Here is a 57,671-nt window from a genome sequence, read left to right on the forward strand (position 1 = left end):
AGTTTCAATCATGAATTGTACGGCTTGCAGTATAAATGCTGTTATTTAGTGAGTTTGGTGAATTTTCATCAATTAAACAAACAACAAGGTTGGCTAGCAGGCGACAAAGAATTAGCCAGCATAGGTGCTACGCTTACCCGTTATTTTCCAGATGCGATTATATTTCGTGTTTTTGGTGATGATTTTTTAGTACTTAGCGAAAAGCATATTGACGTTGAGAAAAGCGAATTAACTCAGCTATTGGAGTTAGACGACAAAATTATCGATATCGCGCTATATCACTTTAATATTGACCAGTTTAAGATGAATAACTTTGAAGAGCTTGGCCATATAATGGACAAGCTCATTGACGAGTCTAAAAATCAAAACGCTGACGCAGAGCTGATAAAAAGCTAATATCACAGCCAATAGGCAGCAAAACACCAGCTAGGCACTCTTTATTCAACCGTCAGGTTTTGTAGCCATACTTTTTTTCTCATACGCATGGTAAACATGACCGCTTTACATATTTCTTCTGAATAAGCCGTTACCACAACCCAATAAAGCGGTAAATTAAAGTAGAACGCGGCTAAAAACGTTAAGGGTATGCTGATAACCCACATGCCAATAGAATCTATCACTAAACAGTACTTATTATCGCCACCGGTACGTAAAATCCCCATCGACATGGTCATGTTATAAACTTTAATGCAGGTACCAAATACGATTAAAAAGAAAATCTCGGCGGCTAAATCCAACGTAGTATTGGCCATGGTTTGAAATGGCTGAAATATCGCCCCTTCAAATGAATAAATAACCAGCGCTAAACAAAACGTTACTATTGGCGCACCAATGCAAAAAATACTGCCGGTTTGCCAAGCATTACAAAAATCGCTGCGCCCTAAACGCTGACCTACTAAAATCGAACACGCAGATGAAAAACCAATAAAAAAGGCAATAAGCACACCTTCAATTGGCGTTAACATACTCATTACGGCAAGTTCTGTAGTACCAAGCTGACCATAGATTAACTGGTAAACAAAAGTGCCTAGCGACCATACGCCAAAACTTATCATCATTGGCCAAATAAGCTTAACAAATTTACGCCAAACTACCGTATTGCTAAGCACTTCAAAACTGCTGCTATCAGGAAATACTGGATGAACTATTTTCTTTAAACACCACAGTAAAATCACTAAATGAAACAGGCGGCCAATCGTTGTAGCCCAAGCAGCACCTTCAACGCCCATGGCGTCAATGCCTAACCCGCCATTAATTAACCAATAATTTAAAACAATATTCAGCGTAATAGCTAAAATGCTAAATACCATAGGCAATTTTACTTGCCCAGTACCGCGTAAAGCGTTTTCGAAAATAACAATCACCGCAACAAAAAACAAACTTGGAAAGGTGATCCACAAATAGTGCTGCCCTGTAGCAATAACTTCGGTGTCTGAACTTGCCAGCGTTAAAATATCTGCCGCGTAAATGCAATTAAAAATAACAATAGGTAAAACCACCGAAGTGGCAAAAACTATCGCCATCGTAACGATACTTTTAATTCTATTAACTTGACCCGCGCCATAATATTGCGCAGAAAGCACACCAACACCCGAGGCAATTCCAGTGATAATAATTAAAAATACAAAGAAAATACGGTTACTTATACCTACCGACGCTACAGCACCATCGCCTAAGTGCGACACCATAATAATGTCGGTCATACCTAACAAGGTTACCAATATATTTTGTAGTGAAATTGGCCAAGCGAGCTTGCCAGCTTGCTTAACAAAATTTAGGTTTAATAAGGTCATTTAAGTAAAAATACGCGTAAAAAAATAAAGGCGTATTCTATTCGAGTTTTTCAATAACAACGATAGCTGCTAATATCATCTATTATGTTTAAAACTATCATTAAGGTTTTATTGTGTGGCAAGATGTATTAAATATTAGCCAAGATTGTGAAGAATATTTTCTTAACTTTGAAGAAATGCCCGGTAATGCTGAATCACTTATTGCTTGTGCCGGAATTTCAACATTACGTACGGAATATCAAATAGGTAAAACCGGCATTGGTGAAGTATTTCAAAGCCACAATAATAACCGCACTCACGTACATTATTTGTTAGCAACCCACTCTGGCGGCGGTAAAATACGACTCGAAGATGGCGAACATATTATTCGCGCCGGAAGCCTTGTTGTTTTACCTGTAGGCACACCCTTCCTGTATGAACTATTAGATGAACATTGGAGCATGTGTTGGTTTTTATTGCACGACTGCCGACAATTTCAATACATGCATAGGCTCCCCGCATCGGTATTTTCCTCAGATAATGCACAACCGATATACAAAACCATGTCGCTACTGCAAGACATTAACCATTTAACGGGTCAACACCAAACACAAATAGTGGCAGGCATTATTGATGTACTGCTATTTCAAATTGAGCAAGCAACCAATAAAAATGCGAATTTAAGCCCGCAACAATCTAAATTTAAAGCCTTGGTACAAAGCGTTAAAAAGCAATTGCATTTTCCGTGGACCGTTGCCCTGCTCGCGCAAAAAATGCACATATCCGAACCGCAGTTTTATCGACTGTGTAAACAAGAAACGGGGCTTTCACCGTTAAAACTTATCACCCAATTTCGCCTAGAATACGCTTGCAACCTATTACGGTTTACCAATTATAATTTAGAGCAAATCGCATCAAGCATTGGGTATGCTGACAGCCTAAGTTTTGCCCATCGATTCAAAGCATTTTATGGCTTAAGCCCCGGAAAATGGCGTTCATTAGAGAAATTAGATAAAACCTAGTGCCGGTTAAGATGAAACCCTAAGTCATTGTTATTTAATTACTTACCCAACCAAAATTAAGTTACGCGTTACTTGAAATACTGGGTTTATGCTGTTTTTGCAGAAAAAGATATCGACGCAACCATAAAACCATTAACCCAATCAACTCATGTGCTGTTGTTGTCGTTTTAACGCACGGTTTTTAGTGGTAGTTTCGCTGTGCTGAGCCGCATAAAGGTTAAGACTGTTGAACAAGCTTTTTAGCTTAGCGGCGTTGTAGTCAAGCTCGAGCTTTTCAATCACTATGTTATGTTTTTCTGGCCATAAGGCTTCAACAGATTGTGACAGAAGTTCGAATAATTTTTTCAAACTAATTTTATGAATTTGCCCGGTTTTGTTAAATATCCACTCGCTTATTGCCATAAAGTCATCGAACGGTTCATCAGATAAAATATGCACTAAAGCATGCTTAAATCGCCCTGAATTCCCTATCATATCCCAATAGCGTGCAAAGCGATTAATCCGCTGCATGGTGGCAAAGCTTACTCGGTCGGTACTTAAAATATTAAATGGCGGCAGTGGATTAAAACGCAGATCAAAAGCTTCGGTGTGTCTTATTATTGGGCTGCCTTTTAAACGCTTTAATATGCCCATTTGAATTTCATGAGGGCGACAATGATAAAGCTGATTAAAACTCTCTTTAAAGGTGTCAAACGTTTCCCCCGGTAAACCAAAAATAAGATCGGCATGAATATGCGCCGAGGTATGCTCTCTTAACCATAAGAGATTTTCTTTTGATTTGGCATTGTTTTGCTTACGACTAATATTGGCTTGAACCTCAGTATTGAAGGTTTGTATGCCTATTTCAAACTGTAAACTGCCCTCTGGAAACTGCGTTAACAAGGCTTTAAGTTTTCTCGGCAAGTGATCTGGTACCACTTCAAAATGCAGATACAGATCATCGGTCATTTTGTCTAAGAAAAACTGCATTATTTGCATGGTGGTATTAATGTTTAAATTAAAAGTTCTGTCGATAAATTTAAAGTTTCTAGCGCCCCGTTGATAAAGAATATCCATTTGCTCAAGAAAACCCGTTAATTCAAATGGCAAAGACGATTTGTCTAAAGAGGATAAACAAAATTCACACTTAAACGGACAACCACGGGAAGCTTCAACATATAACAGGCGATGCTTTAGATCTTCATCGGTATAATATTGATAAGGTAAGGCGATATCTTCTAATGCGACAGGTTGTGAAGTTAATACTTTTTTATCTGGCGCGGTACCATTGATGATATTTTTACACAGTTGATAAAAACTTAAATCGGCTGGCCCGGTTAATACATAATCGGCACATTGAACAATCGCTTGCTCTTGAGTTTCATAACTTACTTCAGGGCCGCCCAAGACAACCTTAATTTCAGGAGCGATCACTTTTAATAAATTAACCACATCGGTTGTTTCAACAATGTTCCAAATGTAAACGCCAAAGCCAACAATATCAGGTTTAGCATCGAGTATTTGTTCAACGATATCAATCGCACGCGTTTGAATAATAAATTCTTTTATTTCACTAAATTGCTGTAATTCTTTTAAATTTGCGTACAAATAACGCAGCCCAAAACTGGTGTGAAAAAACCTTGCGTTTAGCGTAGCCAGTACAATTTTTGGTGAGGTTTTATCTATGATATGCGTAGGCTCTGAATGCTGTTTTATCGGCGTAATGGTTTTTGAAGATGCATTAGCAGCATTACCTACAACTAATGGTATTGGCGAAGCGGCTATTTCGGGGGTGTTTTTTTGCTCGGTCATACTAAGTTTAACTTCCTGTGATCACGTACCGCTAATGCTAGAGCATCCGATTATACGGGCATTGCTTGAGTTATTCAGAAATTATTAAGAAATAGTCAGAAGTTTTTAAGCTTAAATCAAACAGATATGTAAGCTTTAAAGTGGTGATAGTGATAGTGATAGTGATAGTGATAAAAATTTGAAGCTAAAACCGCTACAGGTACAAATAACGGTTTTAGCTTATGGAATGCGTTCCAGTTAATAAGTTATACCAATTCCATTAAGTTATTTCCCACTCAGCGAGAATTAAAAGGCATAGAGACAAGGCATTGATTGAAGAGAATGGTTATTCCCTTGTCAAAATCAATAACGATGTATATAAGCCTTTTAAACTCGCCCTTAGGAGCTTGTCATAAAAGCAATAACTGCACAAATTTGTTAGATATAGAATCACTATACCTGCACAAATTTTATTTATTATAGCTTCTCTGACATAGCTCTGAGGTGGGAATAAATTTAATGGAATTGGTATTATTGTAAGCAACACTTTTTATATTTTTTACCGCTGCCACACGGGCAAGGATCATTACGACCGGCGCTAGGCAAGGAACTCACCGGTACGCTGTTTTCTATAATCGTATTCTCATCGTACAAAATATTTTCAAATAATCCGCCTTTGCCAGTTAATGCATCAAAGTCGTCAATATTTTCATTTTCAAAACTATCAATACCTTCGAAATTTTCTTCAGCCTCGTCTGCGGCAATCCAAGTCTTTAAACTATCAACTAGATTAAAGTTTGTTTCGATTAAGCCAGACTCAATAAATCGAGAACCGTTCACCCTATCCCATGCTTGTACTTCACTTTGGGCAAAACGCTCTTCATCAAATACATTTTTATCGTCGACATCATTACTGCATAAACTAATAAATTGGCTTTTAAATTCATCAAGTTGATAAGCAATACAATTATCAGCTAATACACTGATTAAAAAGCTGTTGTTCGCACTTGGCATTGCTAAAAAGACAGTTAACCAACGAGTAACGTGCTGAACTAATTCATTTCTTTCAAGGCTACCCGCTTCATACTGTGCAAATATTGCTTCCATAGCAGAACCTTTGCAATACATGGCTTGATGCCCATCAACAATGAAGTTAGACAAGGCTTGAGTATTATTATCCGCCAAATTATAAAACACAGTCGGTATTTGCTCGGTAAGTGCATCACCAAATATGGTATCTAAAGGCGTTAAGGGAGAATCGTTGCGCGAAAAGAACTGCAAACACTTTGCTAGCGCAGGCGTATATTTTAATTCTGCCAACAATAAGGTACCAAAAAATGCAATCGCCTCTTGTTCATGAGTTAACGAGGTATCGTCTACAATAAATTGATCCATCAAACTTTCTAACGCCGGATAAAACTCAGACCAATTAAGCTTCGCCGCCTCGATGCCTTCGATGGTTAATTCGTTGTCGCTGGTATTACTTATTGCCAATAAAATTTGTTCTACGTTCATGTAAACTTCCGCGGTAAATTATCAAATTGAGCGCCTATGCACCGTATTGTATATTAACACTTATTAAATAAATGAAGTATGTGTTAATTATGCCAAAGCCCTTTCATTCTGTTAGAATAGCCGCCTTTTGATAAAGCCCCTTGAGACAAGATGTCAGAATTTAAAGCATTTTCACTTTTACCCTCAATTATTGACCGCGTTAGTCTTAAAGGCTATACCCAGCCAACGCCTATTCAACAAGCCTGTATTCCAACGCTTATCGAAGGTAATGACCTGCTTGGTATTGCGCAAACAGGTACCGGAAAAACTGCTGCCTTTTCATTACCGATCATCAATAATTTTGGTCGAAATAAAATTGCGATAAAAGCGAAAAGTACGCGCGCGCTTATACTCACGCCAACCAGAGAGCTTGCCTCGCAAATCGCGCAAAACATTGATGACTATGCACAAGGTCTAGGCCTAAAAACCAAAGTTGTTTATGGTGGTGTAGGAAGACAACCGCAAGTCGACGCGATTGCACTTGGTCTTGATATTTTAGTGGCTACCCCTGGCAGGTTATTAGATTTAATTGAAGCCGGCGATATCAACTTTAAGGCGTTAGAAGTATTTGTTTTAGACGAAGCCGATACCATGCTTGATATGGGCTTTTTCAAAGATGTGCAAAACATCATCGCTACATTGCCGAAAAAGCGCCAAACCCTGTTATTTTCAGCCACCATGCCTGCTCAAATAGAATTACTCGCCCGCGATATATTAACCGATCCTAAAAAGGTGGAAATTGCTGCCCCAAAAGTAACGATCGACTTGGTTAATCAAAGTGTTTATCAACTTGAAAAGTCGAACAAAGTGCCTTTGCTACTGAATATTTTGGGCAAAGCTGACTATGAAAAAGTGCTGATTTTTTGTAAAACAAAATATGGCGCTGACATTATAGTTAACGAACTAGAATCGGCATCTATCACTGCCGCCAGCCTTCACAGTGGCAAAACACAAGCGGTTAGAGAACAAGCACTGCAAAACTTTAAAGACGAAAATTTACGCGTATTAGTGGCAACAGATGTTGCTGCCCGAGGCATTGACGTTGATAACATTTCCTTGGTGATAAACTATAACCTTCCTGAAGATCCAAGAAATTATATTCACCGTATCGGCCGAACTGCTCGTGCCGGTAAAAGTGGCGTGGCTATTTCATTTGTCGTTGAAAATGATATTAGGCAGTTAACCATTATTGAAAATGGCATAGGACAAACCATACCTGTAGTTACCGAGCAGCCATTTCACAAAGACTTGGATAAAACGCCCAAACAAACTCAAAAAAAGAACAAAGGCAAACCGACCAATAAAGCAAAGCCGAAAAACAGAGGCAGAAGTAAAAGAAGATAAAGTCAGTTAAAGTACAAAGTTTTAAGTTTTAAGTTTTAAGTTTTAAGTTTTTAAAATCATAAAGTTAAAACGAAAAAACCGTTTAACCTTTCGATTAAACGGTTTTTTAATGTGGCGGTAGAAATGGGACGAGTATGGGCACTGGTTTTACTCAATAAAATTACCGCTGAAGTAATTATAGGAACTAAAACACTCAATATTTGGGTTGACGAAAGTGTTACAGGAATAATCAACCCTTATTTTAATCAATATACTATACAATGCTTTCTCTCATTAAATATCCAGATACTTCACCTTGTTCAATTAAATAATCCAGAATAACCAATGTATTTGACATTAGTTCAGGAGAACTGCGCACTTTACTTCTTTCTCTATACATAAACTTTCTCATGTATGCATTCAAATAATATAAAGTGTTATCATCTACATCTGATTTCGATGACTCATTTTTGATTTTTACAATTTTAGCTAGCCAGACAACCCCTTGAGACGCATATCTACCACCAATACCATTTAATAACATTGCAAATGAATACAATGTTGATGGAGCATTTGAAAGCTTGTCGGCCATTTCATTAAAGAAACGGGCATCTTTGTCTCTAAACGAGTTCCAGTTTTTTGCATCTTGCTTCCACCACGGTAGTGCAAACAAATAATTCTTTACTACTTTTTCAAAACGATAATTTAAGCGATCAGATTGAGCTAATTGAATAACCTTAGGTTTAAATAAACCCCAGATCATCCAAAAATTTTCACATGAAGCCTGACCATCTTGGCTTGAAATTATTTCCTCTAACAAATCTGCTGCCCCTTCAGATACATTAAAGTTATCTACAAACGGATTTAGAATTTCCGGAATATCAGAAGGTTGTACAGACAATATATAGATAGCAAACTTTTTGAGAAAATCATGTCTACTTTGATAATCATTGGAGTTATTTCTATCATCTCCCAGAATAGTATTCACTGATGTATTTACTAACCATTTAAAAGAATCAAGTGCCCACTTTCTAGTGTCATTAGGTAGTAAATAAATAGCCACCGATTTAGTATGTAAGTCAAGTTTGGAATAGTCAGAATTACTAAGCTCTGCAATATTGTTTGCTTCAACAAAGTTTAAAATTTCTTCATTTTCTTCAAATAACCTTTGCCATATTCCAGAAATGTCAGGACGTGCAAATTTTTCCAGTTCAAAGCACTCTTTTCTTATAGTGCCTATAAGTGCAATGTAACGAGGGAATAAAGTTAAATACCCCCAAAAAATGGCTTGAACATCATCATCAAACTTATTCCATAATTGTACTATCGCCATAACAGAAAAAGCACTAAACCTTTGAGTCCCCATCAACGCTATAGTGTCAGTTCTTATTAGCCCTGCAATGAGTATTAATTTGTAATAAGGTATATTTTCAGGGGCGATCTCGAATAGATCAGAGATGACAATAAAGCACCCATCCATCCCATCGCTTATTTGATATCGATAGTTATAATCGAAAAGCTGCTTCAGTTGGTCCTCGACTATACTTAGACAAAAATCCAAATCATCTTCACACAATTCAGAGTGATGATATTTAATCAAGGCTGCTGATGCATATATATGTGTTGCACGGTTAAAATGTATAAAGTCTTCTGAAGGTGGATTTTCTTCGTCAGTTAATTTTACAAAAAGTTCTTTTAAGTCAGATAATGCATTTGTTGGGTTTGATTCATATTGCTCGTATTGTTTAAAGTCTTCGCTTTTGTCAAGTTTGCTTCTTGACCAATTTATTAGTGGAAAAAAATTGAAATCCTGCTGCTGTTTTTCCTGATGCCTTTCAGACATATCTTTTAGATCAGGAGCCAACTCAGGTTTAAAGTTAATAGCAACTTTATCTTCAACCCTCTCTGTAGTTATTTGCATTTTTCGCCTATCCATCCTAGCTAAACTCATACGCCATAATTTTGAGTTTTCTGAATCTTTCTCTTCTTCTAATTCATCATAATACCTATCAAGCAACGCCCATATCGCTTTTTGTCTACGTTGAACTTCAGTCTCTTCAACTACACCTTTCAGTCCAAATAATTGATAATATAAACACAGGTTTTCTAGCGAATTTGTCCTATGCTCAGCATCACATGCTTTAACTCTTTCGTTGTGAAACATTCTCTCATGATGCATACCGCCAGTCATATTCTCTAGCATCTTTAATTGGCCTTTATGTTGGCTATCAAATACTAATCTTGAAGTATCACAATGAATGAAATCTTTAACTTCAAATAAAATTTTTGCAACATTAAATAGTTGATCTTTGTTTGCGAGAACAATACTGGATACAACGCCACATATTGCTGAGGAGTTAGTATTCTTCAGCATATATTTGAGCCAAGCTTCTAGGTTATCTCCCCCAAAATGCTCCGCATTTTCTAAAAAAAATTTTTCTAATGCCATCAATATTGATTTGATAAGGTTAGGTGTATTGCCTGCACCACGATATGCCCCCCACAACTGTTGATCTAAAAAAATTTTAGTCGTCTTATCGCCTATGGTTAATTCATGCTTGTCAAACTTATCCTCACCATAGTGATTAACTAAATTTAAAGTCACTTTATTTATAAAGCGCAAGATGAAGTCTACTGTTGCTCTTGGACTACAACGAAGCAACGTAAAAATTGGCGTTTGGAGTGCACTGTCAGGGTGGTAGTTAAAATCGTAATCGTCTACAACCCCAAATATATGCTCTGCCTCTTTATGCGATCTAGAATAGGGATCTAATTGATGTTCTTTGAGCCAGCAAGCATTTGCAAGCTCCAATGTTTTATCAGGGAGAGCTTGTGCTATATGCAGACCATCTAGCTCATTCAATATTACTTTTGAAAGGTTTTCATACGGAATTTTGGACTTTTCGTTTGAAGTACATACTTCATCAATTACAAAAACAAGCTCTGTTTTAATTTCACTTGATCCATAAGCAATAGTTTTAATTACCGAGTCAATAAATTTGCCTCTTCCAATATAGAAATCTTCAGATTCAAGCCATTTGTAATATTCAAGGCATAACAAACTAGCCTTACGGGTAGCTTCTCCTTGTTTTACTGAACCATTCCATTCACTTAATACAGGAATAAAAGTCTTTAAATTTTCTAAACCGATTTTTTCTTTTTTATCAAAAATAAAGTTTATAAAGGCAGGCCAGCCTGCACCTTTAGGCTTAGTAAAATATGCAATATCACTTTGCTTAAGGCCTAAAAGGTTAAGCATTGAATTATCAACTTCTTTACAAGCAATACGCAAAATAAAATTAATGCGATGAAGTAACTCTAAACTATTTTGTAGAAGCTCGAATTCAAAATTATCAAAAAAAGTTGACGAATAGTCAGACAACAAAATCGCCGTGATGATCTCATCCTTCCATATTGGCTGAATTGCACCGTCATCTATTGCATTTTCTATAAAAACTTTTATTTCTTTTTCATTTATAAATAGTTGCTCTGATATCCATAAGCGAAAGCTTCTTCTGATGGCAAGGGAATGACCTAGCGAGGTAAAAAACTCTATAGTAGACGCTCTGTTTTCAAATGAAATGCCTATAAATTTTTCTAAAGCCCACTCTTCATATATATCGTGGCTAATAAAGAATGTTGTATCTTTGTTGCCTAGAACTTCATCCTTTAATAAAGCGTCAGCCGCCTCTATATCGTTACTATCTACGGGCAAATAAAATTTTCCAAATTTAGCCCGTTGTAAGGCAAGTTCACTAAAAACCTTTTCTCTTTTAGTCTCTCCAGCCTTAATTTTCTTATTCCATAAGTGTTTTTTAAATCCCGTAGAATCCAATGTCTGTTTTGTATCACCATCATAAAATTTAAGAAATGCACTTAGGTAAAAAGGCAATTGTAGCAGGCCACGCAACCTTGTATCACTTGGCACTTTAAATGAGTAGTCTCTTGCTAGTTCATCTAGCTCTTCTTCTGTTAACTCAGACACGTAAAGTTTATTAGGTACTACACCAAGTACATCTAGACAAAGATGGTTAAGATCATCGAAGTAATGATCTCTCGTTGTGAAAATGATCCTCCAACCGAATTCTACAGCTAGGTCAATAAACTCTTTGATAGGCTCTTGATTATTTAAGTCCATCAATTTTTCAGCTGAATCAATAACTAAGACCTTTTCTTTGCAATCTCCAAAAAAGCTTAAAAAATCATTTATAGACCTACCTCTAGTAAGGTCATCTAACCGCTCTAGCTCAAATTCATTAGCCTTAAATGCAAAAATAGGCTGAGTATCACTAGAATCTTGATAGAATTTTTTGATCTCAACGGTCTTACCTACACCACCTTTACCACACACTATTGAGACTTTGGCTGAAGACTCTTTTAACGAAGCTAAAACACCCTTTCTTTCAATAGATATCTCATGTCCGTTGAATAGAATACTTTGTTTAATACTTTTTAATATAGATTGTGTATGACGTTCCTGGATACATATAAAATCAAGTAAAGAATTATCACCAATAAAAAAATATTTACTTAGAACCGCACAGTCCTGACAAACAAAAGGAGATTCGAAATAGCTGGCTGCTCGCCACTCTAGTGTTATTCCTAATTGAATCGCTTTTGTTTCAATTTCTTGTTGGGCAACGGATTTTTGCGCTTTCATGGTTGGGTTATTTTTCTGGGGAAAAGCTTGCCCCCACTCTTGATTTGTATACAAAAGCAACTTTGTAAGTTTTGGGTAGTCACGCTTGGCTTTTTCTATGGTTTCAATTAGCTCTGCTTTGTTACTTGACAAAGTAGTATCGTAAAACTTAGATTGAAAACCTAAACAATGACCGTCAAAATCAACAGGGTTAGTTTCTATAGCAGACTGATTTTTATACCTAAAGACACCGTATGGTTGGTTAGTTTCTTTACAAAATAATAAATAGCATAACCATTCGAAATGGAACTGCGGATTTTCCGAAAATTTAGCTTTGAATATATCCCAGTTTGGTTTAATCATTTAACATCCCTAGAGATTAAGAACTTTATTAAAATTGTGCATTTTCTTTGGTCCGAAAATACTAAACTAATTACTTTTTAACATTCCTGCACTTTGGAAATGTAGTACACCCCCAAAAACTATTACCTGCATTTTTACCTTTGGTGGCTTTACGTAATACCATTTCAGCACCGCACTTTGAGCAAGATTTAATATCAGATTTTTCTTCTATAATTTCTCGTACATGCATAACGTGTTTTCGGTTAGTTTTAAAACCTCGCTCTAACCTGCCACTTTCAATCTGTTCAATAACACCAGCGACTTCTTGTTCATTAAACACAATGTGCTTTTTACTTTTAATATATTCAATACCACCACGAGCAAACCTTACGTTTTCGGGCATTTTTGTTTTAAAAGTACTGTCACCAATAAAGATAATGACTGAGAAGATGCAATGATTCTTTGCGTTACTCCCTGTTAAGAGTAGATCTTCTAACGTTTTGACATGCTTATAATTTTGGTGCAGCGGATTCTGAAATTTTGATTTGTACTTAAAGATTTGCTGCGTCCATTGCTTTTGGTGTTCACTACCAAAGATCCACCCTTTCATATTTTTGGTTTCTACGACAAAAACACCATATTTTGATACAACTATATGGTCAATCTGAGTGGTGCTGTGTTCTTTATTATCGAGAACGGTTGGTAACGTGACGTTTTTGATCAGGTGATATTCATTTTTGTCTAAAAAAAACTTAATCAGTAAGTTTACTTGCCACTCACCTAATACACCTTTGAACCATGCAGATTTGATAATGACAGCGATTATGATGATCGGGATTAAATACCAAGCAATACTCGTCATCATAATCAGGTAAGTTGAAAAATCCATTTACTGCATACTTCCTTTATACACCAAAATCAGTATTTATTCTTTAGTTTCCAGTTACTTTCATCATAATGGCTCTAACGAGTTAAGTCACTAAATAAAACATACGTCCAAACTAAAATAGTTAAGTTTTAAGTTTTAAGTTTTAAGAATCATAAACTCAAGACGAAAAAAAACCGTCTAATCTTACGATTAAACGGTTTCTTATATGTGGCGGTGAGATAGAGATTTGAACTCTATAAAAGGTTTAGCGCTACAAACCCTATTTAAGTTTTAAGCTTTAAGTTTCAAAATCATAAAACCAAGACGAAAAAAAACCGTCTAATCTTTCGATTAAGCGGTTTCTTATATGTGACGGTGAGACAGAGATTTGAACTCTATAAAAGGTTTAGCGCTACAAACCTAATTTAGTTTGAAGTTTGAAGTTTGAAGTTGAAGTTTGAAAAATCATAAACTAAAGACGAAAAAAACCGTCTAATCTTTCGATTAAACGGTTTCTTATATGTGGCGGTGAGATAGAGATTTGAACTCTAGAAGGGCTACAAACCCTTGCCGGTTTTCAAGACCGGTGCTTTCGACCACTCAGCCATCTCACCATTGAACTTTTAAATACGTGCTTTAAACCTTGTTAAAGCAAAAAGCCGCTAAAACTTAGCAGCTTTTTAGAATGTGGCGGTGAGATAGAGATTTGAACTCTAGAAGGGCTACAAACCCTTGCCGGTTTTCAAGACCGGTGCTTTCGACCACTCAGCCATCTCACCTGTGTGTGACTTAAAACATGTGTTGCTTCAAGACGAGGCGAATATTAAAGTGTCGATATTCACTTGTAAAGCACTAATTTGAAAATTTAATTAGTTTGCTAATAAAACAAGCAACTTGCTTTGATTTTACCCAAACGTTACTGAGAAAACATCATGACAGACGAGACTAATTGCCGTTGCCCTTGGTTAGACTTATCAAAACCCGACTATGTTAAATACCATGATGAAGAATGGGGTGTGCCTGTTTATGATGATAAAAAAATGTTTGAGTTTATTATTCTAGAGTCAGCACAAGCAGGTTTAAGTTGGTACACCATATTAAAAAGACGCGCAGGTTATAAAGAAGCGTTTGCCAATTTTGATGTTGAACAAGTCGCTAAGTTTGACCAAGATAAGGTTGAACAGCTAATGCAAGATACAAGTATTATTAGAAATCGCGCTAAAATAAACGCTGCGATTAATAACGCTAAGGTATTTATAGCTATTCAACAAGAGTGCGGTAGCTTTTCAAACTACTTATGGGCTTATGTAAACAACACACCTATTATTAATCATTTTAAAACCTTGGCCGACTACCCTGCCACTTCAGATTTGTCAGATAAGATCAGTAAAGATTTAAAACGCCGTGGCTTTAAATTTTTTGGTTCAACAATTTGTTATGCCCATTTACAGGCGTGCGGCATATTAAACGATCACAGTGAAAGCTGTTTTAGAAAACACATCTGTTACAAATAATCACATTTTTTTATTGCTGATCAGGTACGCCTTGGTAGCTATTTTAAATTTCCATGTCATAATATGTCACAAGGTTATTGTGAAAGTTAACAATTTTTTCACTAAAAAATTGACTAACATCTTGAACTTAAACAGAATGACCTTATCTAACAGGTATAACTACGTTTTTTAAAGGAAAGATTATGCAATCGAATATGGGTTTTCAGGCAGCAACACAAAGTTCTGCTATTGAAATCAACAAGGTATTGAAAAATACTTACATGTTGTTATCAATGACATTAGCATTTAGTGCTGTGACTGCTGGTGCATCAATGGCTATGGGACTTTCTCACATGGCAGCATTGGTAATGACACTAGTAGCGTTTGGATTACTATTTGTTGTTCATAAACAAGCTGACAAAGCTAGCGGCATTTTCTGGATTTTTGCTTTCACTGGTTTAATGGGTGCCTCTTTAGGTCCAATGCTTAACTATTATGCGGCTATGCCAAACGGCGGCGCATTAATTATGCAAGCACTAGGTGGAACAGCATTAATATTTTTTGCTTTATCTGGTTATGCTTTAACAAGTAAAAAAGACTTCTCATTTATGGGTGGCTTTTTAATGGTTGGCTTAATCGTGGTAATTGTTGCTGGTATCGCAAATATTTTCTTCCAAGTACCTGCGTTATCTTTAGCGTTAAGTGCTGCGGTTATAATGATTATGTCTGGTTTAATTTTATTTGATACAAGCCGTATTATCCACGGTGGCGAGCGCAACTACATTCGCGCAACAGTATCTTTATACTTAAACATTTATAATATTTTCACTAGCTTGCTTCATTTACTTGGCGCGCTAGGTAGCGATGACTAATCGTTAATTAGTCGGTATAATATTAAGCCTCGCAATGTCGGGGCTTTTTTATGGGCGAAATTCACTGCCCTGCACAATGACTTATTAGGTGATATTTTGAAAAAACTGGCTGTTATGGTAACCACAGCGCCGCATAGTAACTATACCGCTACCGCGCTTGATTATATTCACTGTGCAATTGATGCGGGTTATCAGGTGATTGGCGTATTTTTTTATCAAGACGGGGTATTAAATGCCAGCCAGCATTTAACGGTTCCTAATGACGAGTTTCAAGCGATTTCATCTTGGCGACAACTTCATAAAGCGCATAATATTCCTTTGTATTTATGCATTAGCGCCGCTCAAAAACGCGGTTTAAGCGATGAGCTTGAACAAGGTGAAGCAACCAGTAATATTGATGAAACGTTTACCATTTCAGGATTAGGTGAACTGGTAAGCTTAACCGATGAAGCTGATAAAGTGGTGCAACTATAATGAAACAATTGAGTATTGCGCTGTTAAATACTGCTGCACCCTTTTCAACCAGCACCGCTAAAGAAGCATTAGACGTTGCGTTGATCTTTGGCTCTTATGAGCAAGCGCCGGCACTTTTTTTCCAAGGTGATGGCGTATGGCAGCTTGTTAATAACCAGCAAGCTGAAAGCATTTCTTCAAAAGATTTTCTTAAAACCTTTGCTGCTTTTGAATTTTACGATATTGAAGATATTTACGTGTGTAAACGATCGTTAGAACAAAGAGGCTTAAGCGAAGATTTTCATATCGATAACGTTACTGTGTTAAACGATGCGGATTTTATTGCTGCGCTTAATGCCTATTCAACAATTTTTAAGTTTTGAGCAACAACACCATGACGACATTACATATTTTAAGAACATCGCCATTTCAAGATAACGAGTTAACACAATGCTTGTCTGTTGCAATTAGCCAAGATAACTTGGTACTTATTGATGATGCTTGCTACGGTTTAAACCACCCTACGTTAAAACTTGCTCAGCAAAAAGGCATAAATGTTTCCGTTATTACAAAGCATGCAACCGCGCGCGGTTTAACAATCGCTGCCGAGACAAACCAAATATCGATGACAGACTTAGTCACATTAACTTTTAACAATGAACGAGTGATCACTTGGCAATGAGTATAGAATTTAATGGTCAGCAAATTGAAACCGACAAGCAAGGGTATTTGTTAGATCACACCTTATGGCAGGAAGACATGGCACCAATTTTAGCCAAGCAAGACGATATGGAGCTATTGCCTGAGCACTGGGAAGTGATTACCTTTGTACGAAATTTTTATTTAACTTATCAAACCTCTCCGGCTATTCGCGCATTAACCAAAGCAATGAAAGCAGAGTTTGGCGAAGAAAAAGCCAGTAGCCGTTATTTATATCGGTTATTTCCTGAAGGGCCAGCCAAACAAGCAACAAAATACGCGGGTTTACCAAAACCTGCTCGGTGTATTTAGCTTACTACATAAAACCACCAATAAACCGTCAGCCATAAAAAAACCCTCAAGCGAGGGTTTTTGTTTTTAGGCTATTTTTATAGCGCTAGCGATTTTATTACTCAACCGGTAATGTTGGAATGTATACGCCCGCCATTTCATTCATTACACGAACTACCTGACAGCTATAACCAAACTCATTGTCGTACCACACGTAAAGTACTGCGCGATCAGCGTCAACAATAGTTGCTTGCGAGTCAACAACACCCGCAAAACGTGAACCAACTAAGTCAGTTGATACAATTTCAGAAGACGCGGTGTAGTCAACTTGGTTTTGTAATTTTGAATTTAAAGAAATGTTACGTAAGTAATCATTCAAACCTGCTTTATCTGTCGCAGTTTTTAAATTCAAGTTCATGATCGCCATAGAAACGTTAGGCGTAGGTACGCGAATTGCGTTACCTGTTAATAAACCTTTCAATTCAGGCAACGCTTTAGCAACAGCTTTTGCAGCACCTGTGGTACTAATTACCATATTTAATGGTGCACTGCGGCCACGACGAGGTGCTTTATGGTAGTTATCAATTAAGTTTTGGTCATTGGTATATGAGTGAACCGTTTCAACATGACCATTACGAATACCAAACTCATCGTTAATTGCTTTTAATACTGGTGTAATTGCGTTGGTGGTACAACTTGCTGCAGAGATAATTTTATCGTCAGCTAAAATCATATCTTCGTTCACACCAAAAACGATATTTTTAATATCACCTTTAGCAGGCGCTGTTAGTAATACTTTATCAACACCTTTAGATTGTAAATGCTGACCTAAACCTTCTTCGTCACTCCAAATACCCGTGTTATCAACAACTAATGCGTTGTTAATACCGTAAGCGGTGTAATCGATGTCTGAAGGTGATTTAGCGTAAATTACTTTGATGAAAGCGCCATTGGCACGAATAACATTGTTTTCTTTATCGATAGTAATGCTGCCGTTAAAAGCACCATGAACTGAATCACGTCTTAATAAGCTGGCACGTTTTTCTAAGTCGCCGTCTTTACCCGGACGAATAACAATAGCACGTAAGTTTAACTTAGCATTAGGGCCTGCACGTTCAATAAGTAAACGCGCTAATAAGCGACCAATTCGACCAAAACCATATAAAACTACGTCTTTGGCTGGCTGCTCTTTCACATTTTTACAGATGTCTGTTAATGCTTTTTCTAAATACTGTGGGATGGTTAAGTCATTCGATTTACCAGAATACCAATAGCTATAAGCAAGCTTACCAATGTCGATACGTGCTGGCGCTAATTGCATTTCGCTTAACGCTTCAACAAATGGGTAACTTTCTCTTAAACGAAGTTTACTTTCTTCGTGTAAAGCTACGGATTTATGTGCTTTAATAATGTCTATAGCTGATGCATTAACCAACGGACGACCGTAAACGGTGATTTCTATGCCTTTATTTCTAAAAAGCTGACCGATAATTGGTTGCATGTTTTCAGCAAAAGTTTGACGCTCTTGCCAGCTTGTTTGGTATTCTTCCTCAAGGTGAGAAGTCATTTCATAAACCTTTTAATTAAGTCAATTGAACGATATTCTATAAGTAATAGAGACAATTACCTTTGACGAGATAATATAATACTCTTACCACGGCGACATTGTAATGCAACATGAAATGATTCACCATAGGTTACGACCTATTTTTACTATAATTAATTCAAATAAAAGCAAGTGCTTTGCTGTAACAATTTTCAGTAGTTTATTGTTCAGTTGTGACGATACCGTTAAAGTTGCCGACATTTGCACAACTCACCCTGAAATTTGTGCAGAATTTCAAGAAGATAATTGGTGTAGAGCAGAAAGAAGAAAGCTGTTAGTCACTTACCACAATTTGCAAACCGAACAACAAGAAAGCCAACAATACAAAATGTTGCTCAACCTTGAAAAATATTCGGTGTGTATGAAAAAAGCATCTTTAATTGAACATAAAAAGTTCAAAGAAAAGAAAAACCTCCGCATAAGCAATTACATGAACGCAAAGCAGCGTATACAACAAATTTCTAACGAAACGGTAAACTCCGAAGATCCGTTATTGTTGTATTACCATTGGTCGCGCAACAATAATAAAAATGCCTTAGCTAAATTACTTACGTTAGAAAATACCGACGCAGTTGAAAATGTTGAGTCGCAAGTAAATCTAGCAACTTATTATGTTAAACGTGATATTGGTAAAACATTTGATTTTTTATTTCACGCGTTAGAGTTGTATAAACCCGGCGATGAAATTGATGATGAAATTTTTAAAACGTTAACGACCTTGTTTATCGATAAGAAAAAATATAAACAAGCGTATATATGGTTAAAGGTATTTAGTTTGAATTCTTCAGAACGTGATGAATTTACCGAGCAGCAGTTAGAAAACTATGCCCGCTCGTTTAACTTAGATAGAGAGTTTTTAGATAAAGTTGCCACAACAACATTGAAAAACATAAAAGCTGGCAGTTTTGTAAAGCCTAATTAATGTTTCAAATAAGCTTTATTCGTTAGGCTTGGCTGCATTCGCAACAAAAGTTAAGCTTAACGAATTAACGCAATAGCGCTTGCCTGTTGGCGCAGGTCCGTCATCAAATACATGCCCTAAGTGGCTCTGACAATGCTTACATTGAATTTCCACCCTCGCCATGGCTAACGATAAGTCTTCAAAATACGCGACTTGATTTTCGCGAGCTTGATAAAAACTTGGCCAACCACAACCGGCATTAAATTTTGTGCTTGAATCAAACAAAGGTTGTTCACAACAAGCACAGTGATAGCAGCCAGTTAACCAATGATCGTTATAAATCCCCGTAAATGGCCTTTCTGTTGCAGCTAGGCGGCAAACTTGAAAAGCTTCTGGCGACAATTTGTCTTTATAACGATCATCTGTCATGGCAAACCTCTATGGTTCAATTGAAATTAATTTACGCTCTGGTGTTGACCATTCTACATGGTATTTTTTGTTTGAATCAATATCTACACGTTCAAAGGTGTGCGCGCCAAAAAAGTCGCGTTGGCCTTGTAATAAATCGGCAGGTAAACGTTCAGTACGCATCGCATCGTAATATGAAAGTGAAGATGAAATTGCACTGGTTGGCACACCCAATAATGCAGAATCAGCAACTGACTTACGCCAGTTTAATTGATGCTCACTTAATTGCTTGGCAAAAAACTCATCTAGCATTAAGTTTTCAAGGTTTTCATTACGCTCAAACGCTTGTGTGATTGACTGTAAAAATACCGCGCGAATAATACAGCCTGCACGCCAAATTTTTGCAATGCTTGCAAAATCAAGCGTCCAGTTATGCTCTTTAGCTGCAAGTTTCATTAACTGAAAGCCTTGCGCATAAGCACTAATTTTTGCGCAGTAAATCGCATCATGTAAGCGATCAATAAAAGCTTGCTTGTCTTCAATAAGATCAGCGCCCAGTGCAGGACCTGCCAAAATGTCACTTGCTTGAATACGCAAGTCTTTAAATGACGAAATTGAACGTGCATAAACGGCTTGTGAAATAGTCGGCGCTGGGCAACCTACTTCTAAACTGCTCATTGCAGTCCATAAACCTGTGCCTTTTTGACCGGCTTTATCTAAAATAATATCGACAAGAGGCGCACCAGATTCAACTTCAGTTTGACGTAATACTTCAACTGAAATTTCCATTAAATAGCTGTCTAATGGACCTTTGTTCCATTGCTCAAAAATATCAGCAATTTCATTGGTCGACAGGTTTAAGCCCGCACGAAGCATATGGTAGGCTTCGCAAATAATTTGCATATCAGCATATTCAATGCCGTTGTGTACCATTTTAACAAAGTGCCCTGCACCGCCTGGACCAATATAAGCAGCACATGGTTCACCTTCAACCAATTGACCTGGTTGAGTACGTTCAATCGGCTTACCTGTTTTAGGATCAACTTTCGCGGCAATCGCTTCCCAAATAGGTTTGATGCGTGTCCATGCATAAGCAGAACCGCTTGGCATTAATGACGGACCAAAACGAGCACCCACTTCACCACCCGATACAGCAGAAGAAAATAAAATAAAATCATTTTTATATTTTTCTTCACGAGCAACCGTATCAACCCACAAACTATTGCCAGTATCAATAACGATGTCGTCACGCTGAATACCTGCGCCAATTAAGCTTTCGCTTACTTGATCAACAGGTGCGCCAGCAGGCACTGATAAAACGATTAAGTGTGGAGATTTTAGGCGAGATAATAATTCAGTATATGAAGAACAGCCTTGTACTCGAGGTTCGCCGCCATTAGTTTCAAGCTGATCTTGCTCGATAACGTCGTTAACTTTTTCATTACTTAAATCAAATGCAGCAATACTGTAACCATTGTCTGCTAAGTTTAAGACTAAATTTTTACCCATTACACCGAGGCCAATAAAGCCGATGTCACATAAAGCGTTCTGCGCCATACTAAAAAAGATCCATTAATTAAATGTAATTACCTGTGTTTTACTTGCTTTTATAAACACAAATAAAATGAAAAAAAGCAACAGGCATAAAATTGCGCGCATGATAACACGGGCGCGATTGCTTACGTAGACTTATTTAGAGAAAAAAAACGTATATATAAATTTTTTTAGTAATCATTCGTAATAATGACAAACTAATTACAATTATTAGTGAATATGTGCATTTTTATCTTGAATTAATCTCAAAATGATGTAATTTTACTACATAGTGTTTTTCAGGGGTTTTATTATGACAATTAAAGTAGGAATTAACGGCTTTGGCCGTATTGGTCGTTTTGTATTTAGAGCGGCAGCAGAGAGAAATGACATTGAAGTAGTGGGTATTAACGATCTTATCGATGTTGATTACATGGCTTACATGCTGAAATACGATTCAACTCATGGTCGTTTTAAAGGCACTGTTGATGTTGTTGATGGCAACTTAGTTGTGAACGGCAATACTGTTCGTGTATCAGCTGAACGTAATCCTGAAGATTTAAAGTGGAACGACATTGACGTAGACGTTGTTGTTGAATCTACTGGTTTGTTCTTAACTGACGAAACAGCACGTAAGCATATTACTGCGGGCGCAAAACAAGTAGTAATGTCTGCACCTTCTAAAGATGCAACACCTATGTTTGTTTGTGGCGTAAACGTTGAAGAATACGCAGGTCAAGACGTTGTTTCTAACGCATCTTGTACAACAAACTGTTTAGCACCAATTGCTAAAGTATTAAATGACAACTGGGGCATTAAAGACGGTTTAATGACGACAGTACATGCAACTACAGCAACGCAAAAAACGGTAGATAGCCCTTCAGCTAAAGATTGGCGTGGTGGTCGTGGTGCAGGTCAAAACATTATTCCTTCATCAACTGGCGCTGCAAAAGCTGTTGGTAAAGTTATCCCTGAGCTTAACGGCAAGTTAACGGGTATGGCGTTCCGCGTTCCTACTCCTGATGTTTCTGTAGTAGATTTAACCGTTAACCTTGAAAAGCCAGCAACTTACGCTGAAATTTGTTTAGCAATGAAAACGGCTTCTGAAACAACAATGGCTGGTGTACTTGGTTACACTGAAGATGCTGTTGTATCGAATGACTTTGTAGGTGAAGTTTGTACTTCAGTATTTGACGCTGACGCAGGTATCGCATTAACAGATAACTTTGTGAAAGTTGTTTCTTGGTACGATAACGAAATTGGTTACTCAAACAAAGTATTAGACTTAGTAGCTCATATCGCTAACTACGAAGCGTAAACAACACCTGTTTTCAGGTAATTGTTAACTGACAAAATTGAAAATGCCGCTTAACTAAGCGGCATTTTTTTATGCTTTAAAAATGTTTCTGTAAATTTATTACATTTTTATTCTCACCGAATAATCACTTCATATTCTATTAACGTTAATTTGATGTTTGGCTAATTCCCTATTGGTGAACCTGGCGGTAGATGGATACTGCGTTCAACGGTTATCTGTTTTCCTTGCGCTAAGCTAAAAGTTATTTGATGCGCTAACAAAGTGTAATGGGCTTTAAATGCTTTGAAACTTTTCTTGCGAGCATGTGACTTAAGCCACTCTTCTAGCGATAAAAGCGATAAATACACTTGTGAACGCACTTCACCAACAACATCTTGAGCTTGCCATAACGCTAATAGTTCTTTAACAACCGCTTCATTAACGCGTTGTTGAATAAGCACTGCCATGCCTTTTTCAGGATGTTGTTTTACTGTCTGCGCTAAAAGGCTTGTTATCAAATCATTAGGTGAAAGTTGTTTGTTATTTAGCGCCGACTGTTGTGCGATACGCGCTAAACGTTGTGGATTTAATAACAGCTTTATTGTTTGCTCTGCACTTGCTTGCGCTGCAGTAATAGGGTCAAACGTGCCACCGGTGTTACTGGTAAAATTCTCTCGACTGTTTTCATACCCATATGCTGTTGGCGGAATGAGTATGCGAATATTTTCTGGCACTAACAGCACGTCGGTCGTTAAGGTTTTTAATAACGCCGAAAACGCTTGCTGTTGTTTCTTTGGTGATACATCGCGAACTGCACGTACAAGGCTATTTTTATTCTGACTTTTGACCTGATATTGATAATTTATCCCGCCAATAAGTTTTGCGGCAGCGTCAACTTGAAAACGATGAAAGTGATAAATTGGCACCAGTGACAATGCCAATTCTGACAGCGGCGTACCAGTATTGATGCTGTTTAAACCAAACTGGTTAAGTGCTACCGCGCGAACTTTTAAAATTCGTTCAAGCTCTGCCGCAGGATCTTCACCGTTATCCCATAAATGGGCACTTGCATGTGAGCTCGACTGACTCCTTGCGTCGGGATCAGACATATAGTCAAGACCCAGTTGTTGCGCCTGTTCGATTAATCGTTGCAATGCTTGTTGTTCACTCTCTTGTGAAAATTCACTGTAACCGTAAGCGATCACGTATTTATCCCACACACCAATATCATTGGTATAGGCATTCGATAAATCAATTTTGTTATTTTGATCTAAAGTGACCAATGGATGAGGATAATCCATCACCGATGAACGGTCGTTGGCACTTGCTGCGAAGTTATGTGCAATACCCAATGTATGCCCTATTTCATGAGCAGAAAGCTGACGAATACGTGCTAATGCCATTTGCTGCATTTTACTGGTATCAGCATTATCGGCTGTAAATGGCGAGGTTAAACCAAGCGCAATTAAATAGTCTTGGCGAACACGTAAACTGCCTAAGGTGACATGACCTTTTAATATTTCACCCGTACGAGGGTCGATAACGGTTGAGCCGTAAGACCAACCACGTGTTGCACGATGCACCCATTGTATAACGTTGTAACGTACGTCCATAGGATCTGCATCTTCTGGTAGCATTTTTACCACAAATGCATTTTTATAGCCTATTGCTTCAAATGCTGAATTCCACCATCTAGCGCCATCGAGTAAAGCCGACTTAATTGGCTCGGGTACACCGGGATCTAAATAATAGGTGATTGGTTTAACCGCTTCACTGACTTTTTGGCTAGGATGTTTTTTGTTTAGGCGGTGACGAGGAATAAAGCGTTTCACCAATGGCTCGTCGATAGCACTGGCATAATCGGCATGAGCTTCAGACCAGTAACCACTGTATGGATGGAATGCTCTGGGTTGATAATTATCGTCTGGCAATCTGATCAATGAATGGTGTAAATTTACCGTCACTGCATTTTTATCAGGCGTTACCGACTTTAAATAAGCACCAGTGCCCTTGCCTTTATAAGTAATAATAGCTTCTAATTCGGTATTATCTGGAAAAGCTTTTGAACGCTTTTGATAATAACCGCTGCGGGTTAAATCAACCGCAAATTTCCCCTGCTTACGCGTCGTTAGTTTTTCAGCAATGTTATGAATGTCTGACAACAAAAAAGGCGTGTAGTTAATATATGTCGCTTGGTCATTTTTATCGTTTGTTTCATGTGCGACTTCAAAGCCCCAGATAATTGAACTTGCAAACGCTTCGTCTACTGCTTGTTGTTCAAGAAGATTGGCTGAATTGGCTCGATAATACGTATTCAACTGCCTTAAAAAAACCTTATTACCGACCCGCTCAAATTGAACTAAACGTGTATTACCTAATTGACCACGATCTAAACCAATATCGTTTGATCCTATGCCCAAAGGTAGAGCGCTTTGGAAGATAAAAGGTTGGTTAAAATCTTTAATTTCGAGAAATATTTCACCTGAGCTGGGCTGTTGCCAAAAACTGTAAAAACCTTTAACTTGGGTTTTATCTTCGAAAAAATTTGCACTAACTTGAAAGTGGACAAAGGCGAAACAGATAAAAGCCAAGATAACGCTGGTTTTACTGCTTACTTTTTTAAAATAGAGCATTGTTATTCCCTTAAGGTTTAAGCGCTAATTTGGCTAATTAACACGACTTACCTTTTCATTGTTTTTATATTAATGACTTTATCGCAGTGTAAAACAATTAAAGCCTTGCTTACCTTAATGGAATGCATTTATTGATTGCAAGTTAAAATAAAGACAATTACGTATTTAATTCGATATAAGCGCAACATTGCCGAGCAAATAACAGAAAATACAGATTTAATCAGGAACAAACAGAGAGAAATTATCGGGAAGAAAAAGTGGGTCAACGTTAATATAAAATGAAAAAAGCCTTAGACAAGATAACTTATCTAAGGCTTTTTAATAACGAATTTAAGAAGTGATTAACCTACGTGGGCTAGCGCTTCTTTTGCTAAACGTGTAATTTCTGACCAGTTTTTGTTTTCAACAATTTCGTCAGATACTAACCAAGAACCACCACAACATGCAACGTTAGGTAACGCTAAGTAGTTTCTGATGTTATTAATGTTGATACCACCTGTTGGGCAAAAACGAATATCAGGGAAAGGACCACCGATAGACTGGATCGCTTTTACACCACCTGATGCTTCTGCTGGGAAGAATTTAACATGGTCATAACCGTAATCAATTGCATCCATTAATTCAGAAATCGAAGAAATACCAGGGATCAACGCAGTGTTACCTTCGTTACCCGCTTGCAATAAGTCTTTTGTTAAACCTGGGCTAATAGCAAATTTTGAACCGGCGTCAATTGATTGCTGTAATTGCAAACGATTAGTTACTGTACCCGAACCAACAACGGCTTCAGGCAGTTTCGTTGCAATTTCTTTAATAACATCAAGTGCTGCTGGTGTACGTAAAGTCACTTCTAATACTTTTACATTTGCTTCAAGTAGTGCTTCTGCAATTGGCAATGCATCTTCAACTTTCTTAATTACAAGTACAGGAACTATTGGCCCCATAGCAAAAATTTCTTTTGGCGAGAGCTGCCAGTTTTTAGTTATAGTCATAATTCCTCTTTAAATACTTTGTTGAAGGTAGGCTGAAGCGCCTAATAAACCCGGCTGAGATTCAGTGATCACAAACGTTGGGATGTCGTGGTTAAAGCCAGATAAGCGGCCTTTTGCTTCAAATCTACTTCTAAACTCACTGTTGTTAAAAAATTCAATGAAACGCGGTACTATGCCGCCAGCAATATAAACACCACCAAAACTACCCAGTGTAAGTGCTAAATTGCCCGCAAAACTACCTAACGTTTTACAAAACTGTTGTGCGGTTTGCACACAAACATCACAGCTATTTTCAAGTGCTTTTGCTGAAATTTGTTCAGCTGGTAATGTTTTTGGTAAATCGGTATCAATAGCTAATGCTTGATAAATTTGTTCAATGCCTAAGCCTGACAACAACTGTTCATAAGAAACGTGTTCATATTTGGTTAATAAATACGACAAGATTTTTATTTCAGTTTCATCAACTGGGGCAAAGTCAACATGACCACCCTCGCCGCTTAAGCTATGCCACTTACCATCAACAGGTACAACATTGGCAACACCTAAACCTGTGCCTGGGCCACAAATAGAAATCGGTCGTCCTGCAACAGCAGTTCCTTCACCAATTTGTACTTTTTGGCTGTCGTCAAGTAACGGTACAGCGTGGGCAATGGCAGTGTAGTCATTAATCAAAAACAGTTGCTCAATACCTAATTGGCTTTTAAGCGCTGATTTTGAAAATTCCCACGGCAAGTTAGTCATAGAAATTAAGTCATTATCTACAGGACAAGCGATCGCTAAACACGCATTGATCGTTTTCCCAGACAAGCCTTTAATTTCAATATAGTTTTGCAAAATTTCAGCAAGGCCAGAATACTGTGCACATTGATACAACTGAATCTGACTAAACTGACCATCTGCTTCACTAATGGCAACACGCATATTCGTGCCGCCAATATCTGCAATAATATTTACAACCGACATTCCTTTAGTCCTCGTTGTCGAATAAAGAACAAGCTCCAGTATCCGCTGAGCTTAAGTTGCGACGCATAAAGCCAAACAATTCACGGCCCATACCTTGATGATGACCATTAACTTGGAACTTGGCAGTTTCACGTTTTGCAAGTTCTGCTTCATCAACTTTTAAAATAAGCTGTCCTGTTTCACCATTAACTGAAACAATATCACCAGTTTGTACTTTAGCGATCAAACCACCGTCTAATGCTTCTGGGCATAAGTGAATAGCAGCAGGAACTTTACCTGATGCGCCCGACATACGACCATCTGTTACTAACGCAACTTTAAAGCCTTTGTCTTGAAGTACGCCAAGTGGCGGCGTTAATTTGTGTAGTTCTGGCATGCCGCGAGCTTTAGGACCTTGGAAGCGAACAACAGCAACAAAATCTTTTTCTAACTCACCGGCGTCAAAAGCTGTTTGAAGTTCGTGTTGATCTTCAAAAACAACCGCTGGAGCTTCAACAATTGTGCTACCTTCACGTAGTGAAGAGGTTTTAAGCACTGATATACCTAAGTTACCTTTAAGTACTTTCATGCCGCCGTCTTCTTTAAACGGTTTGCTGACAGTAGTAATCACTTCAGGGTCGCCCGAAACATCAACACTATCAACCCACTTAAGTTGCCCTGCTTCATCAAGCACTGGTTTTTGGGTATATTTGCTTAAACCTTTACCACAAATAGTTTCAACGTCTTCGTGAACTAAACCTGCAGCAATAAGCTCTTTGAATAATAACGCCATGCCACCAGCTTCTTGGAACTGGTTGATATCTGCGTGACCATTCGGATAAATGCGTGTTAATAACGGTACTGCATCTGAAATATCATTAAAATCTTGGAAGTTAATGATAATACCTGCCGCTTTTGCAAACGCGATAATGTGCATGGTTAAGTTTGTAGAACCACCCGTTGCTAATAAAGCAACGATAGCATTTACGATTGAACGCTCATCGATCATTCTACCAATTGGTTGGTAGTTACCCGATTGTTGCGTTAAACGTGTTGCTTGACGAGCAGCGGCTTTAGTTAATTCTTCACGTAGTGGCGTGTTTGGCGCAATAAAAGACGCACCCGGTAAATGCAAGCCCATCACTTCAACCACTAATTGGTTAGAGTTTGCTGTACCAAAGAAAGTACAAGTACCTGCACTATGGTAAGACGCAGATTCTGCTTCTAGTAACTCTTCTTCGCCAACTTCGCCTTTTGCGTAAGATTGACGTACACGTGCTTTTTCTTTATTTGGTAAACCTGAAGGCATTGGACCTGCAGGTACAAAAACAGTTGGTAAATGACCAAAAGTCATGCTGGCAATTAATAAACCAGGGACAATCTTGTCACAAATACCTAGCATTAACGCGCCATCGAACATGTTGTGCGATAAACCAACGGCTGTCGACATTGCAATAACGTCGCGGCTCATTAGGCTTAAATCCATGCCTGGCTGACCTTGGGTAACACCGTCACACATTGCCGGTACACCACCAGCAAACTGAGCAATGCCGCCAGTTTCTTTTACCGCAGCTTTAATAATTTCTGGGTAAGTTTCGTATGGCTGATGTGCACTAAGCATATCGTTGTATGCAGACACAATGGCAATATCTGAATGATTAACACCTTTTAATGTGTTTTTATCTTCTTTACCACAAGCAGCAAAACCATGGGCTAAGTTGCCACATGATAAACTTGCACGGTGAACCGTTTCTGATTTAGCTGCATCGATTTTAGCTAAATACGCTGAACGTGTAGCTTTACTACGTTCAATAATACGGTTAGTAATTTCTAAAATTTGTTTATTCATGGTACTACTCCGCCCAGTACACCTGAACATTTACGTCCGGGTGTTGTAAAAATGCGCGTATTGGCATTTCTAAAATGTTTGAATCGCTCAGTGCTTGTTCTAACACTGCTTTTTTACTACTGCTTGAAATGTGTAAAAAGGTATTAGCACTTTTTAATAAGGTTGCGTAAGTAAAAGTAATGCGATCGTGAGGAGCCGTTGTAGGTACAACTTTCATCAAGGCATCGCTATTGTCTAATGCAAGCGCTTGTTCTATTTCTTGGCTACATGGGAATAACGATGCAGTATGACCATCTTCACCCATGCCTAAAATTAAAACATCTAATGGTAACAGTGCGTTTTCAGCACCGACATTTAGATCAGCTAATGTTTCTGCGCATAACTCTTCACCTTGTTTGAGGTGAAAAAATTTCGCGTCTTTTGCTTTATTAACTAATAAATTTTCATGCACCAAACGGGTATTGCTATCGTTACTGTCGATATTTACCCAACGTTCGTCAGCTAAAGTCACCGTCACTTTTCTCCACGGTAAATCTTTTTGTGACAAGGCTTCGAAAAAACCTTTTGGTGTTGAACCGCCAGAAACTGCGATACTCGCACTTCCTTTAGCTTTAATAGCACTCGACAATAAGTCTGCTACTTTTTCAGCAAGCTCTACGTCTAACGCGGCTCTTGTTTCGAAATCATTTAACTGGTGCATTATTCAACCCACTGGCGATCATCACGCGCGATTAAAGAAATTGAAGAAACTGGTCCCCAAGAACCGGCTGGATATGGTTTTGGTTTCTCGTTGCTTGACTGCCATGCATCAATAATGCTGTCGGCCCATGCCCATGCAGCTTCAACTTCGTCACGGCGCACAAATAGTGCTTGGTTACCGTTGATAACTTCCAACATTAAACGCTCGTATGCATCAACAACACGAGTATCTTTATAGGTATCTGAGAAACTTAAATCGAGTTTGTTCTCATGAATATTCATTTGAGAAGCAATACCTGGAATCTTGTTCATCATTTGCAATTCAACACCTTCATCAGGCTGCAAACGAATGGTTAACTTGTTAGCAGGTAAGTCAACATAGCTGTCTTTGAAAATATTGTGCGGTTGCTTTTTAAAGTGCACCACAATTTCACTGTGCTTTGCAGGCATACGCTTACCGGTGCGTAAGTAAAATGGAACACCTGACCAACGCCAGTTGTCAATTTCAGCTTTAATAGCAACAAATGTTTCAGTAGTGCTGTCTTTGTTAGCACCTTCTTCATTTAAGTAACCCGGTACTGGTACACCATTTAAGTAACCGTCGGTGTATTGGCCACGTACCGTTTTATCTTTAATATTGTGGCGAGTAATAGGTACAAGCGCTTTAATCGCTTTTAACTTTTCATCACGAATACTGTCAGCGTCAAGTTCTGCTGGCGGCTCCATGGCAAGAAGAGACAAAATTTGTAACAAGTGATTCTGGATCATGTCACGCATTTGCCCTGCTTCATCATAAAAACCAAAACGTCCTTCAATACCTACGCTTTCCGCGACGGTAATTTGTACGTGGTCGATAGAGTTTCTATCCCAGTTTGTGGTAAATAATGAGTTAGCAAAACGTAAAACGATTAAGTTAAGTACGGTTTCTTTACCTAAATAATGGTCAATACGGTAAATTTGGTTCTCTTTAAAATACTTTGATACATGGTCGTTGATCACTTTTGAGCTTTCAAGACAATGGCCAATTGGTTTTTCCATCACCACTCTGTCTGCATCTGTGATCAATTTAGCGTGGTCTAAACCATTACCAATATCACCGTATAATGCTGGTGCAGTTGAGAAATAATAAACACGCGTTTCATGGCCACCAGCTAATGTGTCAGCAAGGTTAACGTAAGACTCAGCATTTTTAATATCTAGGTGTTGATATACTAAACGCGCTAAAAAACGCTCTAGCACTTCTTCATTAATAGGCTCTGAAATAAACTTATTTAAGTTTTCTAACACTAAAGCAATAAATGCCTCGTTGTCGATGTCTTGACGAGCGGCGCCAATAATGCGGCTATCATTGTGTAACAACCCAGCATTATCTAGTTGGTATAAAGCAGGTAGCAATTTACGACGAGATAAATCGCCTAACGCACCGAAGATAACTATTTCACTAGCTGATTGACTATCATTATTTTTCATAAAGGAATTCTCGAGTTCACTTATTGTAACTAAACTACATTGGCTTTAATTTAGCGTTAGATTCTTCATCAGTAAAGAACTTTTTGTAATTTTACTACATTTTTTAACCGAATGGTAATATCTGGGGTTTAAAACAACTTTTGAAAGTTAAAGTTATTAAATATTTGCAAAAAATTACTGTTTTGATTTATATTAGACGAAAAAATGAAATAAATTTTCAGTTTTTATGTTATAAATAGAGAAAATTTATTACAGCCAATAAAAATATCTAGGGTTACTAACCATGAATATACTAGAAAAAATTACTAACGAGTTAGATACATTTAGTAAGTCTGAACGCAAAGTTGCCGAAGTAATTTTGGCTTCACCAGGAACGGTAATTCACGCCAGTATTGCAGCACTTGCTAAGCAAGCTAATATTAGTGAGCCAACGGTTAACCGCTTTTGTAGACGTTTAGATACTAAAGGCTACCCAGACTTTAAATTACATTTGGCTCAAAGCTTGGCTAACGGTACCCCCTACGTAAACCGCCATGTTGACGAAAACGATAGTGCTGAAGAATACACAGGTAAAATTTTCGAATCGACCATGGCTAACCTTGAATTAGCACGTAAAAGTTTAGACCCAAATATTATCAACCGCAGTGTTGATTTGTTAACGCAAGCAAACAAAATTTCATTTTTTGGTCTAGGTGCCTCTGCGGTTGTAGCACATGATGCGCAAAACAAGTTTTTCCGCTTCAATGTCCCTGTTGTTTACTTTGATGACATATTAATGCAACGAATGAGTGCTATAAACAGTCGCCAAGGTGATGTTGTAGTTGTTATTTCACACACAGGTCGCACAAAATCATTGGTTGAAGTAGCAAGTTTAGCGCGTGAAAACGATGCTACCGTAATTGGTATTACTACTGAAGGTACGCCACTGGCGAAGGAATGTACTATGGTACTTTCTGTTGATGTGGCAGAAGATACCGATCTTTATATGCCGATGTCGTCTCGTATTGCACAGTTAACCTTAGTTGACATTCTGGCGACAGGTTTTACCTTGCGCCGCGGTACTAAATTTAGAGATAACCTGAAGAAAGTGAAAGACAGCTTACGTAGCTCTCGCTTTGAACGAAAAGAATAATTTTTATTATACAACTAACGCAAGCGCCTAAAACTAAGCGTAACTTTCGCAATAGCTTAATATTTAGCGTGTATTTTTTAAACATTTAAAAACAAGATTGGTAAGGATTAAGATGCCTAGAAGAACGAAGATTGTTGCAACATTAGGCCCAGCAACTGAAGATAGAAGCGTATTAAAAGAAGTATTAGCCGCTGGTGTAAACGTAGTAAGACTTAACTTTTCACACGGTAGTCCACAAGATCATATTGACCGTGCCAACCAAGTACGTGAACTTGCAAAAGAGCTAGGCATTTATGTTGGTATTTTAGGCGACTTACAAGGTCCAAAAATCCGCGTATCTACATTTAAAGACGGTCCAATCAAATTAGCAATTGGCGATAAATTCGAACTTGATGCAACATTGCCAAAAGGCGAAGGTTGCCAAGAAAAAGTGGGGATTGATTACAAAAAGCTTCCTCAAGATGTAAGCGAAGGCGATATCTTGTTGCTTGACGATGGTCGTGTGCAATTAAAAGTATTAAAAAATACTGAAACGTCAGTATTTACTGAAGTAACTGTTGGTGGCCCTTTATCGAATAACAAAGGTATTAACCGCCAAGGTGGTGGTTTAACAGCTCCTGCCCTAACAGCAAAAGATAAAGAAGACATTAAATTAGCTGCTGAAATTGGAGTTGATTTCCTTGCTGTTTCTTTCCCTCGCGACGCGGCAGATATGCGTGAAGCGCGTTTACTTGCTCAAGAAGCTAACTGTAACGCTCGTTTAGTGTCAAAAATCGAACGTGCTGAAGCAGTAAACGATGACAAAGTTCTTGATGAAATTATTTTAGCGTCTGACGTTGTTATGGTTGCCCGTGGTGATTTAGGTGTTGAAATTGGTGATGCAGCCTTAGTAGGTAAGCAAAAACATATCATTGCCCGCTCTCGTCAATTAAACCGTGTGGTTATTACTGCAACCCAAATGATGGAAACCATGATTGAGCAGCCAATGCCAACACGTGCAGAAGTGATGGATGTATCTAATGCTGTATTAGATGGCACCGATGCCGTAATGCTTTCAGCTGAAACCGCAGCCGGCAAATACCCAGTTGAAACAGTTAAAGCGATGGCCTCTGTTTGTGTCGGGGCTGAAGCTCACCGTTCAGTGAATACGTCTGGACACCGCATTGAACTAACATTCTCTGAAATTTCAGAAACTGTTGCTTTATCAGCAATGTATGCAGCAAACCACTTAGACGGTGTTAAAGCAATTATCGCGTTAACTGAGTCGGGCCAAACAAGTAAGATTATGTCTCGTATTACTTCAGGTTTACCGATTTACTCGTTATCACGTCACAATAAAACCCTAAATAAAACGGCAATTTATCGTGGTGTTTATCCGGTTGAGTTTGATTCAACACAAAGCACTGATGAAAGTTTATCAAACGACATCTTGTCTGCGGTTGCTAAGCAAGCCAACCTTGCTGAAGGTGATAAAATCATCTTAACTCACGGTGACTTAATGGAAACTGTTGGTGCAACCAATACCGTTAAAGCATTAAAAGTAACAAAAGCACATTTAAGCTAAGACAAAAAGTCTGCTTATAGAACAGAAAAAACCTGCTTTTTAGCAGGTTTTTTTATGGGGGTTACTTACTTGAAGGTTTTCTTGAAGATTTTCTTGCAAAAGTAACTTTACAACATGTTAACTAAAAAGTGTTTTTAACTAAGAAAACTAGTGTGCTCTGTGTAAGATTTTTTCGGTTTAGTCGGACATTCTTTGCCTACTGTGCCGATATATAAAAAGCCGACAATTTCATCATCTTCACTAACATTCAACTGCTGCTTAACGTGGCTATTGTAGCTTAACTCACCGGTTCGCCACATTGCGCCATAACCTAAAGCGACTGCAGCCATTTGCATGGCATGTACAGCGCAGCCAGCGGCTATAACCTGCTCTTGTTTCGGTACTTTTTCATGTTCAACAATTTTTGTCGTAACCGTCACGATAAGTGGCGCGCGAAAAGCCATTTTGGCTGTTTTAGCAATTTTTGCCTCGTCTGCGTTATTTAACGTAACAGCCTCGACAAAAATTTTACTAAGCTTATGTAAGCCGCGCTCTTGTGCAACCGTAAAGTGCCAAGGTTTAATACCACCATGATCAGGTACTTTCATACCCGCTTGTAAAATTAACGCTAAATGGTCATTACTGGGCGCAGGTGCTTGTAACATAGGTGTAGATTGACGGTTAATTAACAGGTCAACAGCTTGCATTTAATTCCTATTATCAATAGTTTGTTTTTACCAATAGTAAACAAACTTTACGATTTGATCATTACTTTTAACAAAAGCTAACCGATCAAATGCTCTGTTTTTGATTGATAATATCGATTGGCATAATAATCAACACTGGTAAATCGGCCTGCACCAATGAAAAATAACGCCAGTAACATAATGAAATAGGTCGCTGAAAACTCAATGCCGTTGTTTAACACAACAATACTGCCATTTTCATAAAGCCAATTAGTATTACCATTTTCTTCTAATATTTCACGCATCACACTGAGTTTGTCAGCCGTTCGTTCAGAATTGAGTAAGCTCTCTTGAGCACCTTCTATACCTACCCAATCAAGCACTTTTGCCGGGCTAGTGTCAGTATTCGTTGGCGTTATCGCAAACCAACCATTGTCTAAATGGACGGTTGTTGCCGCAATGATCATCGTAAACATTAAAGGTAGTGAAATCAGGCGTGTAAATAACCCAATAATCAGTAACACCCCGCCAAACAATTCTGTCCACATGGCTAAATTGGCTAATAATTCAGGAAACGGCAAACCTAATCCCCAGTCAGCATTACCAAACCATTCCACTATTTCAGGTTTAGCTAATAACTGACTTATACCTGAAACATCAGGATCTGACAGTTGTGCTTTGCTATATCCTGCCATGATAAATACTGGTCCTAAATACAAACGAATTAACAACGCAGGAATGCCGTCTGCAGATACCATTTTGTTAATAATGCTCTGATAAGTTTTAATAAGGTTCATAATTAATTCTGTTAGTGATTTTGCTTAATAGACCTTAAATATAGCTGTTGCCTTTCAATTATTTTACAAATACTTATTTATTTACAATTCTTACTACTTAAATGCGCCAAGATTAAGTAGCATATAGGATTAGCACTAATAGCCAATTTATAGCCACTTTAAGAAAAATAGTGATTCAAAATGATCAAAAAAATATTAAGTAAGACATGGACTGTTTTAAATACGTTTAGAAAAGTTATTATTAATCTGGTGTTTTTCACCTTGTTGTTTGTATTTTTTGCTGCGTTAACTAGCAGCGACAACGAAATTATTGTTCCTAAAAACAGCGCATTAGTATTAAATATTCGCGGTGATATTGTAGAGCAGAAAAAAGAAATAGAGCCGGTTAACGAATTTTTAAACCAAGCCATGCAGTCTAATGATGAAGATCCAGAAGTTCTCATTGGTGACATTATCAAGGTTATTGAGCATGCTAAAACAGATGACCGTATCGAGTTGCTTGTTCTACAGCTGCACAAAATGAAAGGCTCTGGTATCACCAAACTTAAAGACATTTCACAAGCGATTGAATCTTTTAAAGAAAGCGGTAAAAAAGTTATCGCCATTGGCGACCAATATTCACAAAACCAATACTACCTTGCTAGTTACGCTGACGAAATTTGGTTAAACCCCAAAGGTTGGTTGATGTTAGACGGTTACGGTCGTTACCAACTGTACTTTAAGTCTGCTTTAGAAAAACTTTCTATTAGCCAACACGTGTTTCGCGTTGGTACCTATAAATCTGCCGTAGAACCGTATATTCGTGATGATATGTCTGATGCGGCAAAAGAAGCCAATAAAGTGTGGTTAAATGATTTATGGAGCCAATATAAAGAAGATGTTGCTACGCAGCGTAACTTCGAGATCAGTAACTTTGACGAAACAACTGACGCATTGGTAAGTAAACTTAAAGCCGCAGACGGTAACATTGCAACGTATGCTTTAAATAATCAGTGGGTTGACCAGTTAAAAAATCGTGAACAAATCAACCAATCTCTCGTTGAAATGGTTGGCAAAAATAAACACAACGCCTTTAAGCACATTAAATTTAATGATTATTTAACTGCGATCACACCAGCGATTCCTATGCCTTCTGTAATTCCAGATAAGGTTGCCGTAATAGTAGCCCAAGGGACCATTTTAGACGGAACGCAAAAAGCAGGTACGATTGGCGGTGACAGCACAGCAAAACTATTACGAAAAGCGCGTTTAAATGACGATGTTAAAGCGGTTGTTTTACGAGTTGACAGCCCAGGCGGTAGCGCACACGCTTCTGAAATTATTCGCCAAGAAGTTGAGCTATTAAAAGCAGCAGGAAAACCTGTTGTCGCTTCAATGGGCACCTATGCTGCCTCGGGTGGTTATTGGATTTCAGCGCCAGCAAACAAAATTTACGCCTCTCCTACTACCATCACTGGCTCAATTGGTATTTTCGGCTTTATGATCACTTTAGAAAATTCATTAAGTAAACTCGGCATTCATACCGACGGTGTTGGCACCACAGAAATTGCAGGTTTTGGTTTAACCCGTCCATTAACTGATGGCATGGCAGATATTTTCCAGTTAAGCATTGAACGTGGATACCGCGACTTTATTTCTTTAGTTGCTGAAAGTAGAGATATGTCGTTAGCGCAAGTTGACGCTATTGCGCAAGGTCGAGTTTGGTCTGGTGTAAAAGCGAAAGAGCTCGGCTTAGTCGATGAGCTAGGTAATTTAGATGATGCCATCGCTGCTGCTGCAAGCATTGCTGGTTTAGCGCAATTTGATACCTTATTGATCGAAAAAACGTTATCTGCACGCGACCAATTCTTAAAAGAATTGCTTGGTCAAGCAAGTGTTTACTTGGGTGAACCTACCCCTGCGACAATAACGCCGGTTAATAACGTATTTAAAACCTTACAAGCAGAGTTTGAACAGTTTAATAATATGAACGATCCGCAGGGCATTTATTCATTTTGTTTGACTTGCCAAGTAAACTAACGCTTAATTAGCTCAACAAAATAAATTAACATTAAGCCCTATTTATTAGGGCTTTTTAATGACTGATTTATTCTTTATAAACAAGTATTACTGAAAATAACTGAACTGACATGACAGATAAAAAACGCATCTATATCGCCTACACGGGCGGTACCATTGGTATGAAAGCAAGCAAACAAGGTTACGTACCGGTAAAAGGCCATCTAAGCGATGCCATCTTAAAAACACCAGACTTTCATCGCAGCGAAATGCCAGAATTTGATATTAACGAATATCAGCCTTTAATCGACTCTTCCAATATGGCACCAAGTGATTGGCAACGCATCGCTGATGACATTAAAGCAAACTATGATGATTACGACGGTTTTATTGTCTTACATGGCACAGACACCATGGCATATACCAGCTCGGCTTTATCATTCATGTTTGAAGGGTTAACTAAGCCAATTATCATTACGGGCTCACAAATTCCTTTTAGCCAATTACGATCAGACGGCCAAGTAAATTTACTTAATTCGTTATTTATTGCCGCCAATTACCCAATTAACGAAGTGGGTTTATATTTCAACAATAAACTCTTTCGTGGTAATCGCAGCATTAAGGCGTATGCCGATGGTTTTAACGCTTTTGATTCACCAAACATGGCGCCGTTATTAGAGGCAGGCATTAACATCAAATTAGTTTCAGGAAAGCTTAGTGATGAGACTCAGCAAACCATGCTGCCACTAAGTTTAAGTCAAATAACGCCACAACCCATTGGCGTTGTCCATTTGTATCCGGGGATCAGCAGTGAATTGATCGCAAACGTTATTCGACAACCAGTTAAAGCGCTAATTTTACGAAGCTATGGTGTTGGCAATGCGCCGCAAGATGAACAATTACTCGATTTATTAAAGCTTGCCCGTGAACAAGAAATTGTCGTGGTTAATTGCAGCCAATGTATTCAAGGCACCGTTAATATGGACGGTTATGCAACAGGTAATGCGTTAAGCCAGTGTGGCGTGATCAGTGGTTTAGATATGACCTTAGAAGCCACTTTAACTAAACTACACTATTTGCTGTCGCAACAGCATGATTTTGAGACCATTGGCAAGTTAATGCAACAAAATCTTCGCGGGGAATTAACGCCACTTAAGCATTAACATCACTTAAACATTAACACCACTTAAACATTAACACCACTTAAACGTTAGTACCGACAAGCTTATTCAAGGCAAAACAAATAACATAATAAAAGCACTCCAAGGAGTGCTTTTTTAATTTCTGTTCAAACGTTTAGCATGCTACTACGCACAAAAGATAGGTTTAATGCGTTCAATATAATGAATATCGTCGTTATCAACACGCCCTACTTTTAACCACTCTGTAAGCAAAGCAGGTAAATCAACTTTACCACCACTTAACATTTGATTTTGCATCAAGTTAACTTGCACCGCTAAACGTTGCTCATTAAATTCATTCGGCGACTCTATACCTGCCAATATTTCTAACTCTAGTGTTTTATCGGCGCGCGCTAGTCCTTTATTAGACTTGGCAACAACCGCCAGTTTTTTCTGCCAACTTGCCGGTAACTCGTTAAATTGTGTTAGTTGCTCAAATTCAGTATTTGGGTCTTCGGCAAGCGTTTCCAATACATAAAAAAGTAGTTGCCACTGTTGTGTCACTTGGCTTTGTTTTGCCGATTCAATAGCGTTTTTAATGCTAAGTGAAAATGACTCTATCGCCTTAACAACGCCTTTAAGAATAGGTTTTTGTTGTAAAACATTGCTTAGTAACTGATCCGATTCTGCTAATAAACTTATCAACGTTTTGATATCAGCATTAGCGTCGAATTTCTGTTGAATGTCGGTTAGCTGTTGCTGAAAATCTTGCTGTAATTTCGCTTGCGTGTCTTTTTCAATCGCTTGAACTTGTTCACGCTTAGCAAAAATATCATCATTTATTTTTCGAAACGACAACCACAGCTTGTTTTCATCTTTTGGTCCACAATAGCCAATCTGTTTCCACTTAGCTTGTAAGTCTTTCACTTGGTTAACCACTGAAAACACATCTTCTGAATCAGCTAACTCTGTTACTTGTTTGATAAGCTGACGTTTCAATGCGCCATTGTCGTTATGGTACTGCGAAATAGCGGTTTTAAGTGGTTTTAAAGTTTCGTTAAACTCGTGCTGTAAATCTTTATACGCTTGTCGGTCTACTTCTCCAGCGTCTTTCCATTGCTGTTGGAGTTTATTTAATTGACCATCAATCGCTTTCCATTGTGATAAATCAAGGCCCGCTTGGTTAGTTATAAATTCTTGTACAAAGCTTTTTGCATTTTCAATAACTTGCTTACGCGTCGTTAAGTGTTGCTCGCGCAGTTTTTCTTGCTCTGCGTAAAACAAACGACACGGCGCAAACGCTTTTTCACAGGCTTCGTTAAACGCGTGATTAAGATCTTTATCAATATCGTCATCTGCATGCCCTAATGAATTCCAGGTACTGCGAAACTCTTTTACTTTTGCCGCTTGTGCTTTAGGGTTATCTAATGGCGTTGAAACAAGTTGCAAGATCTCTTCAAGTAACTGTTGTTTTCGAGGGGTCGCAATATAATGTTCCCAATCGCTCAAATCAGATATTTTTTCTGAAACACCTTCGTATTCGCGCTGCAGTTTTTGCTGTTGTTTATTATCTAGTTTGGCAAACAGGCTATCAACGCGTTTAAATACGCCAAACGCCGCGTTATATTTACCGGAATTAATTAACCGCTTAACATCGTTAATTTTCTTTTGTGTCTGTGAAAACAACTGGCGCTGCTCAGCAAAAAGTGGCTTTAAGGCAACTTGCCACTGCTTGGTGATTTCTGTGTGTGCATCAGCAATAGACTCTGGTAAAAAGCCTGCCGCATTTTTCTCAACTTGCTGCCAATCTTTTTTCCACTGATCATAGCTAGGCAGTTTGTCGTTAAGCGCTTCCACTGTCGTAGGTACCGTCAATTGAGATATTTTCGAAATTAAATGCGTAGCTTGTGTCACCGACTCAGCGATCATCGGCAGCTGCGTTAATTTATGGCTTTGCTCAGCTAACGTTTTAAGGAAGGTGTTCTTATCTTTTTGCTCTAAAACAGACTCATTAATAGCTGTTGTTAGCTGCTTAATTTGTTGCTGATAGTCGTCATTGTCAACCGTTTCATTATTGAAAATAGCTGTCGCTAATTTTTGACTAAGTGCGGCGATTGATTGTGTATAAGTTTGCTGCGCTTGAAGTTTAGCTTGCGCTAATTCACGAACAATTTTCGCTTGCTCAAAATCTTCAGCTTTTTGGGCAAATGCTTTATCAATTTGAATGCTAATTACATCGAACTTCTCTAAAAATTCTTGTTGAACTTGTTCTGAAAGACAGTCAAATTCGGCCTTAGCACTTTGCCATTGCCCAATAAGTTCTTCTTTTTTAGCCAACATCTGCTCATAATCATTAGCATCTTTTAATGACAATAATTTAGACAAGGTTAGTTGGGTTGTTTTTTGCAGTTTTAACGGTTTTTCAGCCGCTTCACGTAAGTTATTGAGCTTATCTAACACTAATTGCTTAATGTCTGCCTGCTGCGTTTTTTTCGCAAAACGTTCAAGTGTGGCGACATCATTGGTTTGTTCAACAATATAACGCTGAACGTCACTATTTTGTTTCTGGTTAAAAACACTGACCAGCAATTGCGGCTTAGCTAATTTTTCTAGCATCGCAATGATAAGTTCTGAGTGACTCGCATCAGTACTGCTTAACCAAGCTTCAAGCTGTGACTTATCTGTTGCTGATTTTAAATAATCAAGTTGCTGGGCTAAGTTAAGCTTTAGTTCGTCTTGACCAAGTAATATTGCTTGTACTTTTTTATTGGCAAAATTACGTAATTTTTCAAGTGAGTTTTCTTTACTTGCTAATAGCCACTGGTCAAAGTTGTTTAACTTAATTAACACTGCTCGACGTACTAAGTCGCTTTCGTCATTTGCGAGTAAGTCGCTAAGGGTTTTAAGCTGTTCGGCGTTATCTAAAGATAATTCGTTTTGCACGGCAAGTACACGAACACTTGCATCTTTGTGTTGCCAGTTAGATTTGAAAAATTTGGAAAAGATCATAGTTTGGAAAACCTAGCAATACTTTGAGTATCGTTTTTATTTTGAGTGAATTCGTCTTTTAATGCGCGTTTAGTTTTGTGAACAATTTCGCCATCAGAGCCAATGGTTAGCATTTGATCTGAGTCTAAATGTCGCGATTGATAAGCCATACTTAATTGAATCGCTGACGCTTGCTGCTCAGCGTCCACTTTATTGCCTTCTGGCCACCGCCCTGTTTCTGCAGCATGTTTTAAGCGTAAATACATTTCTTCTGACATATTGTCGACGATGTTAATTAAGTCCATATTACTTATTACTCTTTTTCAGAAATATCAGGCGGATACGTGTGATAATGTATAATACAAAACCAATAAATGTGCTCGCTAAAGCGCCGTTGTATTGCCATGAACCCGGTTGGGCATTGTACCAATAGAGAAACAAAAAACCGCCGCAAAAAAGTAACATTGCAATAAATGATTGGTTCATCAACTTCTGTGACTTTTCGATAATGGTCGTCTTTCTGATGGTCAACAATTTTTCTTCAGAAAGCTCACTCATCTCTAACTGACAATGTGAACAGATTTTTGCTTTGTCGGAAATCTTCTTTTTACAACTTGGGCAATTGATAACAGCCATGCTTTACTCGTGTGAACAATTTAGCGTTATTATATTCAAAAAAAACACCCTTGCGGGTGTTTTTTTAAGGCTTTTTATAAAAATGTTGATAAAAGCTAATTGATATCAAATTCAACGTATCAATTAGGATTTGTTTTTCCACAAATCAGCATTTTTAATACCAAGCTTTTCAGGATCGAACGTGTAGGTTTCAACACCTTCTTTTTGTTGGCGTTCATAGTCTTTCAAGGCTTTTATTGCAGGTTTAGCCATGAAGAAAATAATAATAATGCCAATAATGTTTAACCAAGCCATCATGCCAACACCAACATCACCTAATCCCCAAGCAATGTCTGCCGCTTTTACTGTTCCGTAAAAAGTAGCCCCCATGATCATTACTTTAAGTAAAAAAGTAAGCGCTGGAATTTTAAGGGTACGCTTGATATAGGAAACATTGTTTTCGGCAATAAAGTAGTAAGCCAAGATAGTTGTAAAGGCAAAGAAGAATAAAGCTAAAGCGATAAATGGTTTTCCTAACCCCGGCAACATACTGTCGACAGCAATTTGCGTAAACGCTGGGCTATTAGCTGCTACATCGGCAGCAACATTTTGCACGATAAACGTAGCGCTACCTTCTAACTGTACGTTGTAAGATTGGGTAATTAAAATCATAAATGCTGTTGCAGAGCAAACAAACAAGGTATCGATATAAACCGAAAAGGCTTGTACTAAACCTTGCTGTGCAGGATGTGCCACTTCAGCGGCAGCGGCTGCATGCGGACCAGTACCTTGACCAGCTTCGTTAGAATAGACGCCACGCTTTACGCCCCAACCAATAGCCGCACCAACACCAGCCATAGGTGAAAATGCATCGGTAATGATCATCATAAAAATGCCCGGCAAACGATCGATATTTAACGCGATCATGGCAAAAGCAATAATAATATAGGCAAGCGCCATAAATGGCACCACAACTTGGGTGAAGTTCGCAATGCGTTTAACACCACCAAAAATGATAAAACCTAACAGTAAAACAATACCAACAGCAGTATAAATTTTAGCAGAGCTAATTGGGCCTAAAGCTGTATCAATAATAACGCCAGCGCCAAATGCCATTTCAACGGCATTACCAATACTGTTTGATTGCACTGTCGGTAACAATAACCCACAAGCAATGATTGTCGCGATAGCAAATATCCAGGCATACCATTTTTGACCCATCGCTTTTTCGATGTAGTACGCTGGACCACCACGGTAAATACCGTCTTCTTCTTCTTTATAAATTTGTGCATTGGTAGATTCAATGTAAGCAGTTGCGGCGCCAAAAAATGCAACAACCCACATCCAAAATACTGCACCTGGGCCACCAAAACCAATAGCAGCAGCCACACCGGCAATATTACCGGTACCAACTCGACCAGATAAAGAAACAGCTAACGCTTGAAAAGATGAAATACCTTTTTCAGAACTTTTGCCCGACAAAAGTAGTCGCCACATTTCGCGAAAATGACGTACTTGCACAAAGCGCGTTAACACACTGAAGAAAACACCTGCACCAAGGCATAAATAAATTAGCCATGGGCTCCATATAAAACCATTAAGGGTATTTACGAAATCTTGCACAATAACTCCTGTTATTAAGTATTTTTATTATTTGACTAGGCTCTTAGTTCATCTACAACATGGTAAATCGCTGACAAAACGTCTCGACCAAACAAATGGCTACGAACATCAGACCAACCTACGCTGTGATCAGGCAATAAATCGTTATCTTTAAACGGCATTTCTATCGTGTAAGCCAAACAATTAAATTGTTCACCAACCCAGTTTGTCGCAACTGTTGGATTGGCTTGACCTGGTTCATCTTTATCGTAACCAATATCGTCTTGAAATTCGGGAGTAATGTTTATTAACACTTGTTTAAATTTGTTGGCTAAAGCTTCGTCTTTGTCAGTATAGGACGGATTTCCTTCACAGCCAGCAACAAAGTTATAAGGAAGTGCTTCATCGCCGTGAATGTCTAAAAACATATCGACGCCAATTGCTAACATTTGCTCACGCACTAAAAACACTTCTGGGCTTTTTTCCATTGAAGGCTTTAACCATTCACGGTTTAAGTTGATTCCTGCGGCATTGGTACGTAAGTGACCACGGTAACTGCCATCGGGGTTCATATTGGGCACGACATAAAATACCGCTTTATTAAGCAGAGCACGAGCAGCGCCGTCATCTTCATCAAGCAGTCTGTCTAAAAAGCCTTCGATAAACCATTCTGCCATGGTTTCCCCTGGGTGCTGTCTTGCCGTTAGCCATACCTTTTTCTTACCTTCACCCTCTTCACCAATTTTGAGCATGCTAATATCACGACCATCTAAGGTGTGACCTAAGATCTGTAATTGGCAATCAATATCAAGTTGTGCGTTATGAATAAGATCTTGGTGGCGCTCATATGAATAAGGGCAAAAATAAGCAAAATAAACTGAGTCGTATTCTGGTGTTAAAGTGATGCTGAGGGTATTACCGTCGTATTGAGTTGGCACACGAAACCAATGTTCACGATCATATGATGCAACCGCTTGGTAATTTTCCCAACCTTCAACATAAGCGGCTTTACCCGCATTGGTAATGTTTAATGTGTGCTGACAGCGATCAGTATTATGAAGTTTGAAGTGAAACCACTGGTAAAACTCTGAATCATTATCATGTTTGATTTCTAATTCAATATTTTCAGGGTTGGTCGCGTTAATAACGCGAATATTTCCGCTATCAAAATTATCAGATATTTTTGGCGTGTTTTGAGCAAGAATAGGCATAATTTGTATCAATTATTTTTTAGAATAACTTAGTGTACACAATCCTAATGCAAAGCTAAAGCGTTCTAAAATACAAACCCAATTCCGAAGAATATCCTATAGAACTATACTTTATAGTATTATCTTCACTTACCACATAATAACTGGGATAACCTTTTATTCTAAAACTTTGTTTTACTTGTTCGTTACCTAAGGCAATAGGCATGGTTAACTGGTGTTCTTTAGCAAAGTCTTGAACTTGTTGTTTATCAACAAAATCAAGTGCAACAACGACAATATTAATTTGATTATTGTTTTGATATAACGTCTGTAAATTGCCAATACTGGCATGACAAACTTGGCACCAAGGCGCAAAAAAATAATAAACAGTAGAAGCGTTATTAATGTGGGTTGAATGAAGTTTAGCGCCATTTAAATCAATATCTTCGCCATCAAGCGTGGTTAATGGCGTAGACAACTTATCTAATGCAGTCGCGTTGCCAAGCATGTCATAAGATTTAAACGCAGAAATACATAAAAATATGGTAATAAAAACCAAACTTTGTAATAGCAAGTTTCGCAACAAAACGCTTTCCGATAAGTGAACCTTGCTAATAAGACCGAGCAAACCGTGAATTTTTTTCAAAAAAAAATCCGAAAATTAATTTCGGATTTTATCACATCAATTACAGGGCTGAGCTTAACCGATTTTAGTGACACCTTTCATATAAGGTTGTAATACGGTTGGCACTTCAATACTACCATCAGCTTGTTGGTAGTTCTCTAAAATAGCCACTAAAGTACGACCTACCGCTAAGCCAGAGCCGTTTAGTGTATGAACTAATTCAGGTTTGTTCGTTTCGCTGTTGCGATAGCGAGCTTGCATTCTGCGCGCTTGGAAATCCCCCATGTTTGAACAAGATGAAATTTCACGGTAAGTATTTTGCGCAGGTAGCCAGACTTCAATATCAAACGTTTTTGTTGCACTAAAGCCAATATCACCAGTACACAAAACTACGGTACGGTAAGGTAGCTCTAGTTTTTCTAGAATTTTTTCCGCGTGACCCGTTAATTCTTCTAGCGCTTGGAAAGAGGTTTCAGGCTTAACAATTTGGACCATTTCAACTTTATCAAACTGGTGCTGGCGAATTAAACCACGAATATCACGTCCATAAGAGCCAGCTTCACTGCGAAAACATGGTGTATGAGCTACCATTTTGATCGGTAATTCCGCTTCTTCTACAATTTCGTCACGCACTAAGTTTGTTAGCGGTACTTCTGCCGTAGGAATAAGTGAGAATTTTTTATTCGCTAAGTCAGTATGGAATAAATCTTCACCAAACTTAGGTAATTGACCGGTACCGTATAACGAGTCGTGATTAACAAGGTAAGGCACATACATTTCTTGATAACCGTGCTCTTCACCATGCATATCAAGCATAAATTGCGCTAGTGCACGGTGCATTTTTGCAATTTGACCGCGCATAACCGCAAAGCGTGTACCAGACAATTTAGCACCCGCTTCAAAGTCTAAACCTTTATCAAGCGCTGTAGCGACATCAACATGATCTTTTACGTCAAAATCAAAAGTACGTGGCGTGCCCCAACGTTTTATTTCAACGTTATCGTCTTCGCTTTGACCTTGCGGAACTGAATCATCAATAAGGTTAGGGATCGCTGAGGCAATCGCATCAATTTCTGCTAAAACCTTGCTTTGCTCTTCTTTTGCCGCTTCTAAATCTTCACCTAACTGATTAACTTCAGCTAATAAAGGTTGAATGTCTTCGCCGCGCGCTTTCGCTTGGCCAATTGATTTAGAACGTGTATTGCGCTGACTTTGTAAATCTTGGGTTTTAATTTGAATCGCTTTACGTTGCTCTTCTAACGCAGCAAGCTGTTCAATGTTTAAAGTAAAACCACGTTTTGCTAATAATGCTGCGGTTTCGGTTAAATTTGCTCTAAGCAGTTTTGGATCAAGCATGATGCATCACTTGTAAGTATAAAAGTTAAAAAATAAGTTAATGGTTAGCAAAATAGTTATTTGCTAAACAACGAGACTATATACATGCCTACACCCGCTGCCAAAACACACAAGCAGACATTGAGTAGCACGTTAGCCATCGCTTTAAATAATTCGCCTTGTTGCATAAGCAACAATGTATCTAATGAAAAAGTTGAAAAGGTGGTAAATGCGCCTAAAAAGCCAATACCTATCAGTGTTCGATAAACACTAACTTCGATAATACCTTCTTCAATTAGTCCGTATAATACTCCCATTGTTAGGGAGCCCAAGATATTAACCGCCAGCGTTGCAAAAGGGAATCCTTTTCCTAGCCAATTTAAAATTAATTGCGACAAGTAAAAGCGTAAACTGGCGCCGCAAGCGCCACCTAAAGCAACAAAAGCATATAAGGTGTAATTACTAATAGCGCTGGACATGACTTTGCCTATTCAAATTGGTTAAATATTCGAGTTTTTGTTTAAGTTGTTTCTCTAGACCTCTTTCGGTCGGCTGATACAGGCTTGTATCGCTAATTTGCTCGGGAAAATAATTTTCACCCGCGGCAAAGGCGTTTTCCTCATCATGCGCGTATCGATATTCCTGACCGTGTCCTAAACCTTTAGTTATTTCACTGGTGGCATTTTTAAGGTGTAGCGGCACATCTAAATGCGAGGTTTGTTGAGCAAGTGCTTTCGCTTGGCTAAAAGCCCGATAAACCGCATTACTTTTTGGCGCTAGAGCCATGTAAACGCAGGCTTGAGCAATTGCCCTTTCACCTTCTGAAGGACCAACGCGATGGAAAGTATCCCATGCATTTACCGCCAATTGCATCGCTCTTGGATCGGCATTACCAATATCTTCACTGGCTATTGCCAACAAACGACGAGCAACATATAACGCATCGCCGCCACCGGTTAAAATTCTTGCATACCAATACAATGCTGCATCGGGATCTGAACCGCGCACTGATTTATGGAAGGCACTGATCAAATCATAAAAGGCATCACCGCCTTTATCGTATAAGGCAACTTTATTGCCAGCAACTTGTTTAACTATTGCTAACGATATCGTTTTCTTGTCGGCATCGCCAGTGGCGATATCAATACTATTTTCAAATAAATTTAATAACCTACGAGCATCACCACTAGCAAGCGCAATTAATTGTCGATGTGCTTCGTCATCAATTTCAATACAAGCTGGCAGTGCTGCATCGTTATTTACATATGTGATTGCGCGCTCTAACACCGCGGCTAAGTCTGAGTCAGTGAGTTTTTTTAAGGTATATAAACGCGTGCGGGATAACAGTGCTTGGTTTAACTCAAAGGCTGGATTTTCAGTCGTCGCACCAATAAAGATAACAGTACCGTCTTCAATAAACGGTAAAAATGCATCTTGTTGGCTTTTATTAAAACGATGCACTTCATCAACAAATAATACCGTGCGTTTTTGGCTTAACGCTGCTCGCTGCTTAGCATTGTCAATTGCCTGTCTAATTTCCTTAATGCCAGAGGTAACCGCAGAAACTCGTTCAATTTCGGCATCGGCGTGATTGGCGATAATTTCAGCTAAGGTCGTTTTCCCTGTGCCGGGAGGCCCCCAAAAAATTACAGAATGGCAATGTCCTTGCTCAACAGCAACTCTAAGCGGCATACCCTCGCCTAATATATGCCCCTGACCTTGGTATTGTGCTAAGGTGCGAGGTCTAAGCTTGGCAGCTAAAGGTTGAAAATCAACTTGGCTTTTAGGCTCATCGCCAAAATCAAATGGTAAGTTACCATTATCGTTGGTCATCTAACTCAACGCCCTCAGGTAAACTAAATTGAAATAATGAAGGTTCTGGCATTTCACTAATATTGACATCAGTTAAGTTAATCGTACTTAGCTGCCCAGTTGAGTCTTTGATCTTAATAATTGAGATTTTATCATCTGTAAAATACAAACTCAGGCTTTTGACCTGACTGTTAACATCTTTGGCTAACACTTCAAATGCATCCGTTTGAATTTGCTTAACCTCAAAATTATTCCACAGGCTTTTATCATTATTTGTGAGCAACAAAATCGGCGTATTAGCAATCGCATTCGCCAAGGTATGCGCGCTAGCTTGTTCAATAAAAGGGTCAAAAAACCATAAAGTGTCGCCGTCAGAAACAATTAAGGTTTCATCAGGTGTTTGTGTATGCCAACGTACTTTATTTGGCTTTGACAAAACAAACTCGCCTGTACCTTCTTGTAACGCGTTACCTTCTTCATCAAATACTTTCTGACTAAAGTTCGCCGTTAGGTAATTGATTTTATCCAGTTTCTCTATAAGTCGACTTTTACCATCGGCAATAGGCTGCTCGATGGTAACGATACTATTATTTGTCTCATTAGCCCCGCTAGGCAATGCAATAATTGATGAGGATAACAGCGCGGATACACTAATAAATGTTAGTGTTTTCTTAAAAAATAACATAGCTGGGGAATTAATCCTTAATCGGTGGTGGCGCTAAAACTTCACGTGCGCCATTGTGACCTGGTGTACTAACCACGCCCTGAGTTTCCATATCTTCAACAATACGGGCGGCGCGGTTATAACCAATTCTAAATTTACGTTGCACACTTGAAATTGATACACGTCGTGTTTCAGTAACAAATGCTAGAGCTTCATCGTAGAGCAAATCAAGTTCAGACTCTTGTCCTTCTGCTTGCTCGCCTGGTAATAAAATTTCTTGTTCGGTATCACCAGAAGTTATTTCTTCGATATAATTTGGCTCACCACGTTCTTTCCAATCATTCACAACCGCATGTACTTCATGATCGTCAACAAAAGCGCCATGTACACGCGTTGGCACACCTGAGCCCGGTGGTAAATAAAACATATCACCCCAACCTAGAAGTTGCTCAGCGCCTTGCTGATCTAATATGGTACGAGAATCAATGCGAGAAGACACCTGCAACGCCATGCGGGTTGGAATGTTAGCTTTTATCAAGCCAGTGATAACATCTACTGATGGTCTTTGTGTTGCTAAAATTAAGTGAATGCCAGCCGCACGTGCTTTTTGCGCGATACGTGAGATAAGCTCTTCAACCTTTTTACCCACAACCACCATCATATCGGCGAATTCATCAACAACCACAACGATACTCGGCAGCTTTTCAAGCATTGGAGGCGTTTGATCTAAACCATCGGTTGGCTGCCATGTTGGGTCTATCATCGGCTCGCCATCTTCAATTGCTTGTTTTACTTTTGCGTTAAAGCCTTTAAGGTTTCTAACCCCAAGTGCAGACATAATTTTATAACGACGTTCCATTTCGCCTACACACCAGCGAAGTGCATTAGCAGCATCTTTCATGTCGATAACAACTTCAGACAGCAAATGTGGAATGCCTTCGTAAACAGAAAGCTCAAGCATTTTAGGGTCAATCATGATCAAGCGTACATCTTCAGGAGAAGATTTATAAAGTAAACTCAAAATCATGGTATTAACCGCAACCGATTTACCTGAACCTGTTGTACCGGCTACAAGTAAATGTGGCATTTTTGCCAAATCAACAACCACCGGGTCGCCAGCGATATCTGCGCCAACAGCCATAGTTAATGGCGAACTGGAGTTGATAAACTCGTCGCTAGAAATGATATCTCGTAGTGGGACAATTTCACGGTGTTTGTTTGGCAACTCTAGGCCAATAACCGATTTACCTGGAATAACTTCAACAACGCGGACACTTTTAGCGGATAATGAGCGCGCTAAATCTTTTGATAGGCCAGTAATTTTACTGACCTTAACACCAGGCGCTAAATCTAATTCAAAACGCGTGATCACAGGGCCTGGAAATACTGAAACAACTTGCGCAATAACGCCAAACTCTTTGAGCTTGATTTCGACTAAACGGCTTACTTGGTCTAAATCTTCTTGAAGGATTGGGTTTTCTGCTTTGTCTGGTCGGTCTAATAATTCAAGCGACGGCAAACCCTGATATTTATCAACGCTAGTGTCTAAGCCTGGAATATGAATGTCGTCACTTAATTCACTATTATTTTGACTAGAATTATTTTCAGCAACTTCAATTTTTTCTAACTTTTCAAAAGCAGCGGCAACCTCATCAGCGCTAACGTGCTCTTGAACATTAATCGCTAATGGCTCTTCCATTAAATCATCGATTGAAACAAATGGTTCAGCGCGGTTGTTGTTATCAAATGGAATTTCATCACCAATGTGTATATCTTCATCAACATCCGTTTGACTTAATGAGGCAAAGGCTTCTTTTACTTGTGCTGGTTCTTCTTCAACTACTTGCACTTTATGAGTTAATTGCTTTTTAGCTTTTGTTTTAGATTTCTCTTTTACTGAAATTTTTTCTTCAACAATTGTTGTTGCCTGTTCGTCACCCGTACCAAACTTTTCTTGAATAATCGCTGGTAAATTAAATAGATATTGCACGAACGCGATAGTGTATGCACCTAAACTGTCGATAAAACTTAACCACGAAAAACCGGTTAGCAATACAAACCCTGTTAGACAAAACATAACAAAAAGTAAACTACTGCCGACAAAAGAAAAGTATGGTAATAAGCTTTGGCTGATGACATCGCCAATAATACCACCGGCGGAAAAATGAAATATGTCATCAAAATTCATACTGGCAATAGCCGTCATGCCAATATAAAACATAATAAAACCGATAAACTTCAACCCTAACGTTAAATAGTCGATTTGCATTAAGCGATGATATTTTTGAAACAATAACCAACCGGTTAATGCGATAACAATAGGTAAACTGTAGGCTATCAGTCCAAAAAGGTTTAACAGTATGTCAGAGAGGTATGCGCCAACTGCGCCACCTAAATTTCGAATCGGTGTTTCGTAACCTGTTTGTGCCCAGCCGGGATCAGCTTGGTCAAAAGAAAACAACGCTAACATAATAAACATCGAGAAAACGCAAGACACGAGTAAACCCGCTTCTAATAAACGTTGCACTCCTGTTAACTTGTTTGATTGCGGTTCAGGTAAAGTAGAAGAATCTGTGGACAATATATTAACCATGGAAATTTTATTTATTATTACGACTAAAGTATCAAATTATCGTTATGAATTATAGCTATTGAATACGCTTTTAACGTTTTATTGGTAACAAATTGCTTGTTTTGACTTCTTCCATTACCACATAGGTTCTACTTTCACTTACTGCCGGTAAAGTTAACAAGGTACTGCCGAGCAACTCACGGTATGCCGCCATATCCGAAACCCGTGTTTTTAGTAAAAAATCAAAATCGCCAGACACTAAATGACACTCTTGAATAACATCGATATATTGTACTGCTTTGGAAAAGTCGTCAAAAACGTCAGGACTGGTTTTGGTTAACGTAATTTCAACAAATACCAACAATGCAGCTTCTAACTTATAAGGGTTTAATTTTGCGCTATAGCCCGTGATATAACGCTCTTTTTCAAGCCGCTTTACTCGTTCTAAACACGGCGTTGGACTAAGCCCTACTCGCTTAGACAATTCAACATTGGATAATCGACCATCTTTTTGCAGTTCAACCAAAATATTTTTGTCGATACGATCCAGTTTTTTGTCTTGATTAACGCTCATTTTATTTTTAACCATGATTACTAACTTCAACAGGATTATATACTTTTTTTTCAAAAATAACGACAGGTTACTCTAATAAAACCTAACTATACTAGTCACATCTAATTACAACAGAAGATGAACTTATGATTATTGGTGTACCAAAAGAAATTAAAAACCACGAATACCGCATTGGTTTAACCCCTGCAGGCGCAAAAGAGTTAGTTGTTAATGGTCACGATGTGATTGTTGAAAACAATGGCGGTGCTGCAATTGGTTTTGAAAACGAACAATATATAAATGCTGGCGCAAAAATTATCGATTCTGCTGAAGAAATATTTGCAACCGCTGACATGATAATCAAAGTAAAAGAGCCACAACCTGTTGAATGTAAAATGCTACGCCCTGGCCAATTATTATTTACCTACCTACATTTAGCCCCAGATCCACAGCAAACAGAGTTATTGGTTGAATCTGGCGCAACCTGTATTGCCTATGAAACAGTAACGGCAAACGAAGGTGGCTTACCTTTATTAGCACCTATGTCTGAAGTTGCTGGGCGTATGTCTATTCAAGCAGGTGCGCACGCATTAGAAAAAGCACAAGGCGGTTTAGGTGCATTACTGGGCGGCGTTCCTGGTGTAGCGCCAGCTAAAGTACTTGTTGTTGGTGGCGGCGTTGTTGGTACACAAGCTGCGCGTATGGCAGTTGGCATGGGCGCAGACGTTACAATTTTAGATCGCTCATTACCTCGTTTACGCCAACTAGACACAGAATTTGATGGTCGTTTAAAAACCGTATTTTCAACAGCTGATGCGATGGACCAATTAATTGTTGAAGCAGATTTAGTGATTGGCGCGGTATTAATACCAGGCGCAGCAGCACCGAAACTTGTCACTAAAGAACATATCAAGAAAATGAAAAAAGGCGCGGTTGTAGTTGACGTTGCAATTGACCAAGGTGGTTGTTTTGAAACATCAAAAGCGACAACTCACCAAGAACCCACTTATGTTGTAGACGACGTAGTGCACTACTGCGTTGCCAATATGCCAGGTGGTGTTGCTAGAACGTCTACCTTAGCGTTAACCAATGCAACTATGCCTTTTGCCGTAACGTTAGCCAATAAAGGTGCTAAACAAGCCTTATTAGATGATGAACATTTAAAAGCTGGCTTAAACGTTCTAGGTGGTAAAATCACTTACAAACCAGTAGCTGATGTATTAGGTTATGACTATGTAACGCCTGATGAAGCAATCGCTACGTTGTAAGCAATTAAAAATTAAATGCTAAGCGTAACGCCACTATTTATCACAAATAGTGGCGTTTTTATTTTTGGCGATTAAATAACCTTAACTGTTCACAATACTGCGCGTTTTAGTGCTTTTTAATCATTTATTTTCTTAAAAGTTATTTTACACCTTGAGATATTTCCTTAAGATCCCAATCAATAAGTTATTATTACGATTTTATCTGTTAAATCTTTTCTATTAGAAATTGGAGTACTTCATGAGTGAAGCAAGACATTGCCCATTACTGATCTTAGGTTCAGGCCCAGCAGGCTACACAGCAGCAGTTTACGCAGCTCGCGCAAATTTAAAACCAGTAATGATCACCGGCATGCAACAAGGTGGTCAATTAACCACAACAACAGAAGTTGAAAACTGGCCTGGTGATGCTGATGATTTAACTGGTCCAGCATTAATGGAACGTATGCAAAAGCATGCAGAAAAATTTGAAACTGAAATCATTTTCGACCATATCAATGACGTAGACTTTAGCGAGCGCCCATTTAAATTAAAAGGCGACAGTGGCAGTTACACCTGTGATGCGTTAATTATTTGTACTGGTGCCTCAGCACAATATTTAGGTTTACCGTCTGAAGAAGCGTTTATGGGTAAAGGTGTTTCAGCCTGTGCCACTTGTGACGGATTTTTCTATCGTAACCAAAAAGTTGCGGTTGTTGGTGGTGGTAATACTGCTGTAGAAGAAGCACTGTACTTGTCTAATATCGCCTCAGAAGTTCACTTAATTCACCGCAGAGACACGTTCCGCTCAGAGAAAATTTTAACTGACCGTCTTTACGATAAAGTAAAAAATGGCAATATCGTTTTACACTTAGATCGCACCTTAGATGAAGTTTTAGGCGATAATATGGGCGTAACTGGCGTTCGCATTAAAGATACTAATTCTGACGCTACCGAAGAGATTGATGTAATGGGTGCGTTTATTGCGATTGGTCACAAACCAAATACTGATATTTTTAAAGACCAACTTGATATGAAAGATGGCTATTTAACCATTCAAAGTGGCACAAATGGCAACGCAACACAAACCAGTGTTGAAGGTATTTTTGCTGCCGGTGATGTTGCCGATCATATCTATCGTCAAGCAATTACGTCTGCTGGTGCAGGTTGTATGGCCGCATTAGATGCAGAGCGCTATTTAGACGCTAAGTAAATTCCTTTCTTGAGAGTTTATTCATTATGAGCCAGCCCCTTTATTATTTAGATAAGAAGAGTCTGGCTTTTCCTTCCTTAACTGATGCCTTAGACGATCCCAACGGTTTACTTGCAGTTGGCGGCGATCTCACCCCAGAGCGTATTGTTAATGCTTATAAACTCGGAATATTTCCTTGGTTTAGCGAAGGAGACCCTATTTTGTGGTGGTCCCCTAACCCTAGAGCCATCATTAAGCTTGACCAATTAAGAGTTAATAAAACCTTAAAAAAATTCCTAAAAAAAAGCCCCTATAAAGTATCGGTTAATAAAGCCTTCAGCCAAGTTATTGATTTTTGTGCCAACGCACCATTTCGTAGCAATGAAACTTGGATAGTTCCAGCAATGAAATTTGCTTATAAAACACTAAACAAGCAAGGTTACGCTCACTCTATTGAAGTTTGGCTAGATGATGAACTTGTTGGCGGTTTGTATGGCATAGCAGTCAATGGTTACTTCTCTGGCGAGTCAATGTTTTATCGAAAAAGCAATGCCTCAAAAGTTGCTTTAATTTATTTAGCCCAATTATTAAAACCGTTAGGAACCACATTTATAGATTGCCAAATTACCAATAGTTTTCTAGCAGACATGGGCTGTATAGAAGTAGAGCGTGAACAATTTGTACAATTAAAAGCGCAAGCACTTAAAAACCCAGTAGAAAGTAGTTTTTGGCGCGCACGTTATCTATAATAAATAAATGAATACAAATTATCAGTTTGGTTTAACACGCGATTTTCCTTGTAGTTATTTACCAGATAGAGAAGAAAAACTACTTGTTGCCGTCGATCCTAGGCTCAATAATGCGCAAAGCTACGAATTATTGATGAGCCAAGGATTCCGTCGCAGTGGCGATCAGGTATATCGTCCTCAGTGCACAAATTGTCAGGCTTGCCAATCTATCCGCATTTTAGCGTCACAATTTAAGCCATCTAAAAGCCAGAAGCGCTTATTAAAGAAAAGTAGCCACTTTACGTTAAAGCTTTCAAAGCAACAAAAACCCGAGTACTTCCCTTTATATGAAAAATACATAAATACCATTCATCAAGACGGAAGTATGTTTCCAGCAAACGTTGAACAGTACAGTAATTTTATTTTAAATGATTTTACCGAGCAAATATTTATTGAACTTTGGCATGACGACGTTTTAATAAATGTTGCCGTAACCGACCTACTGTCTGACGCACTATCAGCCGTTTATACATTTTATGACCCAGACTATAGAACCAGTGGTTTGGGTGTATTGTCTATCTTAAAACAAGTTGAAGTGAGCATCAGTTTATCTAAGCAATTTTTGTATTTAGGGTATCAAATTGATGACTGTCAAAAAATGAATTACAAAAACCGTTTCTTCCCTCATCAACGATTATGGGAAAATTCGTGGCAAACAGTAAATAAATAACCACAATTCCTTTACTTTAGCTGATGATTTCGGCATTATCTGCGCAGCTTTTTATTAATGCACAATTTTAGAGGTTTAACGCCCAATGGCGAAAGAAGAAAATATCGAAATGCAAGGCACTGTTTTAGACACTTTGCCAAATACCATGTTCCGCGTTGAACTAGAAAATGGTCACGTTGTAACTGCACATATCTCAGGTAAAATGCGTAAAAACTACATCCGTATTTTAACAGGCGATAAAGTGACTGTTGAATTAACACCTTATGATTTATCAAAAGGTCGCATTATTTTCCGTGCTAGATAAAATCTAAGAATTCTCATCATAACTGATGAATTTAACTCGGTGTTGTACCAGTTAAATAGATAAAAGTAAAAAGCCCTGTACCTTTATAAATAAGTACAGGGCTTTTTTTATGCGTATTCAATTAGCCTTAGTGCTCAACTAATTCCTTTTTCTTTTCAAAAATAAGATTAAGTTGGTCCTTCTTAACGCCTACTTTAACCACACCGCCATGGGTTAGTTCACCAAAGAGTAGTTCATTGGCAAGCGGCTTTTTCAGTTTTTCTTGAATTAAGCGCGACATCGGACGAGCTCCCATCGACTTATCATAACCATGTTCTGCTAACCACTTCTTAGCATCTTTAGTTAGTTCAAGTGATACGCCCTTCTCATCGAGTTGTGCTTGTAATTCAACAATAAACTTATCAACAACTTGTTGGATAACTTCAGTAGATAAATGATTAAACCAAACAATATTATCTAAGCGGTTTCTAAACTCAGGAGAAAATACGCGGTTAATTTCATCTTTTGCATCAAAGCTATGATCTTGTTGTTTAAAACCAATAGACTGACGCGTAGTTTCTGCAACACCGGCATTGGTTGTTAATACTAAGGTCACGTTTCTAAAGTCTGCTTTGCGGCCATTATTGTCAGTTAACGTGCCGTGATCCATTACTTGCAATAAGATGTTATAAACGTCTTGATGAGCTTTTTCAATTTCATCAAGTAACACTACCGCATGAGGATGCTTAATCACTGCGTCGGTTAATAAACCACCTTGCTCGTAACCAACATACCCTGGAGGCGCACCAATTAAACGACTTACCGCATGTTTTTCC

General features: G+C 38.4%; 49 protein-coding genes and 2 tRNA genes (2 of these 51 cut by a window edge). 20 read left to right on the forward strand and 31 right to left on the reverse strand.

What is annotated here, in order from left to right; genetic code table 11:
* Positions 1–396, forward strand: partial view of an HD domain-containing phosphohydrolase gene (locus tag ACRRSQ_RS15640; RefSeq protein ID WP_440876704.1) — the 3' portion only. Its footprint begins 1,710 nt before the window's first position; 396 of the gene's 2,106 nt are visible here — the last part of the coding sequence; its start codon lies beyond the left edge, outside the window; its stop codon occupies positions 394–396.
* A 41-nt stretch (positions 397–437) separates the two neighbouring features.
* Here the strand turns inward: ACRRSQ_RS15640 and ACRRSQ_RS15645 are convergent, their stop codons facing one another.
* Positions 438–1,793: an MATE family efflux transporter gene (locus ACRRSQ_RS15645; RefSeq protein ID WP_440876705.1), complete on the reverse strand. Its 1,356-nt coding sequence runs from the start codon at positions 1,791–1,793 to the stop codon at positions 438–440.
* A 113-nt stretch (positions 1,794–1,906) separates the two neighbouring features.
* Between ACRRSQ_RS15645 and ACRRSQ_RS15650 the strand changes: the two genes are divergently transcribed.
* Entirely contained in the window at positions 1,907–2,794 is an 888-nt protein-coding gene (locus ACRRSQ_RS15650) for a helix-turn-helix domain-containing protein (RefSeq protein ID WP_440876706.1), read from the forward strand.
* Positions 2,795–2,935: 141 nt separating this feature from the next.
* On the opposite strand, the gene ACRRSQ_RS15655 is transcribed toward ACRRSQ_RS15650, so the two are convergent.
* Positions 2,936–4,585 (reverse strand): DUF4080 domain-containing protein, encoded by a 1,650-nt coding sequence (locus ACRRSQ_RS15655; protein ID WP_440876707.1) that lies wholly within the window; start codon positions 4,583–4,585, stop codon positions 2,936–2,938.
* Between the two features lie 510 nt (positions 4,586–5,095).
* Positions 5,096–6,079 (reverse strand): DUF1186 domain-containing protein, encoded by a 984-nt coding sequence (locus ACRRSQ_RS15660; RefSeq protein ID WP_440876708.1) that lies wholly within the window; start codon positions 6,077–6,079, stop codon positions 5,096–5,098.
* A 150-nt stretch (positions 6,080–6,229) separates the two neighbouring features.
* Here ACRRSQ_RS15660 and ACRRSQ_RS15665 point away from each other — a divergent pair, with 150 nt between their 5' ends.
* A complete protein-coding gene (locus tag ACRRSQ_RS15665) occupies positions 6,230–7,462 on the forward strand; it encodes a DEAD/DEAH box helicase (protein WP_440876709.1) in 1,233 nt (410 codons plus the stop codon).
* Positions 7,463–7,715: 253 nt separating this feature from the next.
* Here the strand turns inward: ACRRSQ_RS15665 and avs4 are convergent, their stop codons facing one another.
* From avs4 to ACRRSQ_RS15685, 4 genes are all read right to left on the reverse strand, one after another.
* Positions 7,716–12,443 carry an AVAST type 4 anti-phage nuclease Avs4 gene (gene avs4 / locus ACRRSQ_RS15670; RefSeq protein ID WP_440876710.1) on the reverse strand — a complete coding sequence of 1,576 codons (4,728 nt, stop codon included), beginning with the start codon at positions 12,441–12,443 and terminating at the stop codon, positions 7,716–7,718.
* A 70-nt stretch (positions 12,444–12,513) separates the two neighbouring features.
* On the reverse strand, positions 12,514–13,311 hold the full coding sequence (locus ACRRSQ_RS15675) for an NERD domain-containing protein (RefSeq protein ID WP_440876711.1): 798 nt from the start codon (positions 13,309–13,311) through the stop codon (positions 12,514–12,516).
* A gap of 502 nt (positions 13,312–13,813) precedes the next feature.
* A tRNA-Ser gene (locus ACRRSQ_RS15680) sits at positions 13,814–13,904 on the reverse strand.
* 74 nt (positions 13,905–13,978) lie between these two features.
* Positions 13,979–14,069, reverse strand: a tRNA-Ser gene (locus tag ACRRSQ_RS15685).
* Positions 14,070–14,222: 153 nt separating this feature from the next.
* Between ACRRSQ_RS15685 and ACRRSQ_RS15690 the strand changes: the two genes are divergently transcribed.
* The 6 genes from ACRRSQ_RS15690 to ACRRSQ_RS15715 all read left to right on the forward strand — a co-directional run bounded on the left by ACRRSQ_RS15690 (position 14,223) and on the right by ACRRSQ_RS15715 (position 17,119).
* The gene (locus ACRRSQ_RS15690; protein WP_440876712.1) at positions 14,223–14,804 is read left to right on the forward strand and encodes a DNA-3-methyladenine glycosylase I; all 582 of its coding nucleotides are present in this window, start codon (positions 14,223–14,225) and stop codon (positions 14,802–14,804) included.
* Positions 14,805–14,986: 182 nt separating this feature from the next.
* Entirely contained in the window at positions 14,987–15,655 is a 669-nt protein-coding gene (locus tag ACRRSQ_RS15695; RefSeq protein ID WP_440876713.1) for a Bax inhibitor-1/YccA family protein, read from the forward strand.
* Positions 15,656–15,751: 96 nt separating this feature from the next.
* Positions 15,752–16,129, forward strand: coding sequence for a sulfurtransferase complex subunit TusD (tusD, locus tag ACRRSQ_RS15700; protein WP_440876714.1), 378 nt, complete (start codon positions 15,752–15,754; stop codon positions 16,127–16,129).
* Complete coding sequence (gene tusC / locus ACRRSQ_RS15705; protein ID WP_440876715.1) at positions 16,129–16,491, forward strand: sulfurtransferase complex subunit TusC; 363 nt, start codon at positions 16,129–16,131, stop codon at positions 16,489–16,491. Before tusD ends, tusC begins: the two co-directional genes overlap by 1 nt.
* 11 nt (positions 16,492–16,502) lie before the next feature.
* Positions 16,503–16,790 carry a sulfurtransferase complex subunit TusB gene (gene tusB / locus ACRRSQ_RS15710; protein ID WP_440876716.1) on the forward strand — a complete coding sequence of 96 codons (288 nt, stop codon included), beginning with the start codon at positions 16,503–16,505 and terminating at the stop codon, positions 16,788–16,790.
* Positions 16,787–17,119 carry a TusE/DsrC/DsvC family sulfur relay protein gene (locus ACRRSQ_RS15715; protein WP_440876717.1) on the forward strand — a complete coding sequence of 111 codons (333 nt, stop codon included), beginning with the start codon at positions 16,787–16,789 and terminating at the stop codon, positions 17,117–17,119. Before tusB ends, ACRRSQ_RS15715 begins: the two co-directional genes overlap by 4 nt.
* Before the next feature lie 97 nt (positions 17,120–17,216).
* On the opposite strand, the gene ACRRSQ_RS15720 is transcribed toward ACRRSQ_RS15715, so the two are convergent.
* Positions 17,217–18,665 carry a glyceraldehyde-3-phosphate dehydrogenase gene (locus ACRRSQ_RS15720; RefSeq protein WP_440876718.1) on the reverse strand — a complete coding sequence of 483 codons (1,449 nt, stop codon included), beginning with the start codon at positions 18,663–18,665 and terminating at the stop codon, positions 17,217–17,219.
* Between the two features lie 202 nt (positions 18,666–18,867).
* Here ACRRSQ_RS15720 and ACRRSQ_RS15725 point away from each other — a divergent pair, with 202 nt between their 5' ends.
* A complete protein-coding gene (locus tag ACRRSQ_RS15725; RefSeq protein WP_440876719.1) occupies positions 18,868–19,626 on the forward strand; it encodes a DUF2989 domain-containing protein in 759 nt (252 codons plus the stop codon).
* A 15-nt stretch (positions 19,627–19,641) separates the two neighbouring features.
* Here ACRRSQ_RS15725 and msrB read toward each other — a convergent pair whose 3' ends face one another.
* Positions 19,642–20,034, reverse strand: a complete 393-nt coding sequence (gene msrB, locus ACRRSQ_RS15730; protein ID WP_440876720.1) for a peptide-methionine (R)-S-oxide reductase MsrB — start codon at positions 20,032–20,034, stop codon at positions 19,642–19,644.
* Between the two features lie 9 nt (positions 20,035–20,043).
* Positions 20,044–21,570, reverse strand: coding sequence for an NADP-dependent phosphogluconate dehydrogenase (gene gndA, locus ACRRSQ_RS15735; RefSeq protein WP_440876721.1), 1,527 nt, complete (start codon positions 21,568–21,570; stop codon positions 20,044–20,046).
* 289 nt (positions 21,571–21,859) lie between these two features.
* Here gndA and gap point away from each other — a divergent pair, with 289 nt between their 5' ends.
* A complete protein-coding gene (gene gap, locus ACRRSQ_RS15740; protein WP_440876722.1) occupies positions 21,860–22,864 on the forward strand; it encodes a type I glyceraldehyde-3-phosphate dehydrogenase in 1,005 nt (334 codons plus the stop codon).
* A 161-nt stretch (positions 22,865–23,025) separates the two neighbouring features.
* On the opposite strand, the gene ACRRSQ_RS15745 is transcribed toward gap, so the two are convergent.
* The 6 genes from ACRRSQ_RS15745 to zwf all read right to left on the reverse strand — a co-directional run bounded on the left by ACRRSQ_RS15745 (position 23,026) and on the right by zwf (position 31,425).
* A complete protein-coding gene (locus ACRRSQ_RS15745; protein WP_440876723.1) occupies positions 23,026–25,476 on the reverse strand; it encodes a zinc-dependent metalloprotease in 2,451 nt (816 codons plus the stop codon).
* 341 nt (positions 25,477–25,817) lie between these two features.
* A complete protein-coding gene (locus tag ACRRSQ_RS15750; RefSeq protein WP_440876871.1) occupies positions 25,818–26,459 on the reverse strand; it encodes a bifunctional 4-hydroxy-2-oxoglutarate aldolase/2-dehydro-3-deoxy-phosphogluconate aldolase in 642 nt (213 codons plus the stop codon).
* Between the two features lie 15 nt (positions 26,460–26,474).
* Positions 26,475–27,428: a glucokinase gene (locus ACRRSQ_RS15755; RefSeq protein WP_440876724.1), complete on the reverse strand. Its 954-nt coding sequence runs from the start codon at positions 27,426–27,428 to the stop codon at positions 26,475–26,477.
* Positions 27,429–27,432: 4 nt separating this feature from the next.
* Positions 27,433–29,256 carry a phosphogluconate dehydratase gene (gene edd / locus ACRRSQ_RS15760; RefSeq protein ID WP_440876725.1) on the reverse strand — a complete coding sequence of 608 codons (1,824 nt, stop codon included), beginning with the start codon at positions 29,254–29,256 and terminating at the stop codon, positions 27,433–27,435.
* Positions 29,257–29,260: 4 nt separating this feature from the next.
* The gene (pgl, locus tag ACRRSQ_RS15765) at positions 29,261–29,956 is read right to left on the reverse strand and encodes a 6-phosphogluconolactonase (RefSeq protein WP_440876726.1); all 696 of its coding nucleotides are present in this window, start codon (positions 29,954–29,956) and stop codon (positions 29,261–29,263) included.
* On the reverse strand, positions 29,956–31,425 hold the full coding sequence (gene zwf, locus ACRRSQ_RS15770) for a glucose-6-phosphate dehydrogenase (RefSeq protein WP_440876727.1): 1,470 nt from the start codon (positions 31,423–31,425) through the stop codon (positions 29,956–29,958). Before zwf ends, pgl begins: the two co-directional genes overlap by 1 nt.
* 283 nt (positions 31,426–31,708) lie before the next feature.
* On the opposite strand from zwf, the gene ACRRSQ_RS15775 reads away from it, so the two are divergent.
* Entirely contained in the window at positions 31,709–32,557 is an 849-nt protein-coding gene (locus tag ACRRSQ_RS15775; RefSeq protein WP_440876728.1) for a MurR/RpiR family transcriptional regulator, read from the forward strand.
* A gap of 112 nt (positions 32,558–32,669) precedes the next feature.
* Complete coding sequence (gene pyk / locus ACRRSQ_RS15780; protein ID WP_440876729.1) at positions 32,670–34,121, forward strand: pyruvate kinase; 1,452 nt, start codon at positions 32,670–32,672, stop codon at positions 34,119–34,121.
* Positions 34,122–34,255: 134 nt separating this feature from the next.
* Here the strand turns inward: pyk and ACRRSQ_RS15785 are convergent, their stop codons facing one another.
* A complete protein-coding gene (locus tag ACRRSQ_RS15785) occupies positions 34,256–34,807 on the reverse strand; it encodes an NAD(P)H nitroreductase (protein ID WP_440876730.1) in 552 nt (183 codons plus the stop codon).
* 77 nt (positions 34,808–34,884) lie between these two features.
* Positions 34,885–35,583: an HvfX family Cu-binding RiPP maturation protein gene (locus ACRRSQ_RS15790; protein WP_440876731.1), complete on the reverse strand. Its 699-nt coding sequence runs from the start codon at positions 35,581–35,583 to the stop codon at positions 34,885–34,887.
* Positions 35,584–35,763: 180 nt separating this feature from the next.
* On the opposite strand from ACRRSQ_RS15790, the gene sppA reads away from it, so the two are divergent.
* Positions 35,764–37,602 (forward strand): signal peptide peptidase SppA, encoded by a 1,839-nt coding sequence (gene sppA, locus ACRRSQ_RS15795; RefSeq protein WP_440876732.1) that lies wholly within the window; start codon positions 35,764–35,766, stop codon positions 37,600–37,602.
* Positions 37,603–37,712: 110 nt separating this feature from the next.
* Entirely contained in the window at positions 37,713–38,744 is a 1,032-nt protein-coding gene (gene ansA, locus ACRRSQ_RS15800) for an asparaginase (RefSeq protein WP_440876733.1), read from the forward strand.
* 144 nt (positions 38,745–38,888) lie between these two features.
* Here ansA and ACRRSQ_RS15805 read toward each other — a convergent pair whose 3' ends face one another.
* The 12 genes from ACRRSQ_RS15805 to lrp form a co-directional block, all read right to left on the reverse strand.
* Positions 38,889–41,711 (reverse strand): DUF349 domain-containing protein, encoded by a 2,823-nt coding sequence (locus tag ACRRSQ_RS15805; protein WP_440876734.1) that lies wholly within the window; start codon positions 41,709–41,711, stop codon positions 38,889–38,891.
* Positions 41,708–41,995, reverse strand: coding sequence for a YeaC family protein (locus ACRRSQ_RS15810; protein ID WP_440876735.1), 288 nt, complete (start codon positions 41,993–41,995; stop codon positions 41,708–41,710). The genes ACRRSQ_RS15805 and ACRRSQ_RS15810 overlap by 4 nt, the downstream gene beginning before the upstream one ends.
* A gap of 1 nt (position 41,996) precedes the next feature.
* Positions 41,997–42,326 carry a hypothetical protein gene (locus ACRRSQ_RS15815; RefSeq protein WP_440876736.1) on the reverse strand — a complete coding sequence of 110 codons (330 nt, stop codon included), beginning with the start codon at positions 42,324–42,326 and terminating at the stop codon, positions 41,997–41,999.
* A gap of 123 nt (positions 42,327–42,449) precedes the next feature.
* Complete coding sequence (locus ACRRSQ_RS15820) at positions 42,450–43,928, reverse strand: alanine/glycine:cation symporter family protein (protein WP_440876737.1); 1,479 nt, start codon at positions 43,926–43,928, stop codon at positions 42,450–42,452.
* Between the two features lie 35 nt (positions 43,929–43,963).
* A complete protein-coding gene (locus ACRRSQ_RS15825; RefSeq protein WP_440876738.1) occupies positions 43,964–45,118 on the reverse strand; it encodes a M14 family metallopeptidase in 1,155 nt (384 codons plus the stop codon).
* Between the two features lie 55 nt (positions 45,119–45,173).
* Complete coding sequence (locus tag ACRRSQ_RS15830) at positions 45,174–45,743, reverse strand: TlpA family protein disulfide reductase (RefSeq protein ID WP_440876739.1); 570 nt, start codon at positions 45,741–45,743, stop codon at positions 45,174–45,176.
* A gap of 54 nt (positions 45,744–45,797) precedes the next feature.
* Positions 45,798–47,078, reverse strand: a complete 1,281-nt coding sequence (gene serS / locus ACRRSQ_RS15835; protein WP_440876740.1) for a serine--tRNA ligase — start codon at positions 47,076–47,078, stop codon at positions 45,798–45,800.
* Between the two features lie 56 nt (positions 47,079–47,134).
* Complete coding sequence (gene crcB, locus ACRRSQ_RS15840; protein WP_440876741.1) at positions 47,135–47,536, reverse strand: fluoride efflux transporter CrcB; 402 nt, start codon at positions 47,534–47,536, stop codon at positions 47,135–47,137.
* Entirely contained in the window at positions 47,520–48,890 is a 1,371-nt protein-coding gene (locus ACRRSQ_RS15845) for a replication-associated recombination protein A (RefSeq protein ID WP_440876742.1), read from the reverse strand. The genes crcB and ACRRSQ_RS15845 overlap by 17 nt, the downstream gene beginning before the upstream one ends.
* A complete protein-coding gene (lolA, locus tag ACRRSQ_RS15850) occupies positions 48,877–49,554 on the reverse strand; it encodes an outer membrane lipoprotein chaperone LolA (protein WP_440876743.1) in 678 nt (225 codons plus the stop codon). Before lolA ends, ACRRSQ_RS15845 begins: the two co-directional genes overlap by 14 nt.
* 10 nt (positions 49,555–49,564) lie before the next feature.
* Entirely contained in the window at positions 49,565–52,114 is a 2,550-nt protein-coding gene (locus ACRRSQ_RS15855; RefSeq protein ID WP_440876744.1) for a DNA translocase FtsK 4TM domain-containing protein, read from the reverse strand.
* An 82-nt stretch (positions 52,115–52,196) separates the two neighbouring features.
* Positions 52,197–52,694 carry a leucine-responsive transcriptional regulator Lrp gene (lrp, locus tag ACRRSQ_RS15860; protein WP_440876745.1) on the reverse strand — a complete coding sequence of 166 codons (498 nt, stop codon included), beginning with the start codon at positions 52,692–52,694 and terminating at the stop codon, positions 52,197–52,199.
* Positions 52,695–52,804: 110 nt separating this feature from the next.
* On the opposite strand from lrp, the gene ald reads away from it, so the two are divergent.
* The 5 genes from ald (at position 52,805) to infA (ending at position 56,856) form a co-directional block, all read left to right on the forward strand.
* Positions 52,805–53,926 (forward strand): alanine dehydrogenase, encoded by a 1,122-nt coding sequence (gene ald / locus ACRRSQ_RS15865; RefSeq protein WP_440876746.1) that lies wholly within the window; start codon positions 52,805–52,807, stop codon positions 53,924–53,926.
* Positions 53,927–54,164: 238 nt separating this feature from the next.
* Positions 54,165–55,115, forward strand: a complete 951-nt coding sequence (gene trxB, locus ACRRSQ_RS15870; RefSeq protein WP_440876747.1) for a thioredoxin-disulfide reductase — start codon at positions 54,165–54,167, stop codon at positions 55,113–55,115.
* 26 nt (positions 55,116–55,141) lie between these two features.
* Positions 55,142–55,843 carry a leucyl/phenylalanyl-tRNA--protein transferase gene (aat, locus tag ACRRSQ_RS15875; RefSeq protein WP_440876748.1) on the forward strand — a complete coding sequence of 234 codons (702 nt, stop codon included), beginning with the start codon at positions 55,142–55,144 and terminating at the stop codon, positions 55,841–55,843.
* 7 nt (positions 55,844–55,850) lie between these two features.
* Entirely contained in the window at positions 55,851–56,552 is a 702-nt protein-coding gene (locus ACRRSQ_RS15880) for an arginyltransferase (protein ID WP_440876749.1), read from the forward strand.
* Positions 56,553–56,637: 85 nt separating this feature from the next.
* Positions 56,638–56,856 carry a translation initiation factor IF-1 gene (gene infA, locus ACRRSQ_RS15885; RefSeq protein ID WP_011043571.1) on the forward strand — a complete coding sequence of 73 codons (219 nt, stop codon included), beginning with the start codon at positions 56,638–56,640 and terminating at the stop codon, positions 56,854–56,856.
* A 127-nt stretch (positions 56,857–56,983) separates the two neighbouring features.
* Here infA and clpA read toward each other — a convergent pair whose 3' ends face one another.
* Positions 56,984–57,671: the end of an ATP-dependent Clp protease ATP-binding subunit ClpA gene (clpA, locus tag ACRRSQ_RS15890; protein WP_440876750.1), read on the reverse strand. Its footprint extends 1,568 nt past the window's final position; only the last 688 of its 2,256 coding nucleotides appear in the window; its start codon lies off the right edge, out of view; its stop codon occupies positions 56,984–56,986.

Source organism: Thalassotalea sp. PLHSN55 (genome assembly GCF_052030545.1).
Classification (GTDB): domain Bacteria; phylum Pseudomonadota; class Gammaproteobacteria; order Enterobacterales; family Alteromonadaceae; genus CANMXU01.

Excerpts from the sequence above, each read along its gene's own strand:
- ACRRSQ_RS15675 (WP_440876711.1), bottom strand. The coding sequence starts at position 13,311 with ATGGATTTTTCAACTTACCTGATTATGATGACGAGTATTGCTTGGTAT.
- lrp (WP_440876745.1), bottom strand. The coding sequence starts at position 52,694 with ATGGTTAAAAATAAAATGAGCGTTAATCAAGACAAAAAACTGGATCGT.
- ACRRSQ_RS15655 (WP_440876707.1), bottom strand. The coding sequence starts at position 4,585 with ATGACCGAGCAAAAAAACACCCCCGAAATAGCCGCTTCGCCAATACCA.
- ACRRSQ_RS15805 (WP_440876734.1), bottom strand. The coding sequence starts at position 41,711 with ATGATCTTTTCCAAATTTTTCAAATCTAACTGGCAACACAAAGATGCA.
- ACRRSQ_RS15815 (WP_440876736.1), bottom strand. The coding sequence starts at position 42,326 with ATGGCTGTTATCAATTGCCCAAGTTGTAAAAAGAAGATTTCCGACAAA.
- ACRRSQ_RS15790 (WP_440876731.1), bottom strand. The coding sequence starts at position 35,583 with ATGAACCTTATTAAAACTTATCAGAGCATTATTAACAAAATGGTATCT.
- trxB (WP_440876747.1), top strand. The coding sequence starts at position 54,165 with ATGAGTGAAGCAAGACATTGCCCATTACTGATCTTAGGTTCAGGCCCA.
- aat (WP_440876748.1), top strand. The coding sequence starts at position 55,142 with ATGAGCCAGCCCCTTTATTATTTAGATAAGAAGAGTCTGGCTTTTCCT.
- ACRRSQ_RS15755 (WP_440876724.1), bottom strand. The coding sequence starts at position 27,428 with ATGTCGGTTGTAAATATTATTGCAGATATTGGCGGCACGAATATGCGT.
- pyk (WP_440876729.1), top strand. The coding sequence starts at position 32,670 with ATGCCTAGAAGAACGAAGATTGTTGCAACATTAGGCCCAGCAACTGAA.
- sppA (WP_440876732.1), top strand. The coding sequence starts at position 35,764 with ATGATCAAAAAAATATTAAGTAAGACATGGACTGTTTTAAATACGTTT.
- ACRRSQ_RS15785 (WP_440876730.1), bottom strand. The coding sequence starts at position 34,807 with ATGCAAGCTGTTGACCTGTTAATTAACCGTCAATCTACACCTATGTTA.
- ACRRSQ_RS15810 (WP_440876735.1), bottom strand. The coding sequence starts at position 41,995 with ATGGACTTAATTAACATCGTCGACAATATGTCAGAAGAAATGTATTTA.
- crcB (WP_440876741.1), bottom strand. The coding sequence starts at position 47,536 with ATGTCCAGCGCTATTAGTAATTACACCTTATATGCTTTTGTTGCTTTA.
- ACRRSQ_RS15880 (WP_440876749.1), top strand. The coding sequence starts at position 55,851 with ATGAATACAAATTATCAGTTTGGTTTAACACGCGATTTTCCTTGTAGT.
- tusB (WP_440876716.1), top strand. The coding sequence starts at position 16,503 with ATGACGACATTACATATTTTAAGAACATCGCCATTTCAAGATAACGAG.
- ACRRSQ_RS15745 (WP_440876723.1), bottom strand. The coding sequence starts at position 25,476 with ATGCTCTATTTTAAAAAAGTAAGCAGTAAAACCAGCGTTATCTTGGCT.
- ACRRSQ_RS15720 (WP_440876718.1), bottom strand. The coding sequence starts at position 18,665 with ATGACTTCTCACCTTGAGGAAGAATACCAAACAAGCTGGCAAGAGCGT.
- ACRRSQ_RS15775 (WP_440876728.1), top strand. The coding sequence starts at position 31,709 with ATGAATATACTAGAAAAAATTACTAACGAGTTAGATACATTTAGTAAG.
- ACRRSQ_RS15845 (WP_440876742.1), bottom strand. The coding sequence starts at position 48,890 with ATGACCAACGATAATGGTAACTTACCATTTGATTTTGGCGATGAGCCT.
- ACRRSQ_RS15665 (WP_440876709.1), top strand. The coding sequence starts at position 6,230 with ATGTCAGAATTTAAAGCATTTTCACTTTTACCCTCAATTATTGACCGC.
- msrB (WP_440876720.1), bottom strand. The coding sequence starts at position 20,034 with ATGACAGATGATCGTTATAAAGACAAATTGTCGCCAGAAGCTTTTCAA.
- zwf (WP_440876727.1), bottom strand. The coding sequence starts at position 31,425 with ATGAAAAATAATGATAGTCAATCAGCTAGTGAAATAGTTATCTTCGGT.
- ald (WP_440876746.1), top strand. The coding sequence starts at position 52,805 with ATGATTATTGGTGTACCAAAAGAAATTAAAAACCACGAATACCGCATT.
- ACRRSQ_RS15660 (WP_440876708.1), bottom strand. The coding sequence starts at position 6,079 with ATGAACGTAGAACAAATTTTATTGGCAATAAGTAATACCAGCGACAAC.
- ACRRSQ_RS15645 (WP_440876705.1), bottom strand. The coding sequence starts at position 1,793 with ATGACCTTATTAAACCTAAATTTTGTTAAGCAAGCTGGCAAGCTCGCT.
- serS (WP_440876740.1), bottom strand. The coding sequence starts at position 47,078 with ATGCTTGATCCAAAACTGCTTAGAGCAAATTTAACCGAAACCGCAGCA.
- ansA (WP_440876733.1), top strand. The coding sequence starts at position 37,713 with ATGACAGATAAAAAACGCATCTATATCGCCTACACGGGCGGTACCATT.
- avs4 (WP_440876710.1), bottom strand. The coding sequence starts at position 12,443 with ATGATTAAACCAAACTGGGATATATTCAAAGCTAAATTTTCGGAAAAT.
- edd (WP_440876725.1), bottom strand. The coding sequence starts at position 29,256 with ATGAATAAACAAATTTTAGAAATTACTAACCGTATTATTGAACGTAGT.
- pgl (WP_440876726.1), bottom strand. The coding sequence starts at position 29,956 with ATGCACCAGTTAAATGATTTCGAAACAAGAGCCGCGTTAGACGTAGAG.
- ACRRSQ_RS15715 (WP_440876717.1), top strand. The coding sequence starts at position 16,787 with ATGAGTATAGAATTTAATGGTCAGCAAATTGAAACCGACAAGCAAGGG.
- tusC (WP_440876715.1), top strand. The coding sequence starts at position 16,129 with ATGAAACAATTGAGTATTGCGCTGTTAAATACTGCTGCACCCTTTTCA.
- gap (WP_440876722.1), top strand. The coding sequence starts at position 21,860 with ATGACAATTAAAGTAGGAATTAACGGCTTTGGCCGTATTGGTCGTTTT.
- gndA (WP_440876721.1), bottom strand. The coding sequence starts at position 21,570 with ATGGCGCAGAACGCTTTATGTGACATCGGCTTTATTGGCCTCGGTGTA.
- ACRRSQ_RS15695 (WP_440876713.1), top strand. The coding sequence starts at position 14,987 with ATGCAATCGAATATGGGTTTTCAGGCAGCAACACAAAGTTCTGCTATT.
- ACRRSQ_RS15690 (WP_440876712.1), top strand. The coding sequence starts at position 14,223 with ATGACAGACGAGACTAATTGCCGTTGCCCTTGGTTAGACTTATCAAAA.
- lolA (WP_440876743.1), bottom strand. The coding sequence starts at position 49,554 with ATGTTATTTTTTAAGAAAACACTAACATTTATTAGTGTATCCGCGCTG.
- infA (WP_011043571.1), top strand. The coding sequence starts at position 56,638 with ATGGCGAAAGAAGAAAATATCGAAATGCAAGGCACTGTTTTAGACACT.
- ACRRSQ_RS15825 (WP_440876738.1), bottom strand. The coding sequence starts at position 45,118 with ATGCCTATTCTTGCTCAAAACACGCCAAAAATATCTGATAATTTTGAT.